Genomic DNA, 56031 nt, shown 5'->3' with positions numbered 1-56031 from the left:
GCTGGGGCCGGCCATCCGGCTGCGCCAGGAAGCGCCGGTAGTGGAACCGGCGTCACCGGTCGCCATGCTGCTTTCGGAAAACGCCGCCCCGCCCGCGATGCTCGGCGACACCGACGTGCCTGCATTCCAAGCCTCGTTCAGTTCGGTTTCATGCCGCTGGATATTCTCGTGAATCGTGTTTTCGACGTTGCTGGCGGCCGTCTCGAACTCATTCTTCATGCGCCGCAGCTCGTCGAGTTCGATTTCTCGCGTGACTTCGGCCTTCACGTCGTTGATATAGCGCTGCGCGCGGCCAAACAGCGCGCCCGCAGTGCGCGCGACACGCGGCAAGCGTTCCGGCCCGAGGACGACGAGCGCGACGACGCCGATCAGCGCCATCTTGGTGAGACCGAGGTCAAGCATGTCGAGGCGGCTCCGTCAGTGCGATGCGTGCACGCAGGCGCCGCTCAGCGGTAGTCGTTCGAGCGGGTCTTATCCTTCGCTTCGACGTCGACGGCGCCATCGCGCGGCAGTTCGCGCTGCTGCTGGTTGTTGGCCGGCGGCGTCTCCGCTTCCTTCATCCCTTCCTTGAAGCCCTTCACGGCCCCGCCGAGGTCACTGCCGATGTTGCGCAGCTTCTTTGTGCCAAATACCAATGCGACGATCAACAGAACGATCAGCCAATGCCAAATGCTCAACGAACCCATGATGAATGCTCTCCTTGACCTCGCCGCCTAAGGTCGGTGCGGCGAAGAATCCGGCCTTGCGGCCTCAATCGAAACGCACGCGCTTCGTCTTTTCCGTGCCCGGCGGATCGCGCGATGCGCTCCGCCGGGCGTTCCATGCGATCGTTTGTCAGGCGGGGCGCCTTACCCCATCCGATGCCACGGGCGCGGGCCCGCGAGAATATGCGCGTGCAGGTGGTAGACCTCCTGCCCGCCTCCCGGCCCGGTATTGATCACCGTGCGGAAACCGGTTTCGCCGCCCGTGTAGGCGACGCCCAGTTTGGCGGCCAGTTGTGACACCAGAATCATCATTCTACCAAGCAGCGGTGCGTCGCTTTCGGTGCAATTCGACAGCGTTTCGATATGTTTTCTGGGGATCACGAGGATGTGCGTTTCAGCGGCGGGGCGGATGTCCTTGAACGCGACGAATTCGTCGTCCTCATGGACCTTGGTGCTGGGAATCTGGCCTGCGGCGATCTTGCAGAAGAGACAGTTATCGTGGCTCATGGTTTTCGTATGTCGAACCGGAGTTAGTGCTTTAGCACTTACTCCGGTCCCATGCAAAGCGGTGGTCCAACTGGCGCTGCGCGGACGGGCTCAGAACCACCCGCGCGGCGACAGCAGCGGCTTGTTGTCGTACAAGTACAGCCAACCTTTGATGATACGGTACAGCATCCAAATTCCGACAGCCCACAGGACCGGTATGCCCAAGAAAACGATGATCAAAGCAACGCCGATCAAATAGCCAACCAGGCCATACCAGAACGTGCGGATCTGCCAGTCGAAATGCGCTTCGTAGGGCGTGCCGGCGGCGTCCTGGCGCTTCACGTAGTTGATGATGACCGCGACGAGCCCGGTGAGCCCGCCCGTCAGCCAATGAACGGCGTAGAGCGCATAGAGCACGTGGGTCAGCGTGCGCAGGCTGCGCAGACGGTCGGCGTCGAGCGCGCCCTGGTAAGACGGAGGCGTATAGCCGCCTTGCGGCTCTTCCATGTTGCGGCTCCTCTACTCGTGGTCAAGAAACTCGTGCCGCGCCGGCGGACATGTCAGCCGCCGTTTTCCTCGCGTTCGCGGCGCTTTCTCAGCGCCTTCTCCTCGATGCCCGAGAGCCCTTCGCGACGCTCGAGCTCGGCGACCACATCAGCGGGACTCAGACCGTAGTGCGACAGCATGACGAGGCAATGAAACCACAGGTCCGCCACCTCGCCGACCAGGCTCGTGGGCGCGCCGCCCTGGCGCAGGTCCTTCGCCGCGAGCACGACTTCGGTCGCCTCTTCGCCGATCTTCTTGAGCACGGCGTCGTCGCCCTTGTGGAACAGGCGCGCGACGTACGATTGCTCCGGATCGCCGCCCTTGCGGCTGTCGATCACTGCGGCGAGGCGCAGCAGCGTGTCTTCGGTGGTGGGTTGCGTCATTTGTAGATGTGTTCGGGGTCTTTCAGCACGGGATCGACGGCGACCCAATCGCCGTCATCCGCGGTGCCTTCGAATTTCTGGAAGAAGCACGAATGGCGGCCGGTGTGGCACGCGATGCCCGACACCTGCTCGACCTTCAGCAGCACGACGTCTTCGTCGCAGTCGAGCCGCACTTCCTTGACGTGCTGGACGTGGCCCGACTCCTCTCCCTTGAACCACAGGCGCTGGCGCGAACGCGAGAAATAGACCGCGCGGCGCGTCTCGATCGTCTTCGCGAGCGCCTCGCGGTTCATCCACGCGAACATCAGCACGTCGTTGGTCGACGCCTCTTGCGCGATCACCGGCACGAGGCCGTTGGCGTCCCACTGGACCTTGTCCAGCCATTGCTTGTCGGGGGTAGTCATGTCAGCCTCCCGCCGGGCCGCCCCAAGGGAGACTGACGCCCCCTCGGGGGGCAGCGAACGTGTCGATCCGGAGTTGGCGCTTATAGCGCTTACTCCGGTCCCATGCAGAGCAAGTGAGCGTTGGGGGTCGTTTCATCACAGCCTCACCGAAATGCCCTGCTCGGCCATGAAGCGCTTGGCCTCGCCGACCGTGTGCTCGCCGTAGTGGAAGATGCTCGCGGCCAGCACAGCGTCCGCGTGGCCTTCGCGGATGCCGTCGGCGAGATGCTGGAGCGACCCGACGCCGCCCGACGCGATCACGGGCACCGGCACCGCATCGGAGACAGCGCGCGTGAGCGCGAGATCGAAGCCGCTCTTGGTCCCGTCGCGGTCCATGCTGGTGAGCAGGATCTCGCCCGCGCCGAGCTCGGCCATCTTGCGCGCCCATTCGATCGCGTCGAGGCCCGTGGCCTTGCGGCCGCCGTGCGTGAACACTTCCCAACGCGCAGGCTCGCCGTCCGGCGAAGTACGCTTCGCGTCGATCGCGACGACGATGCACTGCGAGCCGTATTTGTCGGATGCATCGCGCACGAGCTGCGGATTGGCGACCGCCGACGAGTTCATGCTGATCTTGTCCGCGCCCGCGTTCAAGAGGCGCCGCACGTCCTCGACGGCACGCACGCCGCCGCCGACCGTCAGCGGGATGAAAACCTGCGACGCCACCGCTTCGATGATCGGGAGGATCAGGTCGCGCTGGTCGGAGGTCGCGGTGATGTCGAGAAAGGTGAGTTCGTCGGCGCCTTGCTCGTCGTAGCGGCGCGCGATCTCGACCGGATCGCCCGCGTCGCGCAGTTCGACGAAGTTGACGCCTTTGACGACGCGCCCGGCGGTCACGTCGAGGCAGGGGATGATGCGTTTAGCTAGTGCCATGATGGTGCGTATGCCGCGGGTAAAGCCGCTTGCGCTTCGAGCGAGCGGCGGAGTGAGCCGGCAAGGTGGCCGCCTGATTCGCGCCACCTGAGCGGGCGGGCGTCCGGCCGGCCGAGCAGCCGAAAGGTCAGGCGTCGTCCGATTCGCGCAGCGTGTCGGCGCGGGTCTGCGCCGCCGCGAAATCCAGGTCGCCCGAGTAGATCGCGCGGCCGCAGATCACGCCTTCGATGCCTTCGCCCTCGACCTCGCAGAGCGCGTCGATATCGTTGAGATTCGACAGCCCGCCGCTCGCGATCACCGGGATCTTCACCGCGCGCGCGAGGCGCACGGTCGCTTCGATGTTGATGCCCTGGAGCATCCCGTCGCGGCCGATGTCGGTGTAGATGATCGATTCGCAGCCGTAGTCCTCGAACTTCTGCGCGAGGTCGACGACTTCGTGGCCGGTGAGCTTGCTCCAGCCGTCGGTGGCGACCTTCCCGTCCTTGGCGTCGAGCCCGACGATGATGTGCCCGCCGAACGCGGTGCACGCGTCCTGCAGGAAGCCGGGGTTCTTCACCGCGGCCGTGCCGATGATCACGAACGAGAGGCCGTCGTCGAGATAGCGCTCGATCGTTTCCAGATCGCGGATGCCTCCGCCCAGCTGGACCGGGATCTCGTTGCCGACCTCCTCGATGATCGCGCGGATCGCGTCTTCGTTCTTCGGCTTGCCGGCGAACGCGCCGTTCAGGTCGACGAGGTGCAGCCGCCGCGCGCCGCGGTCGACCCAATGTCGGGCCATTGCCGCCGGATCCTCGGAAAAAATCGTCGCCTGGTCCATATCGCCTTGTTTGAGGCGCACACACTGACCGTCTTTGAGGTCGATGGCCGGAATCAGCAGCATAGCAATCGCGTCTAGTCTGGGAAAAAGTTGAAAAATCCACGGCGCCGAGGCTCGAGCGCGCCGTTTCGCTAGTTTAGTACAAGTCTTTCGGCGCCCTGCCCGCTACACATTACAGGATGATGGCGTCGCGCCGCGCGCGCCGGCGCGAAAAAACGGTGCAATCCGCGCAGGCGGCAGGAGCGGATGAGACTCACGGGTTCCAGTGAACGAAGTTGCGGTAGATGCGCAGCCCCGCTTCAGCGCTCTTTTCGGGGTGAAATTGGGTCGCGAAAAGATTATCGCGCGCCACCGCCGACGTAAAGGAGACGCCGTAGTCTGTCTCGCCCGCCGTGTGCGCGGCATCGGCCGGCACCACGTAGTAGCTGTGCACGAAGTAGAAGAAGCCGCCGTCGGGCACGCCGTCCCAGAGCGGGTGCGGCGCAGCCTGGCGCACGCGGTTCCAGCCCATCTGCGGGACCTTGAAGCGCGAGCCGTCGTCCTGCAGCTTGCCGCCGAGCTCGAAGCGCAGCACCTTGCCGGGCAAGAGGCCCAGGCCGCGCGTATCGCCTTCGGCGCTCCAGTCGAACAGCATCTGCTCGCCGACGCACACGCCCATCAGCGGCTTCGTCTTCGACGCCTCGATCACCGCCTCCTGCAGCCCCGACTCGCCCAGACAGCGCATGCAGTCGGGCATCGCGCCCTGACCGGGCAGCACGACGCGGTCGGCGGCGCGAATCGCCTCCGGCTTATCGACGATCGCCACGTCCGCCTCGGGCGCGGCCTTCTTGAGCGCCTGCGCCACCGAGCGCAGGTTGCCCATCCCGTAATCCACAATCGCTATCGAAGTTTTCATCTCAAGTTAGGCAGCAACGCCTTCAATCCGTCGACGATGAATTCCACCGCCAGCGCCGACAACATCAAACCCATCAACCGCGTGCCGATATTGATCCCGGTCTGCCCGACCCAGCGGGCGATCGGCTCGGCAAGCCGCAGCGCAAAAAAGCAGATCGCCGCAAGAATCGCGCCGATCGCGATCAGCCCGAGCCGGTCGTACCAATGGTGCGAGCTCGCCGCATAGACGATCACCGTGCTGATCGAGCCCGGCCCGGTCAAGAGCGGAATCGCGAGCGGCACGACCGCGATGCTGTTCTTCGACTCGGCCTCGTCGCGCTCTTCGGGCGTCGAGCGCGTGTTGCCGATCTGCGCGTTCAACATGTTGATCGCCATCAGCAGCATGATGATCCCGCCGCCCACTTCGAGCGAGCCGACCGAGATGCCGAAGAAGCTGATGATCTGCTGCCCGAGCAGCGTCGTCACCGCGACCACGCAGAACACCGAGATCGAGGCAATACGGATGGTGTGGCGCCGCTCGGCGTCCGTTTGCTGCGACGTCAGGCTCAGGAAGAACGGTACGGCTCCGACCGGGTTGATCAGCGCCAGCAGCGAAATAAACGATTTAAGAAGATCCATCGCAAGGCCGGCACGCGAATGGAAGCGCGCGCCGGTCCGGTTCTCTTGCTTGGTTTTAGAGAGGCTCGCTTAGAGAGGCTCGCTTAGAGACTGCCCTTGGTCGACGGAATCTGCCCCGCCGCGCGCTCGTCCACCTCGACGGCCATGCGCAGCGCGCGGCCGAACGCCTTGAAGACGGTTTCCATCTGGTGGTGCGCATTGAGCCCGCGCAGGTTGTCGATATGGAGCGTCACGCCTGCATGGTTCACGAAGCCGCGGAAGAACTCGATGGACAAATCGACATCGAAGTTGCCGATGCGCGGGCGCGTGAACGGCACGTGGAATTCGAGGCCCGGACGGCCCGAGAAATCGATGACCACGCGTGAGAGCGCCTCGTCGAGCGGCACGTAGGCGTGGCCGTAGCGGCGGATGCCCTTCTTGTCGCCGACCGCCTTCGCGACGGCCTGGCCGAGCGTGATGCCGGTGTCTTCGACGGTGTGGTGGTCGTCGATATGCAGGTCGCCATGCGCCTCGATGTCCAGATCGATCAACCCATGCCGCGCGATCTGGTCGAGCATGTGGTCGAGGAACGGCACGCCGGTGGCGAGCTTCTGCTGGCCGGTGCCGTCCAGATTGATCTTCACACGGATCTGCGTTTCGCTGGTATTGCGAACGACTTCCGCAACGCGCATGGGGGACCTCTAAGTAAGCAAGAAAATAGGAGATGCGGGTGGACAGATACCGGCCGCGCTTCCTTTCGGTGGATCAGCGCGCAACCGGCTTTCGAATCATTTCAACACGAGCTTCAATGCCGCCAGCAGTTGCGCGTTTTCTTCGGGAGAGCCGACGGTCAAACGCACGCAATTGGCCAGCAATGGGTGCATTTTACTCACGTTTTTGATCAGAACCCGCGCGGTCAGCAGCGTATCGAACGTGGCGGCGGCATCCGGCACGCGCACGAGCAGGAAGTTACCCGAGCTCGGGAACACGGTCGTGCCCGGCAGGGCGCCGACCGCATGCGCCAGTTTGGTGCGTTCCGCGCGCAATTCGGCGGCCTGGGCGTCGAGCACGTCGACGTGATCGAGCAGGAAATCCGCCGTCGCTTGAGTGAGCACGTTCACGTTGTAGGGCGGGCGCACCTTGTCGAACTCGGCGAGCCAGGCCGGCGCGCCGGCCAGATAGCCCAGGCGGATGCCCGCGAGCCCCAACTTCGACACCGTGCGCATCACGACGACATTGTCGAAATCGCCCGCGCGCGGCATCCAGCTTTGCTGCGCGAAAGGCTGGTACGCCTCGTCGATCACGACGAGGCTCTTGTTCGCCGCCGCGATGATGCGCTCCATTTCTTCCTGCCCGTAGAGCGTGCCGGTCGGGTTGTTCGGATAGGCGAGGTAGACGATCGCCGGCTCGTGCTCGGCGATGGCGGCAATCATCGCATCGGTATCGAGCGCGAGGTCTTCCTTCAGCGGCACGCCGACGAACTCCATCTGCGCGAACTTGGCCGACATCTGGTACATCACGAAGCCCGGCACCGGCGCGAGCACCTTGGCGCCCGGCTTCGCGCAGGCCATCGACATCATGCTGATGATCTCGTCCGAGCCGTTGCCGAGCAGCACGTCGCAGCCAGCCGGCACCTGCATCACGCGCTTGATCTTGTCGATCAGCGCAGCCGGCCGCGGCGCCGGATAGCGGTTCAGCGCAACGCCGGCGAGATGCTCGCCGAGCTGCGCCGCAAGCGCCTCGGGCAGCGGAAAAGGGTTCTCCATCGCGTCGAGCTTCACGAAGCCCGTCGCGTCCGGCACCGGATAGCCCGTCATCGAGAGCACATCGCGGCGAATGATGTCTTGTGGTGTCGTCATGGTCGGAGGCCGGCGCAGCCGGCGCCGGCTCAAAGGGCTGCGCCCTGGTGGCCGCCCTGGTTAGCGAGTTCTTTTTATTGACTACTGTGCAGAGCGTCAGCCGGTCTGCTTCATCCGGTATTCGGCGCTCCTGGCGTGCGCCTGCAGCCCTTCGCCGTACGCGAGTTCCGCGGCGATCTCGCCAAGCGTCTGCGCGCCCTCGGCGCTGACTTCGATCACGCTCGAACGCTTGAAGAAATCATAGACGCCGAGCGGCGACGAAAAACGCGCCGTGCGCGAAGTCGGCAGCACGTGGTTCGGACCCGCGCAATAGTCGCCGAGGCTTTCGCTCGTGTAGCGGCCGAGGAAGATCGCGCCCGCGTGGCGGATCTCGCGCGCCCATTGCTGCGGATCCAGAGCGGAGATCTCCAGGTGCTCGGGCGCGATGTCGTTGGCGATCGCGCAGGCTTCGGCCATGTCGCGCACCCTGATCAGCGCGCCGCGGCCTTCGAGCGACTGCTGGATCACGTCGCGGCGCGGCATCGCCGGCAGGAGTTCGTTGATCGCCTCTTCGACGCGAGCGATGAACGCATCGTCCGGGCACAGCAGGATCGATTGCGCGAGCTCGTCGTGCTCGGCCTGCGAGAACAGGTCCATCGCGACCCAGCGCGGATCGGTCGTGCCGTCGCAGATCACGAGGATTTCCGACGGCCCGGCGATCATGTCGATGCCGACCGTGCCGAACACGCGGCGCTTCGCCGACGCGACGTAGGCGTTGCCCGGGCCGCAGATCTTGTCGACTTGCGGAATCGCGTCGGTGCCATACGCGAGCGCGCCGACCGCTTGCGCGCCGCCGATCGTGAACACCCGATCGACGCCGCCCAGCAGCGCCGCCGCGAGCACGAGCTCGTTCTTCACGCCGTCGGGCGTCGGCACAACCATGACGATCTCGCGCACGCCGGCGACGCGCGCCGGGATCGCGTTCATCAGCACCGACGACGGATACGCCGCCTTGCCGCCCGGCACGTAGATGCCGGCGCGATCGAGCGGCGTCACCTTCTGGCCGAGCACCGTGCCGTCGGCTTCCGTGTACTGCCAGCTATGGCTGCCGCATTCGATCTTCTGCTTCTCGTGATACGCGCGCACGCGCGCCGCCGCCGCTTCGAGCGCCGCGCGGCGCTTCGGCTCGAGCCCTTCGAGCGCCGCTTCCAGCTCGGCATGCGGCAGCTCGAGCGCCGCGACGCTCGCCGCCTGCAGGCGATCGAAGCGGTTCGTGTAGTCGAGCACGGCCGCGTCGCCGCGCGCCTTCACGTCGGCCAGGATCTCGGCGACCGAGCGCTCGATCGCTTCATCCTCGCTCGCCTCGAACGCGAGCACCGCGCGCAGCGCCGCCTGGAAACCGCCGGTGCTGGAGTCGAGTTTGCGAATCTTGAGAGACATGCTGATATCCGTTTCGGTAAGGCGCGCCCGATTGAGCGTCAGGCCGCCACCAAGCCGGCGCGCGATGCGCGTTCGAACGCATCGAGAAACGGCTTGAGCGCGGCGCGCTTCAGCTTCAGCGCGGCCTGGTTCACGACGAGGCGCGACGAGATCTGCATGATCTCCTCGACCTCGACAAGGTTGTTGGCGCGCAGCGTGCCGCCCGAGCTGACCAGGTCGACGATCGCATCGGCGAGGCCGACGAGCGGCGCGAGCTCCATCGAGCCGTACAGCTTGATGAGGTCGACGTGGACGCCCTTGGCGGCGAAGTGCTCGCGCGCGGTCTGCACGTACTTGGTGGCGACGCGCAGGCGCGCGCCCTGGCGCACCGCGTTCGCGTAGTCGAAGCCCGCCTTCACAGCCACCGACATCCGGCAGCGTGCGATGTTCAGGTCGATCGGCTGGTAGAGGCCGCTGCCGCCGTGCTCGAGCAACACATCCTTGCCCGCCACGCCGAAATCGGCCGCGCCGTATTCGACGTAGGTCGGCACGTCGGTCGCGCGCACGATGATGACGCGCAGGTTCGCATCGGTCGTCGGCAGGATCAGCTTGCGCGACGTTTCAGGGTCTTCCGCGACCTGCACGCCCGCCGCCTGCAAGAGCGGCACGGTCTCCTCGAAGATGCGGCCCTTCGAGAGCGCGAGCGTCAGCGGCGCGTTCGTCGGACTCATGCCTGGCTCCCCGACACGCGCCGAACCTTCGCGCCGACGCCGGTCAGCTTCGTCTCCATCTGCTCGTAGCCGCGATCGAGGTGGTAGATGCGGTCGACCAGCGTTTCGCCGTCGGCGCACAGGCCCGCGATCACGAGGCTCGCCGACGCGCGCAGGTCGGTCGCCATCACCTTCGCGCCCGACAGCCGCTCGACGCCGGTCACGAGCGCCGTTTTGCCGTCGATCGTGATATTCGCGCCGAGGCGGTTCAGCTCCTGCACGTGCATGAAGCGGTTCTCGAAGATCGTTTCGACGACTTGCGAGGTGCCTTCCGCGATCGCGTTGAGCGCCATGAACTGCGCTTGCATGTCGGTCGGGAACGCCGGGTATTCGGAGGTGCGGAAGCTCACCGCGCTCGGGCGCTGGCTCATGCGCACGCGCATCCAGTCGTCGCCCTCCTCGATCGTCACGCCCGCTTCGCGCAGCTTCATCGTCACCGCTTCGAGCGTCGTCGGACGCACGCGGCGCAACGTGACGTCGCCGCCCGCCGCCGCGACCGCGCACAGGAACGTGCCCGCTTCGATGCGGTCGGGAACCACGGTGTGCGTCGCGCCGTGCAGCTTGTCGACGCCCTGGATCACGAGGCGGTCGGTGCCGATGCCGTCGATCTTCGCCCCCATCGCCACGAGCAGGTGGGCGAGGTCGCCCACTTCCGGCTCACGCGCGGCGTTCTCGATCACGGTCTCGCCCTCGGCGAGCACCGCGGCCATCAGCAGGTTCTCGGTGCCGGTGACGGTGACCATGTCCGTCACGATGCGCGCACCCTTCAGGCGCTTCGCGCGCGCCTCGACGAAGCCGTGCTCGATGTTGATCTCGGCGCCCATCGCCTGCAGGCCCTTGATGTGCTGATCGACGGGACGCGCGCCGATCGCGCAGCCGCCCGGCAGCGACACCTTCGCCTCGCCAAAGCGCGCGACGAGCGGCCCCAGCACGAGGATCGACGCGCGCATCGTCTTCACGAGCTCGTACGGCGCGACGAGGTTGTCGACCTTCGAGGCGTCGAGCAGCACACGGCCCGCGGCGGATTCGGCACGCACGCCCATCTGGCTGAGCAGCTTGAGCGTGGTGCGCACGTCCTGCAGGTCGGGCACGTTGTCGAGATGGACCGGGTCGGCCGTCAAGAGGCCGGCGCACAGAATCGGCAGCGCCGCATTCTTCGCTCCCGACACGCCGATTTCTCCTGCGAGCCGCTGACCGCCTTCGATCACGAATTTGTCCATGCCTGGTCCTTGGGGTGCCCGATCAGCGGCCGGGTTTGCCGTCGCGGCGCCGCTCGCGGCGTCGCGGGAGTCTTGAGTAATGCGCACTAGCTTTCCAGTTGCAGATTATGCGGGTTGCCATTCGGCGGGCGTCAGCGTTTTCATGCTGAGCGCGTGGATTTCTTCACGCATGCGCTCGCCGAGCGCCGCGTAGACGAGTTGATGCCGTTGGATCAGCCGCTTGCCTTCGAACGCATCGGAGACGATGGTCGCGAAGAAATGCTGGCCGTCGCCTTCGACTTCGAGGTGCTGGCACGCGAGGCCGGCTTCGATGTATTGCTTGACCTGTTCGGGAGTCGGCAACATGGAATGCTCCTTCTCTATGACGCTATTCAGTGACGCAGCTTGTAGCCGGACGCGAGCAGCCGCATCGCGATCACAGCCAGCACCACGAAGAAACCGCCGACGATCGCGAGGCTCACTAGCGGATCGATATCCGACAGCCCGAAGAACCCGAAGCGAAAGCCGTCGATCATGTAGAAAAACGGATTGAGCCGCGACACCTCGCGCCACACGGGCGGCAGCGTATGCGTCGAATAGAACACGCCCGAGAGGAACGTGAGCGGCATGATCAGGAAGTTCTGGAACGCGGCGAGCTGGTCGAACTTCTCGGCCCAGATGCCGGCGATGAGCCCCAGCGTGCCGAGAATCGCCGAGCCGAGCACCGCGAACGCAATGATGTAGAGCGGCGCCGCGAAGCTCATCGGAACGAACCAGATCGTCACGACGAACACACCGAGCCCGACGCTGAGCCCGCGCACGACCGCGGCCAGCACGTAGGCGCTGAACATCTCCCAATGCCCGAGCGGCGGCAGCAGCACGAACACGAGGTTGCCGGTGATCTTCGATTGGATCAGCGACGACGAGCTGTTGGCGAACGCGTTCTGCAGCACGCTCATCATCACGAGGCCGGGGATCAGGAAGCTCGTGTACTCGACGCCGGGGTAGACCTCGACATGCCCGGAGAGCGCGTGGCCGAAGATCGTCAGGTAGAGCAGCGCGGTGACGACGGGCGCCAGCACCGTCTGGAACGACACCTTCCAGAAGCGCAGGATTTCTTTGTAGAACAGCGTACGGAAACCGCTCATGCAAGCCCCTCGACCACTTCCGGCCCGTTCATGACCTGCACGAAGACATCTTCGAGATCGGCCTTGCGGACTTCGATTTCTTCGAACGTGCAGCCGGCGGCGCGGCATTGCGCGAGGATGCGCTCGACGTCGTCATAGCTCGTCAAGCGCAAGAGGTACTGACGCGCGCCGGCCGCGGCCGGATCGACCTCGAGGCCGCGCAGCTCGGCCGGCAGGACGCCCGTCGCGAAACGGATGAAAAGCTGCATGCCGGCGAAGCGCTGCAACAGCGCGCTCGTGCGTTCGAGCGCCACGACCTCGCCCCGCCGCAGCATCGCGATGCGGTCGCACAGAGATTCGGCTTCTTCGAGGTAGTGCGTGGTCAGCACGATCGTGTGGCCTTCGCGGTTCAGGCGCGAGATGAACTTCCAGAGCGTCTGCCTCAATTCGACGTCGACGCCGGCCGTGGGCTCGTCGAGCACGATCACGGGCGGCCGGTGCACGAGCGCCTGCGCGACCAGCACGCGGCGCTTCATCCCGCCCGAGAGCGCGCGCATGTTCGCGTCGGCCTTCTCGGTGAGATCGAGGTTCGCCATCACTTCGTCGATCCAGTCGTCGTTGCGATTGAGGCCGAAGTAGCCCGACTGGATGCGCAGCGTCTCCCGCACCGTGAAGAAAGGATCGAACACGAGCTCCTGCGGCACGACGCCGAGCGCGCGCCGCGCGCGGCGGAAATCGCTGACGACATCGTGTCCGCGCACCGCGATGCTGCCTTCGTCGGCGCGCGCGAGACCGGCCAGGATGCTGATGAGCGTCGTTTTGCCCGCGCCGTTCGGTCCGAGCAGGCCGAAAAACTCGCCGTCCTCGACTGAAAAGCTGACGCCCTTGAGCGCTTGCAGATCCTTGTAGCGCTTCTTGACGTTACGGATTTCTATGGCTGACATGGGTATGCGCGGCCCGAGCGGCGGCGCCTATCAGGTGCGAACAGGTGAAAGCGGGAACGGAATTGGGGCCGGTTGAATGCCCCAAAAAACGTTTGATTATAGGACAAGTCGGCCGAAGCCGGCTTTTGCCGCCGAGACCGCGAAGCCGCGCTCGCGGCGGCAAGCGGGCGTCAAAGCGGGCGTCAAAGCGGCGCAGGAGCGGTGTCGAGCGAGGGTCGATGCCGGGCCGACAGCAGGGTGTCGACGCCGTAGGCTTGCGCGAGACTCGCAAGGCCGGCAGGAAGATTGACGATATCGAGAACCGTGCCGCGCGCCTGCGCGGCGCGCTGCCACGCGAGCAGGACGGCGAGCGCGGAGGAATCGAATTGCGTGAGCGGCGCGCAATCGACGCCGGCCGCGCCGCCGCCGATCTCATTGAGCCCCGCCGCAAGCGCCGCCTTCGCGCTCGCGTGGGTCAGCGTCGTGCCCGTACTGAAGCGGCTCACGATGCTTGCTTGCCTGCGGCAAGCTGCTGGTTGCGCTGCGTGAGGAACTGGATCAGCCCGTCGACGCCGCTTTGCTGAATCTTCTCGTTGAACTGCTGCTGATACGTCTGGATCAGCCACGCGCCGAGCACGTTCAGGTCGTAGACACGCCAGCCTTGCGGCGTCTTGTACAGGCGATAGTCGAGCTCGATCGGCTGGCCGCTGCCCATCACGACCGAGCGCACGACGACGTCGGTGTCGTCGGGATTCGCGCGGAACGGCTTGTACTGGATCTGTTGATCGCGCACTTGCGAGAGCGCGCCGGCGTAGGTGCGGATCAGCAGCATCTTGAACTGCTCGACCAGTTGGTCCTGCTGCTGCGGCGTCGCCGTGCGCCAGGCGCGGCCCGTGGCGAGCATCGTCGTGCGGCGAAAATCGATGTAGGGCAGGATCTTCTCGTTGACGAGCTGCGTCACGCGGTTGATGTCGCCGTTCTTGATCGTCGGATCGGACTTGATGGTGTCGAGGACCTGCTGCGTGACGGTCTTGACCATGCCGTCAGGCGAGTTGGTATCGACGGTTTGCGCGAACGCCACGCCACCGAAGGAAAAAAACGCGGTGAAGAGAGAAATCAGGAAAAATTTTTTCATCATCTGCCTTGGATGAATAAGAATGCTAGCGTTGGAGCCCCCAGCTTGGCGTGAGTTCAGCGGTTTGCCTAGCGCGAAACGGTGAATTTTGTCTCGAACTGTTACCTGCGCATTATCCGCGTCTCACGCCGAGGTTGCTTGCCGGTCACGGCAAGTGCAGGTGCAGCGACGGTACGCCCTGCGACGGCGGCACGTACTGCTGCGCTGGCACTTGCTGAGCCCCCCCGTCCGGGCCACCGGGCGTTGCCGGCGTGGTCGCCTCGACACCCGAAGCGCCCGATGCGGCTGCCGCCGGCACCGCGTTTGCCGCCCCGGCGCTCGACGCGGCCTGTGCGGCAGCCGCCCCCGAAGCCGGGGCTGCCGCCGCGGCGCCTTCTGCGCCGTAATTCGGCAGCGACTGGTCGTAGTTCGGCAAGGCCGCATTGGCATTGCCGTCCGAGATCAGGTACTGGCGGCGCTGCAAATACGCATTACGGATGAACGAGTATTTGTCCAGCGCGGCGCCGCTCAGCACGTCGCCGGTCTGCAGCAGGTTGGCGCGCGTGTTGATCAGGTTCACGCCGTACAGCGCCCAGCTGACCGACGACGGCTCGACGTACGTTAACGGGTTGCCGAAGTAGTCCCCGATCAGCCCGACCGCATCGCGCGCAGTGCTCGGGCCGAACAGCGGCAGCACGAGGTACGGGCCCGGCGGCACGCCGTAGTGGCCGAGCGTCAAGCCCATGTCGGCCGTGTGCTTCGGCAGCTTGGCGAGCGTCGCGACGTCGAACAGGCCGCCCACGCCGAACACCGTGTTGATCGTGAAGCGCATGATGTCGCCGACGCCGTCGGCGATCTTCAATTGCAACAGGTTGTTCGCCGCGATGTAGACATCGCCGATGTTCGAGAAGAAGTTCGTGACGCTCGTGCGCACCGGCTGCGGCACCGCCCATTGATAGCCCTTCGCGGCCGGCTTGAGCGCGTAGGTATCGACGGTGTCGTTGAACGTGAACACCGTGCGGTTGAAGCCCTCGAATGGGTCACCCTTCGTCGGCGTCTGCACGGTCGCGCAGCCGGCCAAAGCGGCTACCGCGAGCGCGAGCGCCGCGTTTCTGATGCATGTGGTTTGCATTTCTTGTTCTCCTGAAACTGGCTCGCCAGCCCTAGCCCCCGGCGCCCGACGCAGGCGCCGGCGCCGGAGCGGCGGCAGGCGCGGACGATGCCGGGGACTTCGACGCACCCGAATCCGCTGCCTTGCTATATAAAAACTGTCCGATGACGTTCTCGAGCACGATAGCCGATTGAGTCATCGAAATCGTGTCGCCGGACTTCAGCATTTCGCTGTCGCCGCCCGGATCGAGGCCGATGTACTGCTCGCCGAGCAGGCCCGCCGTGAGGATCTTCGCCGACGTGTCCTTCGGGAAAGGGTACTGCTTGTCGATGTCAATTGTGACGAGCGCCTGGTAGGTGTTCGTGTCGAAGCCGATCGATGCGACCCGGCCGACCACCACGCCCGCGCTCTTCACCGGCGCACGCGCCTTGAGCCCGCCGATGTTGTCGAACTTGAGCTTGACGGGATAGGTCGCCTGGAACGACAGCGAGCTCATGTTGCCGGCCTTCAGCGCGAGGAACAGCACCGCGATAAAGCCCAGCACCACGAACAGGCCGACCCAGAAGTCGAGAGCATTCTTTTTCATCGTCATCCCAATAGAAACCATGGCTGCGGCATCCGGCGGACGCTGCGCGCTTCGAAGCGCCGCTCGTTCCACCCGCACGCCGGCTTAGCTGAACATCAAGGCCGTCAGCAGGAAATCGAGTCCGAGCACGGCCAGCGACGCGTAGACGACCGTCTTGGTCGTCGCGCGCGAGACGCCTTCCGGCGTCGGCTTGGCTTCGTAGCCCTGGAAGAGCGCGACGAACGTCACCGCGAAACCGAACACGATGCTCTTGATAACGCCGTTGCCGACATCGCGCCAGACGTCCACCCCGCCCTGCATCTGCGACCAGAACGAACCCGAGTCGACGCCGATCATGATCACGCCGACCACGTAGCCGCCGAAGATGCCGACCGCGCTGAAGATCGCAGCGAGGATCGGCATCGAGATGATCCCGGCCCACATGCGTGGAGCGATGACGTTCTTGAGCGGATCGACGGCCATCATTTCGAGCGCCGTCAGCTGCTCGCCCGCCTTCATGAGGCCGATCTCGGCGGTCAGCGACGTGCCCGCGCGGCCCGCGAACAGGAGCGCGGTGACGACCGGCCCGAGCTCGCGCACGAGCGACAGCGCGACCAGGAGGCCCAGCGCCTGCTCGGAGCCGTAGCGGTTGAGCGTGTAATACCCCTGCAGGCCAAGCACGAAGCCGACGAACAGGCCCGAGACCGCGATGATCACTAGCGAATAGTTACCGACGAAGTGGATCTGCTTTGTGACAAGGCGCGGCCGGCGCAGGAGCGGGAAGAACTCGAGCACGAGGCGCACGAACATGCGCGTCGCGTACCCGGCCTGCTCGAGGCCGCCAGTCACCCAGCGTCCGATAGCGCTGATCATGCGTGCCCTCCGCCAACGCCGAAATCCGCCGCCAGCGACGTTTGAGTGGGGTAGTGAAACTTGAATGGACCGTCTGGGGCGGCGTCGATGAACTGGCGCACCGTCGGGTCGGTCGATTCGCGCAATTGCGCCGGCGTGCCTTCCGCGAGCACGGCGCCGTTGGCGAGGAAGTAGACATAGTCGGCGATCGCGAACGATTCCGGGACGTCGTGCGTGACGAGGATCGAGGTCGCGCCGAGCGCCTGGTTCAGCGTGCGGATCAGGTTCGCCGTGATGCCGAGCGAGATCGGATCGAGGCCGGCGAACGGCTCGTCGTACATCATGAGTTCGGGATCGAGCGCGATCGCCCGGGCGAGCGCCACGCGCCGCGCCATGCCACCCGAGATCTCGGACGGCGCGAGATCGCGCGCGCCGCGCAGGCCGACGGCGTTGAGCTTCATCAGGACGAGGTCGCGGATCAGCTCTTCGGGAAGGTCGGTGTGCTCGTGCAGCGCGAAGGCGACGTTCTCGAACACCGACATGTCGGTGAAGAGCGCGCCGAACTGGAACAGCATGCCCATCTTGCGGCGCAGCGCGTAGAGGCCTTCGCGCGTCTGCGCGCCGACGTTCTGGCCCTGGAACAGCACCTCGCCGCGGCGCGCACGCACGAGGCCGCCGATCAGCCGCAGCACCGTGGTCTTGCCGCAACCGGAACCGCCCATGACCGCCACCACCTGGCCGCGCGCAAAGCGCATGTTCAGGTTCGACAGGACGAGCCGGCCGTTGTTGTAGCCGAAGTCGACGTTGCGAAGCTCGAGAAGGGTCTCGGATGGGGAAGGCACGTAGCTGACAGTCCTTTTACGCGGAAGGCGAATTATAGGGCCTTCGCGCAATTGTTGCCGCTGCGCGCCCCTACCGTTTAACCGGAATCATGACAATCGATTATTACGTGAATTTTTGCTGCAACGCAACGACGGCCACGGCGGGGTCGGCGGCTTCCGTGACGGCCCGTACGACCGCCGCGCTGCCTACGCCCGTCGCCAGCACGTCGGTCAGCACGTCGCCGCCGATGCCGCCGATCGCGACCAGCGGCACCACGCCGTCGAAGAGCCGCACGTAGCGTGCGAGCCGCGCGAGGCCCTGCGGGGCGGTCGGCATCACCTTCGTGGTGGTCGGGAACACCGCGCCAAGCGCGATGTAGCTGGGCCGGAAGTGAAGCGCGGTCAGCATCTCGTAGTAGCCGTGCGTCGAGAGGCCGAGCCGCAGGCCAGCGGACGCGATAGCGCCCAGATCGGCGGTATGAACGTCTTCCTGGCCCAGATGCACGCCGTAGGCCCCTGCAGCGACCGCTTCACGCCAGTGGTCGTTGATGAAAACCTGTGCGTCGTGCTTGCGGCCCGCCGCGGCGCAGCGCGCGATTTCCGCGGCGAGCACGTCGGGCGACGCTTTTTTCAGGCGCAGCTGAGTCGTCTTGACGCCCATGTCCAGCACGCTCTCGACCCAGTCGGCGCTCGGCAGCACCGGGTAGAGCCCGAGCCGGTCGGGACATCGGCCGAACGGTGTCTCGGGCGCGGCGGGCAGTCCGCGGATGCGCGGAAAGCGGGCCAGATCGGTTGGCCATGCGTCGTCGGCGCGCGTTTCGTCGCCGTCGCGCCACGCGAGAGCGAGCACGAGCGCGTCATGCGGATCGAAGCCGCAGTCGAGGAAACCGGCGAGCGCGGCGAGCCAATCCTCGGCGAGCGCGCCTTCCAGCGCGTAACGGGCGCTGCCCAAGCGCAGCGTCGCGCCGCCCGCGGTGGCTTCGATGACGCCCGCGCCTTGCACGAGCCATGCGTCGCGGCTTCCGGCGTGGCCGGGCGCGTCGCCCTTCTCTTCTGCAATGACAATCAAGTCCCCGGCTTGCGGCTCATCGGGCGCGGTCAGGCAGATGCGCCAGCGCACCGTGGCGGCCGGCCAGTCGCCGAGCCTGGCGCGGATGCGCTCGGCCGCTTCGGTAAGTTCGTCGGCGGGCGGCCAGAATATTTCACGGTCAGAGAAAGAAAGCGTTTTCATACCGCATCTCCCGCGTGGTGCCAGAACGGCATGCCGACCACCGGCGTGCTGGCCTGCGCGCTATCGCGCTCGGCCATCGGCCCGGCCAACCAGGCGCTGCGCCCGGCCTCGACCGCCTGCGCAAAAGCGTGCGCCATCGCGCTCGGATGCGTCGCCTGCGACACCGCCGTGTTCAGAAGCACGCCGTCGAAGCCCCACTCCATCACTTGGCACGCGTGCGACGGCACGCCGAGCCCGGCATCGACGATCAGCGGCACGTCGGGCAGACGCTCGCGCAGCACGCGCAAGCCGTACGGATTGACGACGCCCTTGCCCGTGCCGATCGGCGCGCCCCACGGCATCAGCGCCTCGCAGCCCGCGTCGAGCAGGCGCCGGCCGATCACGAGATCCTCGGTGCAGTAAGGCAGCACCTTGAAGCCGTCCTTGACGAGCTTCGCCGCCGCTTCGACGAGACCGATCGGATCGGGCTGCAGCGTGTAGTCGTCGCCGATCAGCTCGAGCTTGATCCAGTCGGTTTCGAAGACTTCGCGCGCCATCTGCGCAGTCGTCACCGCCTCGGCGACGCTCTGGCAGCCGGCCGTGTTCGGCAGGAGCGGCACGCCGTGGCGCTTGAGCAGGTCGAAGAAGCCGGCTTCCGCGGTGTCCGCGTTCATCTGGCGGCGCAGCGCCACCGTGACCATGCCGGGCTTGGCTGCGGCGATCGAGTCGGACAGCGACTGCAGCGACGGATAACGCGACGTGCCGATCAGCACGCGGCTTGCGAAGGGGGTGCCGTACAGCGTGAGCGAGTCGGCGGCGAGGGAGGAAGTCATCGGAGAGTCCTTGGCTCAGGCGACGGGCCGCAACGGATCGAAGAAACGTCGATCCCGCGGCTGGTCAGACAGCAAATCGGGGCGAATCACAGCCAATCACGGCGATCTGCATCAGCCGCCGGCGACCGGTTGCACGACGTCGAGCTTGTCGCCCGCCTGCAGCGCGCGCATCGCGTGCTGAGCGCGCGCGACGAAATCGCCGTTCACCGCGACCGCGAACGGCGGACGCGCGCCGTAGGCGGCGAGCGCGTCGGCGACGCTCGCGCCTTCGGGCAGCGACAGCGGCTTTTGGTTGATCTGGATATCCATGGCTTTTTGAATCTGGCTAGGTGTCTGGTTCAGGCTTCGGCGCGCGGCATCGACCGCTCGCATTCTTCGTTCGATCCCCCAATCCCCCAAGGGGACTTCCTATGGGGCGGGGGACTGGCTTCGCCGCGCAGATGGAGCATCGGTGCCCAGCGCTCGTTCGCGCGCCACTCGGCGAAGGCGTCCGTGTCCGTGATGCGCCCCTCGAGCAGCGCGGCGGCGAGCCGCGCCGCGCACGCGCTCACCTCGGGCACGATCATGTAGCCATGCCGGTAGAGACCGTTCACCGACAGCGTCGCCGCACCGTCCCAGGTGATCGCCGGGCGATGGTCCGGCAGCGTCGGCCGGCACTGCGAATTGAGCTCGAGAATGCGCGCCTCGCCGAAGCTGGGATGCACGGAAAACGCGGCGCTCAGCAGCTCGAGCGCCGAGCGCACGCTGACGGGCGACATGTCCTCGCCTTCGATCTCGGTCGCGCCGATCACGTAGACGTCGTGCTCTTTCGGGGCGATGTAGAGCGGATAGCGCGGGTGCAAAAGCCGCACCGGCCGCGTGAGGCCGATGCCCGGCGCGTGGATGCGCGCCACCTCGCCGCGGATGCCGCGCAATGCGGGAAGCACCGGCTTCGCGCCCAAGCCGCGGCAGTCGATCGTGATGCGCGCGCGCGGCAATGCGCGATCGTCGACGCTCGTATTCCAATACGTCGTCACGCCGCGTTCGGCAAGGCCGGCCGCGAGCGCGGACAGCACCTGGCGATTGTCGAGCTGCCCTTCGCGCGGCAGCAGCAGGCCCTGCTGGAAGCGTCCGGAGAGCGCCGGCTCGGCTTCGTCGACTTGCGCGCCGCGCAGTGCGAGGAAGCCGCCTTCGATGAGCGCCGCCGGCGCGTTCGCGCGCACGCGCCGCTCGAACAGCGACGCCTCGGCGCGATCCGCGTGATGCCAGACGACGAGCGTGCCGTTGCGCTGAAAGTAGACCGGCTCGGGAAGCTCGGCGAGCAGCGCCGGCCATGCATCGAGCGACGCGGCGCCCAGCTCGGTGATCAACAGCTCGGCGCTTGCCGCTTCGGCGAGTGGTGCAAGCATCGCTGCCGCGACCCAGGCGGCCGCGCCTGAGCCCGCTGCATCACCGCGCTCGTAAAGCGCAACGCGATGCCCCGCGCCCGCCAGGCGCCAGGCAAGCAGACGCCCGCACAGCCCGCCGCCAAGCACGGCGAAATCCGGCTGCCCATCGTGCCGATCGGCATCCTGTGAAGTAACAACTGAAGAATGAGCGCTCATCGGATCGATCCTTTCTGTACGGCAACGCGCGCGTACCCAAGGACGAAACCGGCGGGTTAGGCCGGCCGGGCGCTTCTCGTCGTCCGAATGGCGGACGCGGCCCGGCGGGAATCGAAATCCAATGGAAATCGGAGGACTTCCGGAAACTTCCCGCGCCGGTATTACCCGGATCGGGTGCAAAGGGTCTCTCTCAGCCTCACCGCGGTATTGCCGTACGCCCGCATGCAAAGCACCCCTGTTTCGTCGTCGGCCATTAGACCATAAAAGGCGAAACAGCGGCAAACGGGAATGTCCCGCCCCCTCCCGCCCAGGTCAAGAAAACGGCTCGCCACAGCGGATTTTCCGTCGCTGTGAGAGGTACATCACACCAGTGGCGCATTCGAAATCGCGCTTTTTTAAGACAGGGGCCACTGTCTGGCACAATGCCGTGAACGCAGACGCGCTCTCGATTTCGGCGCCATCCGCCTTTCGTTTGCCCGCCTGCCAGGACCGTTAAGACTCGTTTAAGAGGCTCACGCAACAATCAGACGTTTCGCGCCGATCCACGTGGCACGCGTCGCTTTTCGCCGTGAGCCGGCACTTCATCGGGATGCTCATGAATCCAACCCTCTCCAAGACCTCGCCGGACAACGTGCCGCGAGAGTCGAACCAGATCTCCGCGTGGAGCCTGATCAAGCCCTTTTGGGTGTCCGAAGAATGGAAGGTCGCGTGGGGGCTGCTCGTTGCGATCATCGCGATGAATCTGACCGTCGTGTGGATCAACGTCCGCCTCAACAAGTGGAACGCGGATTTCTACAACGCCCTGCAATCGAAAGACGTCCAGCACTTTCCGCATCTGCTGATGGTTTTCACGATGCTCGCGTTCGCGTTCATCATCCTCGCCGTGTATGGCCGCTACCTGCGCCAGATGCTCGGCTTCCGCTGGCGCCAGTGGCTCACCAACAAGTACCTGAAGGAATGGCTCGGCGACCGCACGTTCTACCGCATCGAGCGCGACCGCCTCGCCGACAACCCCGACCAGCGGATCACCGAAGACCTCGACTCGCTCGCGACCACGACGCTCGCGCTATCCATCGACTTGCTGTCGACGGTCGTCACGCTCGTGTCGTTCATCACGATCCTGTGGTCGCTCGCCGGCGCCCTCTCCCTGACGCTAGGCGGCACGCCGATCACGATTCCCGGCTACATGGTGTGGGCGGCGGCGCTCTACGCATTGCTCGGCTCGTTCGTGATCCATAAAGTCGGCCATCCGCTCGTGTCGATCAACTACCAGCAACAGCGCGTCGAAGCAGACTTCCGTTTCGGCCTGGTCCGCGTGCGCGAGAACTCCGAGCAGATCGCCTTCTATCAAGGCATGACGACCGAGACCACGCACGCCAGAAACGCCTTCCAGCGCATCCGACAGAACTTCTGGCTCATCATGAAGTACACGAAGCGGCTCACCTTCGTGCTCAGCTTCTACGGACAAATCGCCATCATTTTCCCGATTGTCGTCGCTTCACCGCGCTACTTCGCCGGCGCGTTCACCTTCGGCGTGCTGATGCAGATCTCCTCGGCGTTCGGCACCGTCAGCGATTCGTTCTCCTGGTTCATGAACAGCTACTCGACGCTCGTCGGCTGGCGCGCCACCGTCAACCGTCTGCGCGAGTTCCGGCGCGTGATGGGCGCGACGCACCTCAAGGAATCCGTGCTGCCCGCCACCGAGCACGGCGGCATCAACCTCCACTACGTCGATTCGAACGCGCTCACCACCGAGGACCTGAAGCTCGCGCTGCCCAACGGCACCGCGCTGACGACGATCGGCAGCGTCGCCATCAAGCCGGGCTCGCGCTGGCTCGTGCGCGGACCGTCGGGCTCGGGCAAGAGCACGCTGATGCGTGCGCTCGCGGGCCTCTGGCCGTTCGGCGACGGGGCAATCGATGCGCCCGTCGACGCACTCATGATGTTCATCCCGCAGCAGAGCTATCTGCCGATCGGCACGCTGAAGGCGGCGCTCGCCTATCCCTCGTCCGCCGACACCTTCAGCGACGAGGAATGCCGCGAGGCGCTGCGGGTCTGCCGCCTCGAAGGCTACGCCGATCGCCTCGCCGAATCCGCGCACTGGCAGCGCGTGATGTCGCCCGGCGAGCAGCAGCGCCTCGCCGGCGCGCGCGCGCTGCTGCACAAGCCCGACTACCTGTTCCTCGACGAAGCGACGAGCGCGCTCGATGCGGAAAACGAGGCGCGTCTCTATCACCTCTTCAACGAGCGGCTGCCGAAGGCGGCGATCGTGAGCATCGCGCACCGCGAATCGCTCGCGGCGTTCCATGACGAAACGCTCGAGATCGAGCGCACCGGCGAGCGCGCAATCGCATGAACGCGCCAGGAGGCCCCGCGGGAGAGCGCCCGCTCGCCGAAGCCGCGGTTGAAGCCCGCGGCGCCTCCGCGTTCGACCGCGTCGCGCTGATCACGGGCGCCGGCTCCGGCATCGGCGCGGCGCTCGCCCGGCAGATCGCCGCGCCACGCGTCGGGCTGATGCTGCATGCACGCGGCGCCGACGCCGAGTCGCGCAAGCGCCTCGACACGGTGGCGTCGCAATGCGCGGAGCTCGGCGCGACCTGCGCCACGGTCCACGGCGATCTCGCCGAGCGCGGCGCGCCGGAGCACATCGTCCACACCGCGCTCGCGAAATTCGGCGCGCTCGACCAGCTCGTCGCCAACGCGGGGCATGCGCAGCGCCAGACGCTCGCCTCGCTCGACGCCGACACGCTCGCCGAATCGTTCGCCTCGATGCCGGGCGCTTTCGCGGCGCTAGTGAAGCGCGCGGCAGCGGCGCTCGAAACCTCGAGCTGCGCGCGCGTGGTCGCGGTCAGCTCGTTCGTCGCGCACCGCTATCGCGCGGACGCGCCGTTTGCCGCGACCGCCGCCGCGAAGGCCGCGCTCGAGTCGCTCGTCAAGACGGCCGCGGCCGAGCTCGCGCCGCACGGCGTCACCGTGAACTGCGTCGCGCCCGGCTATACGCGCAAGGATCACGGGCCGTCACCCGAGAACGCCGCCGTCTGGGCGCACGCGGAGCAGGCCACGCCGCTCTCGCGCATCGCCGACCCAGCCGACGTCGCCGCGCTGATCGCGTTCCTGCTTTCCGACGCGGCGCGTCATATCACCGGCCAGGTGATTCACGTCGACGGCGGGCTCACGCTCGGCTGAACGTCGCGCCAATCCGGCACCCGACCATTCCCGCCGTAGTTGCGCGCGCAACCATTGCCGGCTGCGCGCGCCTGCCGCTCGCTTTTTGTCCACTGGCAGGCCCGTCTACCCCCGCCGTAAAATACCTGCCACCCGAGGCGGGTCTCCTTCGCACCCGCTCCATAAGGAGGAGACCTACTCCATGCGGTCATTCCAATGGTTCGCCGAACTCTCGACACGTGAGCGACGCACGCTCTACGCCGGGTTCGGCGGTTATGCGGTCGACGCGTTCGACTTCATGATCTACTCGTTCCTGATCCCCGCGCTGATCGCGGCCTGGGGCATGACGAAGAGCGAAGCGGGAATGATCGCGACCAGCTCGCTGATCTCGTCGGCGGTTGGCGGCTGGCTCGCCGGCATCCTCGCCGATCGCCACGGCCGGGTGCGCGTGCTGCAGTGGACGATCGCCACCTTCGCCCTCTTCACCTGCCTGTCCGGCTTCACGAACTCGTTCGGGCAGTTGCTCGTCACGCGCACGCTGCAAGGGATCGGCTTCGGCGGAGAATGGTCGGTCGTCACGATCATGATGGCCGAGACGATTCGCTCGCCCGAGCATCGCGCGAAAGCGGTCGGCACCGTGCAAAGCAGCTGGTCGTTCGGCTGGGCCGCGGCGGCCATCCTCTATTGGGCGTTCTTCGCGCTCTTGCCCGAGCAATACGCGTGGCGCACCTGCTTCTGGATCGGCATCGCGCCGGCGCTGTGGATTCTCTACATCCGCCGCAACGTGAGCGATCCCGACATCTATATGGCCACGCGCCGCGCGCGCGACGCCGGCCTCGACACCTCGCACTTCCTCGAGATCTTCGCGGGGCCGCACCTGAGAGCGACGATCCTCGGAAGCGCGCTGTGCACCGGGATGCTCGGCGGCTACTACGCGATCACCACGTGGCTGCCCACCTACCTGAAAACCGTGCGCCATCTGTCGGTGTTCAATACGAGCGGCTACCTCGTGGTACTGATCGCCGGCTCGTTCTGCGGCTACATCGTAGGCGCAATCCTCTCGGACAAGATCGGCCGCCGCGCATCGTTCATCCTGTTCGCGCTCGGCTCGTTCGTGCTCGGCATGACCTATACGATGCTGCCGATCACCGATAGCGCGATGCTGCTGCTCGGCTTTCCGCTCGGCATCGTCGTGCAGGGAATCTTTGCGGGCGTCGGCGCGTATCTGTCGGAGCTGTATCCGAACTCGATCCGCGGCTCGGGGCAGGGCTTCTGCTACAACCTCGGGCGCGGGCTGGGCTCGTTCTTCCCGATCTTGGTCGGGGTGCTCTCGCAATCGATGACGCTCGTCAAGGCGATCGGGTTCGTCGCCGGCGGCGGCTACCTGCTCGTGATCGTCGCGGCGTTGGCGCTGCCGGAGACACGCGGCAAGTCGCTCGCGGTGGTGCCCGAGCCTGCGCCTTGAGGTAGCTCAAGGCCGCGCCTCGCCCAAGCTTCACCACGTAATCCAATCATGCAAACGATAGTCCTCGGCGGCGGCGTAATCGGCGTCGCCACCGCGTTTTACTTGCGCGAACGAGGCTGCGACGTCACCGTCGTCGAACGCGAGCCGGACGTCGCGCTCGCCACGAGCTTCGGCAACGCGGGCGTCATCGCGCCCGGCTATGTGACGCCGTGGGCCGCGCCCGGCATGCCGGCGAAGATCCTCAAGTACCTGTTCAAGCCGGCGTCACCGCTCATCTTCCGGCCCACGCTCGACGCCGCGCAATGGCGCTGGATCGCGCGCTGGCTGCGCGAATGCGATCTCGCACGCTTTCGGGTGAACAAGGAGCGGATGCAGCGCGTCGCGTACTACAGCCGCGCGTGCCTCCACGCGTTTCGCAGCCGGCACTCGTTCGACTACCGCCGCAGCCAAGGCTACTTGCAGCTCTTTCGCAGCGAGTTCGACGTCGAGCTCGCACAGCCCTCGCTCGCCGTGCTGCGCGACGCAGGCATCGCGCATCGCGAAGTCAGCGGCGCCGAATGCGTGCAGATCGAGCCGGGATTGCGCTGGGCCAGGCAAGCGCCGTACGCGGGCCTCTATCTGCCCGACGACGAAGCCGGCGATTGCGCGGCCTTTACGCGCGAGCTGCGCACCGTCTGCGAGGCGAACGGCGTGCGGTTTCGCTTCGACACGCACGTGCGCGCGCTCGACGTGCAAGGCGGCAAGGTGCGCGGCGTGCGGATCCAAGACCGGCAAGGCGCTCAACAGACGCTCGCGGCCGATGCAGCCGTGACCGCGCTCGGCGTCGACAGCGCGGATCTGCTTGCGTCACTCGGCGTCAAGGTTCCGCTCTATCCGGTGAAGGGCTATTCGGCGACGCTGCCCGTCGTCGACGACGAAAAAGCGCCGCGCGCCGCGCTAATGGACGAATCGTTGAAGACGGCGATCACGCGCTTCGGCCCGAACCTGCGCATCGCGGGCACGGCGGAGCTCGGCGACCACCGCGCAACGCTGCGCGAACAGGCGCTGCAAACGCTGATGAAGGTGCTCGACGACTGGTTCCCGCACGCGGCGAAACCGTCGACAGCGCAATTCTGGGTCGGCCGCCGGCCGATGACGCCCGATGGCGCGCCGCTCGTCGGCCCGTGCGGCATCGACGGGCTGTGGCTGAACCTCGGCCATGGCTCGACGGGATGGGCGATGTCGATGGGTTCGGGCAAGGTGGTCGCGGATCTCGTCACGGGCGCGAAGCCGGAGATCGATCTCGACGGGCTGACGTTGGCGCGGTATCGCGCGTAGGGGCAGGCCCCGGCATTCGAGCGGCGCGGTGAATCACGCTTGCGCCCGCTGCTGCGTGCTGCGGCGCCTCAGTCCCCCGGCAGCGCGGCAACAGCCAGCTGGCTATAACGCGCCCCGTGCCGTGCAAGCGTGCTCGAGTACAGCGCGAGCGTGTCGAAGCGGACCGTCAGGCCCGCCACCGGCACCGGTAATTCGCAAAGCGCCGAAGCATCGCGCGGAAACCGCGCGAGCGTGATGTGCGGACGGAACGCGCGGTCATCCATTGGCAGCTCCAGCTTCTCCAGCACCGCCTTGAGACGCGCGGCGAGCGCGAACAACGCCTCGGATTTCGCCAGCACCGCCACCGTCAGCCGCGGATGCGCCGGCCCCGGCCAGTGCTCGATGCGCTCCGGGCGAAACGCCGGCAGCGCCTCGGCAAGCGACGGTAGCTCATAGCCAAGAAGCCCGCCCTTGCATGCGGAAATCGTGCCCAGGAACGCGACCGTCAGATGCAGCTGATCGACCGGCACGCGCCGCGCGATCGGCGGAGAAGGGAGCGCGGAGAGCATCGTGCGGGTTGCCGCGTCGGGTGCGAGTGCGATGAAGCAGCGTTGCCAGTCGTCGTCCACAGGCGCCTCCGTTCGTCCGTCCGCTGCGCACGGTCAGCCCGGCGCACCAGTCGCGCGCGATCCTCCTACTGTACTGCGCCGGCACCTCCCATGCAGTCGCCAGATGTGACGAGGCCGGGTCGCCCTCGCGGACGCCCGGCCTTCGTTACCGCTTTATCGTGCTACTTCGCGTCTCCACCCAGCCCTGCAACCTGAACCGGCGGGCGTCCCCAAGAACGCCTCGCCTTGCTTACACGGCAACGCGCGCCGCGAATCAGCGCGGCAAATCCGACTGCCCCATCAGGTAAGCATCGACCGAACGCGCGCACTGGCGGCCTTCGCGAATCGCCCAGACGACGAGCGACTGGCCGCGGCGCATGTCACCTGCGGTGAACACGCCGTCGACCGACGTGTAGTACGCGCGATCGCCCTCGGTCGAAGCGCGCACGTTTCCGCGCGGGTCCTTGTCGACGCCAAACGCCTCGAGCACCGGCGAAACCGGCTGCGTGAAGCCCATCGCGAGCAGCACGAGATCGGCCTTCATCTCGAACTCGGAGCCCGGCACTTCCTGCATCTTGCCGTCCTTCCACTCGACGCGCGCCGCGATCAGCTTGTCGACCTTGCCGTTCTTGCCTTCGAAGCGCTTGGTCGCCACCGACCAGTCGCGCTCGCAGCCTTCCTCGTGCGAGGACGACGTGCGCAGCTTGATCGGCCAGTACGGCCACACGAGCGGCTTGTTCTCTTCCTCGGGCGGCTGCGGCAGCAGCTCGAACTGAGTAACGCTCTTCGCGCCGTGGCGGTTCGACGTGCCGACGCAATCCGAGCCCGTATCGCCGCCGCCGATCACGACGACGTGCTTGCCCTTCGCGAGCAACTGGTCGGGGACCTTGTCGCCGGCGTTGACCTTGTTCTGCTGCGGCAGGAACTCCATGGCGTAATGGATGCCCGCGAGCTCACGGCCCGGCGCCGGCAGGTCGCGCGGCGTTTCCGAGCCGCCCGCGATCACGACGGCGTCGAACTGCTCTTTCAGCTCGGCCGGCGTGATGGTTTCCTTGGCCGTGTTGCCGATGTGCGCGGGAAGCGGATCCTTGCCGACGAACACGCTCGCACGGAACGTCACGCCTTCGGCCTCCATCTGGCGCATGCGGCGGTCGATCAGCCACTTCTCGAGCTTGAAGTCGGGGATGCCGTAGCGCAGCAGGCCGCCGATGCGGTCGTTCTTCTCGAACACCGTCACGTCATGCCCGGCGCGCGCGAGCTGCTGCGCGACGGCGAGACCCGCGGGGCCGGAGCCGACCACGGCGACCTTCTTGCCCGTCTTGTGCTTCGGCGGCTGCGGCGCGACCCAGCCTTCGGCCCACGCTTTGTCGATGATCGCGTGCTCGATCGACTTGATGCCGACCGGGTCCGCATTGATGCCGAGCGTGCACGCCGCTTCGCACGGCGCCGGGCAGATGCGGCCCGTGAACTCGGGGAAGTTGTTGGTGGAATGCAGAACTTCGATCGCGTGCTTCCAATCCTGATGGAACACCAGATCGTTGAAGTCCGGAATGATGTTGTTGACCGGGCAGCCGTTGTTGCAGAACGGAATGCCGCAGTCCATGCAACGCGCGCCCTGGATCTTCGCTTCGTCGTCGGCCAGCGCCGACACGAATTCCTTGTAGTGCTTCACTCGCGTGAGCGGTACTTCATACGCCTCGTGGCGGCGTTCGTACTCGAGAAAACCGGTTGCCTTGCCCATGGGGTTCTCATCTATCTCTGTATCGGTAAGGGGATCGGCGCCCGCCGCGCGTTCGCGGCGGGTGCTTCGAAAATCGCTGGCGATCAGTCGTCAGTCTCGGCGGAATTGCCGGTTACGAATCAGGCGGCCATGGCTTCCTTGCCTGCCTTCTTCGCACCGAGCTCGCCGAGCGCGCGCTTGTATTCGGTCGGGAACACCTTCACGAATTGACGGCGCGATGCATCCCAGTTCTCGAGCAGGGCCTTCGCACGCGGCGAGCCCGTGAACTGGAAGTGACGTTCGATGAGCCCCTTGAGCAGCGCCTCATCGGTCTGGCCCGCGTGCCACAGCGCACGGTCGACGGTGCGCTCCTGCTCGACCTGCTGGAGCACCGGATCGAGCGCCACCATCGACTTGTTGCACTTGCCGGCGAACGTGCCATCCGGGTCGTACACGTAGGCGACGCCGCCCGACATCCCGGCCGCGAAGTTGCGGCCCGTCTCGCCGAGCACGACTACCGTGCCGCCCGTCATGTACTCGCAGCCGTGGTCGCCCGTGCCTTCCACCACCGCGGTCGCGCCGGAATTGCGCACGCAGAAGCGCTCGCCCGCAACGCCGCGCAGGAACGCCTCGCCTTCGATCGCGCCGTACATCACCGTGTTGCCGCAGATGATGTTCTCTTCCGACTTGCCGCGGAAATCGTTGGTCGGACGGATGATGATGCGGCCGCCCGACAGGCCCTTGCCGACGTAGTCGTTGCCGTCGCCGACGAGATCGAGCGTGACGCCCTTCGCGAGGAACGCGCCGAAGCTCTGGCCCGCGGTGCCCTTGAGCTGGATGTGGATCGCGTCGTCGGAGAGGCCGTCGTGACCGTACTTCTTCGCGATCGTGCCCGACAGCATCGCGCCGACCGTGCGGTTCACGTTGCGCACCGGCTGGATGAACGACACGTGCTCGCCCTTCTCGATCGCGGCCTTCGCCTTTTCGATCAGCGTGTGGTCGAGCGCGCGAGAGAGGCCGTGATCCTGCTCCTCGACGTGCTTGCGCGCGACCTCTTCCGGCACTTGCGGCAGATAGAAGATGCGCGAGAAATCGAGCCCCTTCGCCTTCCAGTGCTCGATGCCCTTCTTCATGTCGAGCAGGTCCGCGCGGCCGATCAGGTCGTCGAACTTGCGGATGCCGAGCTGCGCCATGATCTCGCGCACTTCCTCGGCGACGAAGAAGAAGTAGTTCACGACGTGCTCGGGCTGGCCCGAGAACTTCGCGCGCAGCACCGGATCCTGCGTCGCGACGCCTACCGGGCACGTGTTCAGGTGGCACTTGCGCATCATGATGCAGCCTTCGACGACGAGCGGCGCCGTCGCAAAGCCGAACTCGTCGGCGCCGAGCAGCGCGCCGATCACGACGTCGCGGCCGGTCTTCATCTGGCCGTCGGCCTGCACGCGGATGCGGCCGCGCAGGCGGTTGAGCACGAGCGTCTGCTGCGTTTCGGCGAGGCCCAGCTCCCACGGCGTGCCGGCATGCTTGACCGACGACAGCGGCGAAGCGCCCGTGCCGCCGTCATGGCCGGCGATCACGACGTGGTCGGCCTTCGCCTTCGCGACACCTGCAGCCACCGTGCCAACACCCACTTCCGACACGAGCTTCACCGAAATGCTCGACGACGCGTTCACGTTCTTCAGGTCGTGAATCAGTTGCGCGAGGTCTTCGATCGAGTAGATGTCGTGGTGCGGCGGCGGCGAAATGAGACCGACGCCCGGCACGGAGTAGCGCAGCTTGCCGATGTACTCTGACACCTTGTGCCCCGGCAGCTGGCCGCCCTCGCCCGGCTTCGCGCCTTGCGCCATCTTGATCTGGATCTGGTCGGCCGACGCCAGGTACTCCGCCGTCACGCCGAAGCGGCCCGACGCGACCTGCTTGATCTTCGAGCGCAGCGAATCGCCGTCCTTCAGCGGAATGTCGCGCACGACTTCCGGACCGATCACCGAAGCGAGCGTGTCGCCGTTCTTGATCGGGATGCCGCGCAACTCGTTGCGATAACGGTTTTCGTCCTCGCCGCCTTCGCCCGTGTTCGACTTGCCGCCGATGCGGTTCATCGCGACGGCAAGCGTGGCGTGAGCTTCGGTCGAGATCGAGCCGAGCGACATCGCGCCCGTCGCGAAACGCTTGACGATTTCCTTGGCCGACTCCACTTCGTCGAGCGGAATCGCCTTGGCCGGCGCGACCTTGAACTCGAACAGGCCGCGGAACGTCATGTGGCGGCGGGTCTGGTCGTTGATCAGGTGCGCGTACTCCTTGTACGTCTGGTACGAGTTGCTGCGCGTCGAGTGCTGGAGCTTGGCGATCGCATCGGGCGTCCACATGTGGTCTTCGCCGCGGATGCGGAACGCGTACTCGCCGCCCGCATCGAGCATCGCCGCGAGGACCGGATCGTCGCCGAACGCGTCGCGATGCAGGCGAATCGCCTCCTCGGCCACTTCGAACAAGCCGATGCCGCCGACCTTCGACGCCGTGCCCTTGAAATACTTCTCGACGAGATCGCTCGCGAGACCAACCGCTTCGAAGATCTGCGCGCCGGTATAGGACATGTAGGTCGAGATGCCCATCTTCGACATGACCTTCTGCAGGCCCTTGCCGATCGCCTTGGTGAAGTTGTAGATGGCCTTTTCCGCCGACAAGTCGCCCTTCAAGCCCAGGGTGAGCTGCGCGAGCGTTTCCATCGCGAGGTACGGGTGGACGGCTTCGGCGCCGTAGCCCGCGAGCAGCGCGAAGTGGTGCGTCTCACGCGCCGAGCCCGTCTCGACGACGAGGCCCGTGCTCGTGCGCAGCCCCTGGCTCACGAGATGCGTGTGGATCGCGGCCGTGGCGAGCAGTGCCGGAATCGCGACGTTGTCGCGATCGGTGCGGCGGTCCGACACGATCAGCATGTTGTAGCCGGACTTCACTGCGTCGACCGCTTCCGCGCACAGCGACGCGAGACGCGCCTCGATGCCTTCCTTGCCCCAGGCCACCGGATAGCAGATGTTCAGCTCATACGAACTGAACTTGCCGCCCGTGTACTGATCGATCGCGCGGATCTTTGCGATGTCCTTGAAGTCGAGCACCGGCTGCGACACTTCGAGACGCATCGGCGGGTTGATGTTGTTCGTATCGAGCAGGTTCGGCTTCGGGCCGATGAACGAGACGAGCGACATCACCATGTTTTCGCGGATCGGGTCGATCGGCGGGTTCGTCACCTGCGCGAACAGCTGCTTGAAGTAGTGATAGAGCGTCTTGTTCTTGTTCGACATGACGGCCAACGGCGAGTCGTTGCCCATCGAGCCGACGGCTTCTTCGCCCTGCTGCGCCATCGGCGCCATCAGGAACTTGACGTCTTCCTGCGTGTAGCCGAACGCCTGCTGGCGATCGAGCAGCGCAGCGGCTTCACGGCGCTCGGTCGCGACGTCTTCCGCCTTCGGCTCGATCTCGTCGAGCTTGATCCGGACCGCGTCGATCCAGCTCTTGTAGGGCTTCGCGTTCGCGAGATTGTCCTTGAGCTCCTTGTCGTCGATGATGCGGCCGTGCTCCATGTCGATCAGGAACATCTTGCCCGGCTGCAGGCGCCACTTCTTGACGATCTTCGATTCGGGAATCGGCAGCACGCCCGCTTCCGACGCCATGATGACGAGGTCGTCGTCGGTGATCAGATAGCGCGCCGGGCGCAGGCCGTTACGGTCGAGCGTCGCGCCGATCTGGCGGCCGTCGGTGAACGCGATCGCGGCGGGGCCGTCCCACGGCTCCATCATCGCGGCGTGGTATTCGTAGAACGCGCGGCGGTTGTCGTCCATCAGCGTGTGCTGCTCCCACGCTTCGGGAATCATCATCATCATCGCGTGGACGAGCGGGTAGCCCGCCATCACGAGCAGCTCGAGGCAGTTGTCGAACGACGCCGTATCGGACTGGCCCGGGTAGATCAGCGGCCAGAGCTTCGGCAGGTCGTCGCCGAGCACGTGCGAGGCGATCGCGCCGGTGCGCGCGTTCAGCCAGTTCACGTTGCCCTTCACGGTGTTGATCTCGCCGTTGTGCGCGATCATCCGGTACGGGTGCGCGAGCTCCCAGGCCGGGAACGTGTTCGTCGAGAAGCGCTGGTGCACGAGCGCCAGCGCCGAGACGACGCGCTCGTCCTGCAGATCGCGGTAGTAGACGCCGACCTGGCCCGCCAGCAGCAGGCCCTTGTAGACCACCGTGCGCGCCGACATCGACGGCACAAAGTATTCCTTGCCGTGCTTGAGCTTGAGCGCCTGGATGCGGTGGCTCGCGGTCTTGCGGATCACGTACAGCTTCCGTTCGAGCGCGTCGGTGACCATGATGTCCTTGCCGCGGCCGATGAAGATCTGGCGGATCAGCGGCTCGGTCGCCTTCACGGTCGGCGAGATCGGCATCGCATGATCGACCGGCACGTCGCGCCAGCCCAGCACGACCTGGCCTTCGGCCTTCACCGTGCGCTCGAGCTCCTGCTCGCAGGCGAGCCGCGACGCGTGCTCCTTCGGCAGGAAGATCATGCCGACGCCGTATTCGCCGGCGGGCGGCAGCGTCACGCCCTGCTTGGCCATTTCCTCGCGATAGAAGCCGTCCGGAATCTGGATCAGGATGCCCGCGCCGTCGCCCATCAGCGGATCGGCGCCGACAGCGCCCCGGTGGTCGAGGTTCTCGAGAATCTTGAGGCCTTGCTGAATGATGTCGTGGCTCTTCTTGCCCTTGATGTGGGCGACGAAGCCGACGCCACAGGCGTCATGCTCGTTTTGCGGGTCGTACAGACCTTGCGCGGCGGGGACCGAGTGCATCGGTTGCAGGGGGTCGTTCATGGGGACACCGTGTGAGAGGGGCCGTAAGCGGCCGTTAAACCATTTGTTGTTCCGCCATTCGCTGTGCCGGTGTGCAGCCGCGGGGGCGATCGGGCTTCCTGCGTTGTGCGCCTGGGAACCGCCGGAAATCGGAATATACGCGACGAATCAATGGAATAGCAATAAAAACGTGATGATATGACACCAATTATCGAAGTGGTGCATCACTCGTTCGATTTATTGGGGTCGCATTAAAATCGGGCAAAAAGAAACGACACCCGCAGATGCCGCTTCTTTCTGCCGCCTTCGCCAGCCGGCGGCCACACTGCCGCTCATTGCGTACGCGGCGTCTCGCGAACCTTTCTCGGCCGGCCGCGCGGCAGCGGTGACACGCGCCGGTTCGCCGCCCCCGCGGCCCACTCGCGATACGACTCACCGCCGAGCACCCAGCCCTTCAACGTCGCCTGCTGCAATTGACTCGCCTCGCGTTCGTCGAGCGGCAACTCGCAGAGCTCCTTGTAGGCGCGCTGCCGCTCGAACGGCGTATTGCCGAGCGACCAGTAGAGCGGGTGGTCCGTCACGAGGCTGTCGATCGTGAGCCCGATGTGGTGCCGATAGCTCGACCAGCGGTAGTCCTCAGGACTGGTGGCGAGCTGCGCGCGCGCCGGACACATCTCGACGACGCGGCTCGCCAGCAGGAAGTAGCGCTCGCCTTCGATGACGGTGGCGCGGTAGCGCCCTTCCCACAAGGTGCCGCGCCGCGCATAGCGCCGGTTGAAATGCGCAACGTAGCGCCGGCCGACTGCCTGCATCGCCTTGGGCAGGCTCGCCTCGTCGCTGGGCGTGACCAGCAGTTGCACCGCGCCGGGCATCAGCACATAGGCATGAATGGCCAAGCGATGATCGCGCGCCGCGGCCTTGAGGCAATCGATGAATAACTCGTAGTCCTGGTCGTCGACAAAAGCGGGCTGCTGATCGAGTCCGCGCAGGATCACGTGCTGCGGCTGTTCAGGAACATAGAGACGTGCGAGGCGTGCCATGCTGGATTCCGTTTCGTCGCGTTGGTAGTTACCCGAAGGTCCAAGAGCCGCACGTACGTTCGATTCAAGCGGGACGCGGCTCAGCCAGAAGCGGCGCGGCGCTTAGGGAGAATGCTCTAGCGGGCGCATATGGTCTGATTCAAACCTTCTCTTCATAATAAACGGGCCTTTTATGGAGGAGGACACATGAAATTAAAACAGGCCATTACGGGGGCGACAGCGCTCGCCTGCATGACCGCAGCACATGCGCAAACGGCCGGGACGTTTTACTTGACGACGGGTTGGTTCCATCTATCACCTCAAAGCAGCAGCGATCCCTTGCAGATAACCAGTTCCGGAGGCTCGCCGGTCCCAGCCAGCCTGGGCATCCAAAGCGGCTCCGGCGCCAGCGTCGACAACTCCGATACGATTGGCGGGAGCATCGGCTACTTCGTGACCGACCATCTCGCTGCCGAATTCGAAATCGGCGTCCCGCCGAAATTCGATCTGCAAGGCTCCGGCACCTACTCGCAGTACGGCACGCTCGGCACGGTCCGCCAATGGAGCCCGGCGTTCCTGCTCAAGTGGAACTTCATGAGCGCGCAAGCGAAGTTCCGTCCGTACGTCGGCATCGGCGCCACCTACGTCTGGTTCACCGACGCCAGCATCACCAACAGTACGTTTCAAGCCAACGTCCTGCATGGTCCGACCAGCGTTTCCACGGATCGTTCCTGGGCGCCCGTGTTTAATCTCGGCTTCAACTACAACTTCACGGACCACTGGTTCGCAGGCGTGTCGGTCTCGTACATCCCGCTCAGCGTGAAGGCGAACTTCACGACGCAGGCACAAACCCCGGTCGGCACATTGACGGTCAATTCGCAAACGAAAGTCCGCCTCAACCCGATCGTCACCTACGCCAAGATCGGCTACCGCTTTTAAGCCAAGCGTAGCGAAATTTTAGGACGGCATCAGCGGCGCCGCACGACAACGTGCGGCGTTTTTTTATTGCGGCCGCGTTGTAATTTCGACCGCGGACAGACAGGCGGGGGGGAAGTTTCTACCCTCGGCCGATAGGCAAGGGCCTTGGATGCAAGCGCACGGCGGGATGGCATCGAAGTTGCTGAAAAGCAGCTTTGGTTTCCTACTCCATTACCGAGGGAGCGATGAGCACGACAGCACTGCCGAATACGAAAGACGCCATCGGGGATTCGTGGACCAGCGCCAAGCGCCACGCACGCCGCATCGCGCGGCATGGACGACATGTGGCCGAGGACATCGGCGGCGAAATGCGCGAGTTGCTTGCCGAGCTCGAGCAAACGCTCACCGAGGGCACCGAGGCCGATGCCGACGACTACGTGCGGGAAAACCCGTGGCAAGCGATTGTGATCGTCGGCGGGGTCGCGCTCGTTGCGGGCGCGTTGCTTTCGCGCGGACGGTAGACGCGCGACACCTTCGTCAGGGCGTCACGCAGGATCGAAGAAGTCCGCACCGATCAGATCGATGCGGTCGGTGCAAATCGAATCCACACCCCACGCACCAAGCAATCGCGCGCGCTCCGGATCGTTCACGGTATAGGCAAGAATAGACAGACCTGCCGCCTTGATCTGCGCCACGAGCTTCTCGTTCAGCTCGCGATGATTCGCGTGCAGCGAGACGCATTCGAGCGCGCCGGTCTGAGCACGCCAGTCCGCCGGCACCGCATCGAACAGCAGGCCACGCGGCAGCGCGGGCGCGGCGTCGCGCGCGGCAGCAAGCGCGTCGTACGAGAACGACGACAGGAGCGGCAGCAGCGGCACTTCCGGCCACAGCCGCGCCGCCGCTTCGGCGACGAGCCGCCCCGTCTGTGCATCGCGCCCCGCGCAAGGCTTGATTTCGACGTTCGCAGCAAGACCCAGAACAGCGCAGCGCGCGGCGACCTGCTCGAGCGTCGGCATCCGCTCGCCGGCGAAGCGCGCGTCGCGCCAGCTGCCGGCATCGAGCGCCGCGATCTCGTCGTAGCGCAGCTTCGCCGCCGCGCCGCGGCCGTTGGAGGTACGGTCCACCGTGTCGTCGTGCAGCAGGAACACGATGTCGTCGGCCGACAGCTTCGCGTCGAACTCGATCATCTTCAGGCCGAAACGCGCGCCCGTGTCGAGCGCGGCGAGGGTGTTCTCGGGCGCAAGCGTGCCGCCGCCCCGATGCGCGACCACGCGCGGATAGGGCCAATGCTTCGTTGTCATCGTCGATGCTTCCGTTGTGGCGGCCTCGCTCGTTCAGTACGCGCGCCGGCCCGTGGATGGATCGAAGAAGTGTAAATGCTGCACGGGCAATGCGGTATTCAGCACGTCGCCGCGCCCAGGCCGGTCCGCGTGCGGCAAGCGCACGGCCACGTCGTGCTCGCCCCAGCGTCCGTGCGCGAGATTGTCGGCGCCGAGCAGCTCGCAGGATTCGACCGAGAGCGGCGCATGCGCTGCCACCGGCGACGGCGTCATGTGCTCGGGACGCACGCCGAGTATCCACTCGCGTCCCGCCGCGATCTCGCTGCCGACACCCGGCGCGCCGGCCACCGGCAGTGCCGGGCCGCCGCCCGCGACTTCGAACGTCGCGCCGTCGGGTGCAAGCCGCCCCTTGAGCAGGTTCATCGCCGGCGAGCCGATGAAGCTCGCGACGAACGTCGTCGCCGGGCGCTCGTAGACCTCGGTCGGCGCGCCGATCTGCTCGGCATGGCCGCGATTCATCACGATCACGCGCTGCGCGAGTGTCATCGCCTCGACCTGGTCGTGCGTGACATAGAGGCTCGTCGTGCCGAGCCGCGCATGCAGCCGCTGGATCTCGAGGCGCATCTGCACGCGCAGCTTCGCATCGAGATTCGAGAGCGGCTCGTCGAACAGGAACACCGACGGCTCGCGCACGATCGCGCGCCCCATCGCGACGCGCTGCCGCTGGCCGCCCGACAACTCGCGCGGCTTGCGCTCGAGCAGCGCGTCGAGCTCGAGGATCTTGGCCGCGTCGGCGACGCGCGCATCGATCGTCTCACGCGCGATGCCGCGAATCTTCAGACCATACGCCATGTTCTCCTTGACGCTCATATGCGGATAAAGCGCGTAGTTCTGGAACACCATGGCGATATCGCGGTCCTTCGGCTCGAGCGTGTTGACGACGCGCTCGCCGATCGAGATCTCGCCTTCCGACACGCTCTCGAGTCCCGCCACCATCCGCAGCAAGGTCGACTTGCCGCAGCCCGACGGCCCGACCAGCACGACGAACTCGCCGTCCGCGATCTGCGTGTCGATGCCGTGCAGCACGAACTGCTTGCCGTCATAGCTCTTGCGTACGCCCCGTAAAGTCAACGCTGCCATGCTTGTCTTGTCTCCGTTCGATTCATGAATGATGCGAATGCGTCACGTCTGTCATTTCTCGGTATCGACGAGCCCGCGCACGAACCAGCGCTGCATCGCGATCACGACCACGAGCGGCGGCAGCATCGCGAGCAGCGTCGCCGCCATCACGAGATGCCATGCGGTCGCGACGTCGCCGGAGCCGATCATCGACTTGATGCCGACCACGGCCGTCGTCAGCGACTGCTCGTTGGTGATCAGGATCGGCCACAGGTATTGGTTCCAGCCGTAGATGAAGGTGATGACGAAGAGCGCGGCAATGTTGGTCTTCGAGAGCGGCAGCACCACGTCCTTGAAGAACCGCAGCGGCCCCGCGCCGTCGATGCGCGCCGCCTCCATCAGCTCGTCGGGCAGCGTCATGAAGAACTGCCGGAACAGGAAAGTGGCCGTCGCCGAGGCGATCAGCGGCAGCGTCAGGCCGGCGTAGGTGTTGGACAGATGCAGCGACGACACCACCTGCACGGTCGGAAAGATGCGCACTTCGACCGGCAGCATCAACGTCACGAAGATCAGCCAGAACGCGGTGTTGCGCAGCGGAAAGCGGAAGAACACGATCGCGTAGGCCGAGATGATCGACACGGCGATCTTGCCGATCGAGATCGCCAGCGCCATCACGAGGCTGTTGACCAGCATGCGTCCGAACGGGCTTGCCGCGTTGCCGGTACCGTGGATCCAGACGTTCGCGACGTTCTCGAAGAGATGCGTGCTCGGCACGAGCGACAACGGCACGCTGAAGACTTCGTGCTCGCTCATCGTCGCCGCGCAAAACGCGACGTAGACCGGAAACACGATCAGCGCGACGCCCGCGATCAGCACCGCGTGACAGAACAGGTCGAAACCTTTGCGATTTTCGATCATGGCTGGGCGGCTCCTAGTACTGCACCTTGCGTTCGATGAAGCGGAACTGCACCACCGTCAGCCCGACGACGATCAGCATCAACACGACCGACTGCGCGCCGGAGCTGCCGATATCGAGCCCCTGGAAGCCTTCGGTGAAGATCTTGTAGATGAGCGTCTTCGTATCCTGCGCGGGGCCGCCGCCCGTGGCCGCGTCGATCACCGGGAGCGTATCGAAGAAGGCATAGACGAGGTTGACGACGAGCAGGAAGAAGCTGGTCGGCGACAGGAGCGGCAGCGCAATGCCGAAGAAGCGCCGCACGGGGCCCGCGCCGTCGATCGCCGCCGCCTCGATCAGCGAGCGCGGAATCGCCTGCAGGCCGGCGTAGAAAAACAGGAAGTTGTAGCTGACCTGCTTCCAGACCGACGCCAGCACGACGAGAAACATCGCCTGCGTGCCATTGAGCGCATGATTCCAGACGATGCCCGCTTTCGCGAGGACGAACGTCACGATGCCGATGCTCGGATTGAAGAGGAACATCCAGAGCACGCCGGCAATCGCGGGCGCCACGGCATACGGCCAGATCAAGAGCGTGCGATAGGCCTTCGAGCCGCGCGTCACGCGGTCCGCGCAGGCTGCGAGCAGCAGCGAGACGACCAGGCCGCAAATGGTCACGAGGGTGCTGAAGACGAGCGTCGTCTTGAACGAGGCGAGATAGAGCGGATCGGCGAACAGATGCGCGAAGTTCGCGAAGCCGACAAACTCGCTCGACGTGCCGAACGCGTCCTGCATCTGCATCGATTGCCAGAGCGCGACGCCGGCAGGCCAGAGAAAGAACAACGCGGTAATCGCGAGCTGCGGGGCGATCAGCAGGTACGGCAGCGCGCTCGTGCCGAAACGGGAACGTGGTTGCATGGCGGACGGATCAGAAGACGAATGTCGCGAGAAGCGCGGCAGCCGCATCGACGATGCGGGCCGCCGCGCGCATGCCGGCTCAGCTACCCGACTGCTCGAAGCGCCGCAGCAGCTCGTTGCCGCGCGACACCGCCGAATCGAGAGCCTGCTGCGGGGTCTTCTTCTGCGCCCAGACCTGCTCCAGCTCCTCGTCGACGATCGTGCGGATCTGCGGCATGTTGCCCAGGCGCAGCCCCTTCGTGTACGGCAGCGGCGGCTTGTTGAGCATCTGCTTGATCGCGGTGTCGGAGCCGGGGTTCTTGTCGTAGAAGCCCTGCTGGCGCGTCAGGTCGTAGGCGGCGGTCGTGATCGGCAGGTAGCCCGTGTCCTGATGCCACTTCGCGGCGACCGGCGCGGACGCCAGGTACGCGAGGAACTTGGCGACGCCCTTGTAGACGGCCGGGTCCTTGCCGGACAGCACCCACAGGCTCGCGCCGCCGATGATCGCGTTCTGCGGCGCGCCCTTCACGCTCGGGTCGTACGGCATCATCCCCGTGCCGAAGTCGAACTTCGCGTATTTGCGGATTGTCGCAAGCGCCCCCGACGAATTGATCGAGATCCCGCAATCGCCACTGTAGAACTTCGAGTTCGCTTCGTCCTTGCGGCCGACGTAGGTGAACGTGCCCGCCTTCGCCATGTTCTGCAGGAACTGGATGTGCGCCACCTGCAACGGCTTGTTGAACTCGAGCACCGCATCGGCGCCGTCGTAGCCGTTGTCGCGGCTCGCGATCGGCGTGCCGTGCCACACGCTGTACTCCTCGAGCTGCGTCCAGGCCTGCCAGGCGGTCGTGAACCCGCACGACTGGCCGGCCGCCTTCAGCTTGGCGGCATCGGCGGCGACTTCATCCCAGGTGCGGGGCGGCTGGTTCGGGTCGAGCCCGGCCTTCTTGAACGCGTCCTTGTTGTAAAAGAGGACCGGCGTCGAGCTGTTGAACGGCATCGAGACGAGCTGGTTCGTCTTCGCGTCGCTGTAGTAGCTCGCGACGGCCGGCACGAAGGCCTTTTCGTCGAGCGGCACGCCTGCCTGCTTGAAGACCTCCGACACCGGCAGCACCGCCTTCTTCGCCTGCATCATCGTCGCCGTGCCGACTTCGTAGACTTGCAGGATCGCCGGCGCGTTGCCGCTGCGATAGGCCGCGATGCCGGCCGCGAGCGTCTGGTCGTAGGTGCCCTTGAACACCGGGACGATCTTGTAGTCGCTTTGCGACGCATTGAACTGCGCGGCGATGTCGTTCACGCGCTCGCCGAGCGCGGCCTCCATCGCGTGCCAGAACTGGATTTCCGTGGCGGCGAAAACAGCATGGCTCGCACCGGCGAAAAGCGCTCCCCCGAGCGCCAACGAACGGAACAGCGTCTTGTGACCCATCGACTTCTTCTCCTTTAGACGAACGCGATTGCTACGAATTAGCCCGCCGCGAGCGGCGGCGAACGCACGCGCCTCGCGTCCGGGTCTCCTTTCTTCGGACGAAAAGCGCGAGCAGATGAAAACGTTTCGAAAACGTTTCCACGCAGTCTAGTTGTCGTCTATGACAAAAAGTCGTTGATATTCTTTCAGCGCGTAACGATCGGTCATGCCCGCGATGTAATGGGCGATGAGGCGCGGCTGCTGGGCCGGGTCGGCGGCCACGTAGGCCGGCGGCAGGAGGCGGGGATCGTCGGTGAATGCGTCGAACAGGCCCGCGACTACGCGCCGCGCCTTGTTCGCCATACGCATCACGCGGTAGTGGCGGTAGAGGTTCTTGAACAGGAAACGCTTGAGCGCGGCCGCCTGGGCGGCAACCGCTTCGCTGTGCGCGACGAGCGGCGGCGCGGTGCGCACGGCGTCGAGCGAATCGGGCGCATGCGCGGCAAGGTTGCGCGTCGTGGTGGCGATCAGGTCGACGATCAACGTATTAATGATGCGGCGCACGGTTTCATGGACCACCCTCCGCCCTTCGAGATCCGGATATGCGCGCTTGGCGGCTTCATAGTGCAACTGCCACAGCTCGACTTGCGAGAGTTGGCCGATCGTCAGGAGCCCGGAGCGCAGGCCGTCGTCGACATCGTGGTTGTTGTAGGCGATTTCATCGGCGATATTGGCGATCTGCGCCTCCAGCGACGGCTGCTGCCCGTTCAGGAAGCGCTCGCCGAGCGCGCCGAGCTTGCGCGCGTTCTCGCGCGAGCAATGCTTGAGGATGCCCTCGCGCGTCTCGAAGCAGAGGTTCAGGCCGTTGAAGCCGCCGTAGTGCTCCTCGAGCTCGTCGACGACGGCAAGGCTCTGCAGATTGTGCTCGAAGCCGCCGTGCTCGCGCATGCACTCGTTGAGTGCATCCTGCCCGGCGTGGCCGAACGGCGTATGGCCCAGATCGTGCGCGAGCGAGATCGCTTCGACGAGATCTTCGTTCAGGCGCAGGTTCCGCGCGATCGAGCGCGCGATCTGCGCCACTTCGAGGCTGTGCGTGAGCCGCGTGCGAAAGAGATCGCCCTCGTGATTGACGAAAACCTGCGTCTTGTACTCGAGGCGCCGGAAAGCGGTGGAGTGGACGATGCGGTCGCGGTCGCGCTGGAATTCGGTACGCGCTTCCGGCGGCGGCTCGGGGTAGCGGCGCCCGCGCGATTGCGACGAACGCGCCGCGTAAGGAGCGAGGTGGGCCTCGAGCGATTCGACCGTGGGAGCAACGAAAAGCGCCGTGCGATGGGTGCCGGCCGGAGGCTGCGCCGCGCCGGCCGAGACCTCGTTCGATCCTGCGTGCGACTGGTCCAGCGTTGCGCTGCGCTTCTCACTCACCGGTTGCTCCTCCGAATCATGGACTGCGCGCCGCCAACGGATGCGCAGTCAGATAGTGGCCGCCAGGGTCGCGTGAACGATGTCCTCGGGCGCCGTCGTAATCAGTGTGTTGCCGAGACGCGTCAGCAGGATGAACTTGATCGCGCCTGCCTCGGCCTTCTTGTCGACCTTCATGAGCTCCATATAGCGCGCGTCACCCAGCGCGGGCGCACGCGTCGGCAAATTCGCCGCGGCGATCACGGCGACGAGCCGCTTGCGCACCGCCTCGTCGAGATGCCCAAGGCGCACCGACAGATCGGCCGCCATCACCATCCCGCAGCCGACGGCCTCGCCGTGCAGCCACTCGCCGTAGCCGAGCCCCGCTTCGATCGCATGGCCGAACGTGTGGCCGAAATTCAGGATCGCGCGCAGGCCGCCTTCGCGCTCGTCGGCCGCGACGACCGACGCCTTGATCTCGCACGAGCGCTTGACCGCTTGGGCAAGCGCCTCCGGCTCGCAGCGGTTCAGCGCGCCGATGTTGGCTTCGATCCAGTCGAAGAACGCGGCATCGGCGATCGCGCCCGTCTTGATGACCTCGGCGACACCCGCCGCCAGCTCGCGCCCGGGCAGCGTGGAAAGCGCGCCGATGTCCGCGATGACCGCCTGCGGCTGGTAGAACGCGCCGATCATGTTCTTGCCGAGCGGATGATTGATGCCGGTCTTGCCTCCCACCGACGAATCGACCTGCGACAACAGCGTCGTCGGCACCTGGATGAACGGCACGCCGCGCATGTAGCAGGCGGCGGCAAAGCCGGTCATGTCGCCGATCACGCCGCCGCCAAGCGCGACCAGCGTGGTCTTGCGGTCGGCGTGCTCCGTGAGCAGCGCGTCGAAAATGAGGTTCAGCGTTTCCCAGTTCTTATGGACTTCACCGTCGGGCAGCACGACCGTCGACACCTTCTTGCCGAGCGGCGCGAGCGCCCCGCGCAGGGCGTCGCCGTAGAGCGGATCGACCGTGGTGTTGGTCACGATCATCACCGACGAACCGGCGATGTGCGGCGCGAAAAGCTCGGTCTTGCCGACGAGGTCCGAGCCGATATGAATGGGATAGGCGCGATCGCCCAGGTCGACGTTGACGGTAATCATGTGTGTGCTTGACGGGTGATGCCGGACATTTCGAGTTGCATCAGGACCATGTTGACGAGCCCGTTCACCGATGGACGCCCCGTTTCCACGATGAAGTGCGCGCATTCGCGGTACAGCGGGTCGCGCACGCTATAGAGCGCTTCGAGCTTGGCTTTCGGGTCTTCGGTCTGCAGGAGCGGCCGGTTCTTGTCTTTGCGGGTGCGCAGCCAGAGGTCGTGAGGATTGGCGCGCAAATAGACGACGAGCCCCCGGTTATGCAGGAATTCGCGATTTTCGGCACGCAAAATCGCGCCGCCGCCGGTGGCGAGCACGATGCCCTCGCGACCGGTCAGGTCGGAAATGACCGCCGCCTCGCGCTCGCGAAAGCCCGCTTCGCCCTCGTGCTCGAAGATGATGGGGATGCGCGCGCCCGTGCGTGCCTCGATTTCGTGGTCCGAATCGAAGAACGGCCGATCCAGACGGCGCGCGACCGCACGGCCCACGGTGGTCTTACCCGCCCCCATGAGCCCTACGAAAAATACATTGGCGTGTGCATCCCGCGCTTGCAACGGTTTCCTCTGACTTGATCTGCTGTGGTTCGTGGCGCAGCTTACTGGCAAAGCGGCTGACTTGTCGAGCACGGGGCCGGAACAGCACCCCACCCGCTTTGCGCGCCCTCAAGGCGTTTCGACGACGCGCGGCGTGATGAAAACGACCAGTTCGCTGCGCCGCTCGCTCTGCGCACGGTGCCGGAAAAGCGCGCCCAAAAGGGGTATTTTGCCCAAGAGCGGCACCCGCGTCACATCGTCCCTGTCATTGCTTTCATAAATTCCGCCGATCGAGACGGTTCCGCCGTCCTCCACCTCGACGCGCGTCTGCACGTGTTTCGTATTGATCGCGGGGCCGTTGGCCGTCTGTTCGCCGACGCTGTCCTTCGCGACGTCCAGTTCCAGCACCACCCGGCCCTTCGGCGTGATCCGCGGCTCGACCTCGAGCTTCAGGCTCGCGCGGCGGAACTGGACGCCCGAGACGCCATTGCCGACCTTCGCCTGGTAAGGCACCTCCGTGCCCTGCTCGACGATCGCCTTCATGCGATCCGCCGTGACGACGCGCGGGCTCGACACGATCTGGCCGCGCCCTTCGGCTTCCAGCGCGCTCAATTCGACGTTCAAAAGCCGGGTGGCGCGCGCGGCGAACAGCGTGAGGCCGGCCGTCGCGGCTTCATAGCCCGAAATCGGCCGCGCCGACAGGTCGTAGACCGTGCCCTCGCTGCCGCCGCCGGCGAGGCCGGGCGACGGGGCGCCCTCCTTCGTCGCGCGCAGCGACAGGCGGGCGCCGAGATCGCGCGAAAAACCCTGCTCGCCCTCGACGATCTGCGCTTCGATCAGCACCTGGCGCGTCGGCTTGTCGATCGAGGCGAGGAGCCCCGCGATCTGCTCAAGACGCGCCTCGAGATCCGTCACGAAGAGCAGGTTCGTGCGCGGATCCGCCATCGCCGCACCGCGCTTGGACAGCACCCGTTGGCTGCCCTGCGCGCCCAGGAGGCGCACGACGTCGTCCGCACGCGCGTAGTGAAGCTCGAACGTGCGGCTCGCGAGCGGCTCGAGGTCGGCCGCGCGCGCGTGCGCTTCGAAGCGCTGCCGCTCGCGGGCCGCCAGGTCGGCGAGCGGCGCGACCCAGATCACGTTGCCGCGCCGCTCCATGGCGAGACCGTTGACGTCGAGCAGGGTATCGAACGCGGTCCGCCACGGGACGTTGTTCAGGCGCAGCGAGACGAAGCCGCGCACGCGCTCGCTGGCGACGATGTTGAGATTGGTGAAGCGCGCGAAGGCGTCGAGCACGGCGCCCAGGTCGGCGTTCTGGAAGTTCAGCGTGATCGGTTTGTTGTCGTCGGCGCCGCTTTCGTGCGGGTCCGCCGGGGTGCGGCTCATGCGCTGCATGGGAGCGAGCGGCACCGGCGGGCCTTCGAGCGGCGCGTCCGGACCACTGACCGCGGGACTCTCGGCCGGCCCGTTCGTTGGAGGCTTGCTTGACGCCGCGGCGCCGTCCTCGCTTGTGTCTGCGTCGTCGAGCGGCGTGAAGCCGCCTTGCGCCGAGCCTTGGTCGTGGAACGGGTTCGGAGTTGGCACACTGCGGCCATGCGGGAGCCACGGCAAACCGGCGTGACGACCGACCGAATCGTCAAACGGCATGTGCTCGGGTAACGGCGGCAATGGTGGCAATGGCGACGGCTCCGATGCGCGCGCCGCCGCCGCGAAGCATGCGACCACAAAAATCAGTCGAGCCCGGCAACGCATCGTCATCGCGCGGCCTCCACCAACGTCAGTGATCGCACGCCGGCGCCGCCCGACAACGTCACGCCCCGGTCATCGATGCGCGTCACGCGCTCCTGTCCGATCGCCTGGCCCGCCTCGACGGCCGTCGCGCCGTCGGCGCCCGCCAGCAACGCAAGTCTGCGCCTGCCTTCACACAGCAGGCCCACGAGCTGCAGGACCGGCCCGGTGCCGGCAAGCGCAGCGGGCGCTACGGCGAACGGATCGAAGAACCACGCGTCGCCGTCGCGCTCGGGCGATTCGGCGACCGCGCCGGATGGCGCAAGCGGCGCCGACAAGGCGTCGAATACATCCAGCGCCATGCCGATCGAGAGGTCGTCCACATCGCGCTTCACTTCCAGGTCCGCCGGAACGGCGAGCACCGGCAGGCGCTGCAGCGCGCGCAGAAAATCGAGCAAACCTGCGAAGTCGGCTCGCGCCGTAATGCGCACTGGCCGAGCCGTTTCGATGCCTTCGCCGCGAACCTTGGCGGGCTCCATCGTCCGCAGCGTCAAGCCGGTTTGCTCAGCCAGCGCGGAGATCTCGTGCCAATTGCCGATGGACGAGCCGGCATCGTCGGCAGACGGCGTCGCGACGCGCGCCACCTCTGCACGCAATGCAGACAGGCTCGCGACCGCTTTTCGCGCATCCGACAATCGATGCTCGACATCAGCCAGCGCCGCCCGACTCGCGCTCGTGTGGCCGAAATCGGCGGCATCCCACGCGTATGCGCCCAAGCCGAACACCGCAGCGGCGACAACGGCGCCCGCTACTAGGCGGCGCGCGCCGCCCCACGCCGCGAGCGGCATGCGCAGCCACTCGCGCCAATCAGCGAACCCACCGGGCCTATGGCCGCCACCGCCGCTGCTTTGCGGCAAACGTCCCGCCAACGTGCTCATCGCTCACCCCGCTTGTTGTCCGTGCGACCGCGCGCGTCGCCTGCGAGCTTGGGTGCGGCGCCGTCCCAGCGTACGTGCGCGGTGAACTCGATCGTGTTTCCGGCACCGATGACGTCATCACCCGGCAACGCCAAGACGTGACGCAAATCAGAAACGTCCACGGCCCGAACGCCGCGCACGGCTTTCAGGCGCGCCAGCCATGCCGAAGACGACGCGCTGTCCTTGGCGCTCGCGAGGAGCGACACCTCATGATCGGTCTGCTTCAGCTCTCGCAACTCGACATCCGGATCGGCTTCTCGGCTGAGCGCGTCGAAGAGAGCGACCAGCCGCTCGCGAGGCTCCGACAGCCTCTGCGCCAGCACCGCACGCATGTGCTGATCGGCGCGCAAGCCCTCGAGCCGGCGGTATTCGGCAAGCGGCGCGGCAAGGCTGGCGAGCGTCGCTTCAAGGGCCTCGCGCTTCGCGTCCAGGCGTGCGCGCACGAGCGCCTCCCAGCCCGCCCATACCGACACCGCGGCACATCCCATCAGCGCGGCCGCCAGGCATTCGATCAGAAAGCGCCGGCGCGCCCGACGCGCATCGCGCTGCCGATAAGGCAGCAGATTGAAGCCGCCACACTGCGCGCGCAGCCCGGACGCCACAGGCCTCCCGAGATTTCCATGGGTCGGCGCCATCATTCGAGCACCCCGCGCAACGCCAAGCCAAACGCAACAGCAAACGCCGGCGCATGCCGCAGTTCCGCAGGAACCCCGCTCGAACCGTCGTCGCAATAAGGAGCACACTCGAACGGCAGCACGCTGCAGCCAAGCAGATCGCCGATGTCGGCGATCGCGACACCCACGCTGCCAAGCAACTCGAGCTCGCCGCCAATCAGCGCACACCCGAGCGCACAGCCGAGCGCCCCGCCTCCGCCGAGCTCGCGCAGCGCGTCGGCCAAGTCCTCATGCTCGGGCGCGGGATAGCGGAGGTGCGCTTCGATCATGTCGCCCGATAGCCTCCACCCATAGACCCCATCGCCGCCAACCCAAAGCGCCGCATAGCGCTCGTGCGGATTCAGCTCGAGTTCGGCGGCATGGCGCAGGGCGCGCAGCGCGGCCGGCGGCTCGCCGTCGAGCGCACGCAATTCGATGCCGGCGGACGCGGCCACCTCGACGCGCGTTTCGAGGTGCTGCCTCGGCGTCGCCGCAATCGTCACGGACAGCGCGTTGCCGCCGGCGTCGAGCAATGCGTCGTCGATGAACCAGTCGACCGCCAGCGCATGCCGCTCGATGCCGGCAACTCGCTCGGCCTCCGCCATCACCGCCTGCTCCACGCCGGCCAGCGCTTGCGCCCGCGTGGCTCTCGGCTTGCCAGGCGCCAGCCGCGACAGCGCGACAGACGCCACCACCGTCGCCGAGCCCGGCACCGCCATGGCGCAGGTCATCTTGCGTGTCGCACACGCCGGCGGAAGCTGCGCAAACGCTGCGGCGAGCGCCGCCGCCACCGCCTCCCGGTCGACGATTTGCGCACCCGCCATCGCGCCGCCCGCCAGCGGCGCCGCGACCAGACCCTCGACGCTCACCGGCGCCGCCCCTCGCCCACGCACGCTCAAGACGGCAAGCCTGACTTCGCGCGGGCTGAGATCGATCCCCGCGGCAAATCGGCGTTTGACGGGCAGCAGCGTGTCTCTGATCGGCATGGTTTCTCCTTGCGGCATGCGCGCCGAACCATTCGGCGCTTTTCATGCGTGCTTTTCGCAAGAGAAATTCTGCAAACCCGAGCCGGCGCCCGGCACTCGGCCGAACGGCCAACGCCGCATTCCTGGCGCGCCGCGAGCACGTCCAAGCACTAAAGTGGTATCGAGCGCTTTGATTCGCCTCAAGTAAGTGATTCGAAAGCAATCTGGCCTGCGCGGCTATAATCGCGAGTCTGCTTTTTTGGCATCCGTATGCAATCCTTGCCTCCTTCGTCCCCGCCAGACGTACCGAAGAAGCGCAAATCCCCGCTGTGGCTGAAGCTGCTGCTCGGTTTTGCCGGACTCGTCGCCGCGTTCATCGCGTGCGCCGGGCTCGTGCTCGGCTATGCGCTCGTCGTCGCGCGCCCGAACCTGCCGTCGCTCGACGCGTTGACCGACTACCGGCCCAAAGTGCCGCTGCGCGTCTACACGGCCGACCACGTGCTGATCGGCGAATTCGGCGAAGAGCGCCGCGACGTCGTCCACATCCAGGACGTGCCCGGCCACCTGAAGAAAGCGATCCTCGCGATCGAGGACGCTCGCTTTTACGACCACGGCGGCGTCGACCTGACCGGCATCGCGCGCGCCGGCCTCGTGGCGCTGACCAACGGCCACGCGACGCAGGGCGCCAGCACGATCACGATGCAGGTCGCGCGCAACTTCTTCCTGTCGAGCGAGAAGACCTACACGCGCAAAATCTACGAGATGCTGCTCGCCTACAAGATCGAGTCGAAGCTGACCAAGGATCAGATTCTCGAGGTCTACATGAATCAGATCTATCTCGGGCAGCGCGCGTATGGTTTCGCGAGCGCGGCGCGCGTCTATTTCGGCAAGGACCTGAAGGACGTCACGCTCGCCGAGGCGGCGATGCTCGCCGGCCTGCCGAAGGCGCCCTCGGCCTATAACCCGGTGGTCAACCCGAACCGCGCGAAAGTCCGGCAGGAGTACATCCTCCAGCGCATGCTCGATCTGCGCTACATCACGCAGTCGCAGTACGACGAGGCGGTGAAGCAGCCGCTCGTCGTCAAGGGCCTGGGCCGGGAATTCAGCGTGCACGCAGAATACGTCGCCGAAATGGTGCGCCAGATGATGTACTCGCAGTACCGCGAAGAGGCGTACACGCGCGGCCTGAACGTCGTCACGACGATCGATTCCGCCGACCAGGACATCGCCTACCGGGCGATGCGCCGCGGCCTGATGGACTACGAGCGTCGCCACGGCTATCGCGGCCCGGAAGCCTTCATCGATCTGCCGGAGGACACCGCCGGCCGCGAGCAGGCGATCGACGACGCCCTCGCCGAGCATCCGGACAACGGTGAAATCATCGCCGCGGTCGTGACCTCGGCCAGCCCGAAAGAGGTGCAGGCAAGCTTCATCGACGGCAACACCGCGACCATCACCGGCGACGGCCTGCGCTTCGTGTCGTCCACGCTCGGTCCGCGTGCACAGCCGAGCCAGCGCATCCGCCCTGGCGCGATCGTGCGCCTCATCAAGAACAGCGACGGCAGCTGGGCGATCACGCAACTGCCGCAGATCGAAGGCGCGTTCGTTTCGGTCGTGCCGCAGGATGGCGCGATCCGGGCGCTCGTCGGCGGCTTCGATTTCAACAAGAACAAGTTCAACCACGTCACGCAGGCGTGGCGCCAACCGGGCTCGAGCTTCAAGCCGTTTATCTACTCGGCATCGCTCGACAAGGGCCTCGGGCCCGCGACCATCATCAACGACGCACCGCTCTTTTTCAGCGCTGCCGAGACGGGCGGCCAGCCGTGGGAGCCGAAGAACTACGGTGGCGGCTTCGAGGGCCCGATGACGATGCGCACCGCGCTGCAGAAGTCGCGCAACCTGGTGTCGATCCGCATCCTGTCGCAGATCGGCACCAAGTACGCGCAGCAATACATCACGCGCTTCGGTTTCGACGCCGACCGCCATCCCGCCTACCTGCCTATGGCGCTGGGCGCAGGCCTCGTCACGCCGCTGCAGATGGCCGGCGCGTATTCGGTGTTCGCCAACGGCGGATACCGGATCAATCCGTATCTGATTTCCGAAGTCACCGACCAGCAGGGCGTCATCGTCGCGCACGCCCAGCCGATCATTGCCGGGCAGAATGCGCCGCGCGCGATCGATGCGCGCAACGCCTACGTCATGAACAGCCTGCTGCAAAGCGTCGCGCAGCGCGGCACCGGCGCCAAGTCGAACGTGCTCAAGCGCACCGATCTCGCAGGCAAGACGGGCACGACCAACGATTCGCGCGACGCCTGGTTCGCCGGCTACCAGCACACGCTCACGGCGATTGCCTGGATCGGCTATGACAATCCGCGCAGCCTCGGCGACCGCGAAACCGGCGGCGGCCTCGCGCTGCCGGTCTGGATCGACTACATGGGACAGACGCTAAAGAGCGTGCCTCCGTACCAGATGCCCATGCCGGACGATGTCGCTTCGATCGACGGTGAGCTGTATTTCGACGAATTCACGCCGAGCCACGGGTTCGTCGCGAGCATCGGCGTCAACGAGGCTCCGGCCGACGGCGAAGTCGTCGATGCGGGCTCGGCGCCGATGCCGGAACACGTGGGCGACCAGGAGAAACAGGACATCATGAACCTGTTCCGCGGGCATTGAATCGAAGCTTGTGGAGGCGCACCGCCTGCGGACGAACCACTGAAGAAGTTCAACCGGACAACACGCCCACTGGGACCTGACGGGACATCAGGCCCGGAACTCGACGGGCTCGCCCGCCTGCTGCGTCGCATATTCGGACAACGCGGCAAAAAATTCCTTGCCGCTGCGCGTGTCGCGCCATTCGCCTTCGCCGTCGGCGAACTTGAAATGGAAGCCGCCGGATTTCGCCGCGATCCAAACCTCGTGCATCGCCGGCTGAAGGTTCACAATGATCTTCGATTTATTCTCGAATTCGAGCGTCAAGACATTGCCGCTGCGCTCGAATTCAATATCGGCGTCGATCTCGTCGGAAGCGCGCTCGATGGCTGTCAGCACGGCTTCCGCGCGGGTCAGGTATTCACTGTCGGTCATGCTAAACTCCACGGGTTAATCAATCAGGGACAGTCATGCGGGTCGTATTCAGGATGAGCGCGATTGTAGCGGCTTTGGCTCTCGGCGCAGCCGCGCTCGGCGGCTGCGGACAACGCGGGCCGCTCTACATGCCGACCGTCCCGCCGCTGCCTCCGAAGCCCACGGACCAGATGGAACCGCCCCCGTCCGACGTCAAGCCCGATGCGGAAACCGGTTCGATTCCGGCATCCGGTGCGGCGCAAGCGAAGGCCGCCTCGGATACCTCGTCCACACCGCTTTCCCTCTCGCCGGATAGCCAGCTCGGCACAACGACGGCCACGGGCAAGGCGACGTCCAGCCCCGCTTCGGGCGCGTCCCAAGATCAATAATCCCGCCGCATGAATCAGTCCGCATTCGCTTTCGTCGACGGCGTCCTGCACGCCGAAGGCGTGTCCGCCGTCTCGCTCGCCGAACAATTCGGCACCCCGCTTTTCGTCTACTCGCGCGCAGCGCTGACGCAAGCCTACGAGGCCTACGCGAACGCTTGCGCGGGCCGGCGCGCGTTCGTCCACGTGGCCGTGAAGGCGAACAGCAATCTGGCCGTGCTGAACGTGTTCGCGCGCCTCGGCGCGGGCTTCGACATCGTCTCGAGCGGCGAGCTCGCGCGCGTGCTTGCGGCAGGCGGCAAGGCGGAGAACGTCGTGTTCTCGGGCGTCGGCAAGCACGCTGAGGAAATGCGTGAGGCGCTCGCGGCAGGCGTGAAGTGCTTCAACGTCGAATCGATCCCCGAGCTCGACCGCCTGAACGCGGTGGCCGCATCGATAGGCAAGAAGGCGCCCGTCTCGCTGCGCGTGAATCCTGACGTCGATCCGAAAACGCACCCCTATATCTCGACCGGGCTCAAGGCGAACAAATTCGGCGTCGCCTTCTCCGAAGCGCGCGCGACCTATCGCACCGCCGCCGCGATGCCGAATCTCGAGGTGGTCGGCATCGACTGCCACATCGGCTCACAGATCACCGAGATCTCCCCTTACCTCGACGCCGTCGACAAACTGCTGGAGCTCGTCGAGCAGATCGAAGCGGACGGCACGGCGATTCACCATATCGACGTCGGCGGCGGTCTCGGCATCACGTACGACTCGGAAACGCCGCCCGATATCGGCGAATTCGTGAAGACGCTGCTCGACCACATCGAGGCGCGCGGCCACGGGTTTCGCAATGTGTTCTTCGAGCCGGGGCGCTCGGTCACGGGCAATGCCGGCGTCCTGCTCACGCGCGTCGAGTTCCTGAAACCCGGCGAGGAAAAGAACTTCGCGATCGTCGACGCCGCCATGAACGATCTCGCCCGTCCGGCGATGTATCAGGCGTTCCACGCGATCGAGCCCGCCGTGAAGCGCGAGGTGGCGGCCCAGGTCTACGACGTGGTCGGCCCCGTCTGCGAAAGCGGCGACTGGCTCGGCCGCGACCGGCAACTCGCGATCGAAGCGGGCGACCTGCTCGTCATTCGCTCGGCCGGCGCATACGGCTTCGTGATGAGCTCGAACTACAACACGCGGCCGCGCGCGGCTGAAGTGATGGTCGACGGCGGCAGCGCACATGTCGTGCGGGCACGCGAAAAGGTGCGGGATCTGTTCTCCGGCGAATCGGTGCTACCGGGCTAGGCGCGGTGTCCGTTCAAGCCGAAAAGGCGATGACCGCGCAAGCGGCATCGCCTTTTTTATCGCACCGTCGCCAGCGCCGGGCTGGAGCGCTCGACCTCGAATCACATCAGGCCCGCTGCCGCTCGAAGAACCGCGAGCGCAGCCAGAGCAATACACGCCAGCCGAGCAGCGCGACCATGATCGCGCCGTAGATCTTCGGCAGGATCAGGTCGTGCTTGCCCGCTTTCATCCACCAGAAATGCAGGATCGCGAGGGCTGCAATCGCATAGACCGCGCGATGCAGCGTCTGCCAGTGCCGGCCGAGCCTGCGCGCCATCGCCCGCGGCGATGTTGCCGCGAGCGGGATCAGCAGCAGAAACGCCGCAAAACCGACGGTGATGAACGGACGCTTGCCGATGTCCTTCAGGATCGCGGCGACGTCGAACCACTTGTCGAACCAGATGTAGGTCGTGAAGTGCAGCGTCGCGTAGAAGAACGCGTAGAGCCCGAGCATCCGGCGAAAGCGCAGCAGCGCGTTCATGCCAGTGAGCTTGCGCAGCGGCGTGACGGCCAGCGTGATGCAGAGGAACACGAGCGTCCAGAGGCCGGTCGAGCGCGTAATGAACTCGATCGGGTTCGCGCCGAGCCGATCGGTCAGGCCGAACAGCACGATGCGCGCAAGCGGATACAACGCCGCGATGAAGACCGCGACCTTGGCCGGCGCGATCCAGCGTTCGCCCTTGCGGGAAGCCGGACGCGCGGCTGTTGCTGCGCGCGCGCTCTTCTGGCTCGTGAGGGTGGTTGGCATGTCGGTCATGATCGGCGCCGCCCGGTTCAAAAGAATTTCCGCAAATCCATGCCCTGATACATCGACGCAACCAGATCGCCGTAACCGTTGAACATCAGCGTCTTGCGCTTGGGCGTGAAAAAGCCGTCCTCGCCGATGCGCCGCTCGGTCGCCTGGCTCCAGCGCGGGTGATCGACGTTCGGGTTCACGTTCGAGTAAAAACCGTATTCGTTCGACGCCTCGGTATTCCAGCTCGTCGGCGGCTGCTTCTCGACAAAGCGGATCTTCACCAGCGACTTCGCGCTCTTGAAGCCGTACTTCCACGGCACGACGACACGGATCGGCGCGCCGTTCTGATTCGGCAGCACCTGTCCGTAGACGCCGACCGTCAGGAGCGTCAGGGGATTCATCGCCTCGTCCATCCGCAGCCCTTCGGAATACGGCCAGTCGAGAATGGGCTGGGCGACTCCGGGCATTTGCGACGGGTCCGCGAGCGTGATGAATTGCACGTACTTGGCGTTGCCGGTCGGCTGCGCGCGCTTGATCAGCTCGGACAGCGAAAAGCCCACCCAAGGAATCACCATCGACCATCCCTCGACGCAACGGTGCCGGTACACGCGCTCCTCGAGCGGCGCGAGCTTGAGCAGCTCGTCGATGTCGTAGACCTTGGCGTTCTTAACCTCGCCCTCGACGCTCACGCGCCACGGACGCGGCCGCAACGTATGCGCGTTTTGGGCCGGATCGCTCTTGTCGGTGCCGAACTCGTAGAAATTGTTATAGGTCGTGACGTCCTTGTATGGCGTGACCTTGTCGACGACGACGAACTTCGGATTGGTCTTCGCCGCGAGCTTCTGGGCGTGGGCGTCGGGTGATTCGTAGTTCGCGAACGCGCGGTTGCTCACGCCGAGCAGGCCGCCCGCCGCCGCCACGCCCGCCATGCCGGCCAGTTGCAGCACGCGCCGCCGGTTCTCGAAGATGGCGCGCGGCGTGATTTCACTCGCCGCGATATCGTCGCCGCGCAATTGAGCGTGCAGTCCCCGCTTGGTCAGCATAATGAAAGCTCCTGAAATTCGGTTCAGGCCGGCGGATGCATGATCGTCCGGCCCATCGGCCATATATACCGTTCGGGGCGGTGCACCGGATGCAAACAGGCGCACCCGGATACGGAAAAGCGCACTCCCCAGACGAAAAAACCGCCGGTGCAAAGCACTCGGCGGTTTTTAGTCGTGGCAGGACGGCGAAAATTACAGCTTGCCGTAACTATGCAGCCCGGACAGGAACATGTTGACGCCGAGGAACGCAAAGGTCGTCACCAGCAACCCCGTCAGCGCCCACCACGCGGCGACCGCGCCGCGCAGCCCCTTCATCAGGCGCATGTGCAGCCACGCTGCGTAGTTCAGCCAGACGATCAGCGCCCAGGTCTCCTTCGGGT

56 protein-coding genes, 1 pseudogene and 1 riboswitch (1 of these 58 only partly in view) are annotated in these 56031 nt (G+C 65.8%); of the genes and pseudogenes, 9 read left to right on the top strand and 48 right to left on the bottom strand.

The genetic code is table 11. From position 1 onward, the window contains the following. The 28 genes from tatB to FAZ69_RS05350 form a co-directional block, all read right to left on the bottom strand. Positions 1-402 carry the 5' portion of a Sec-independent protein translocase protein TatB gene (gene tatB, locus FAZ69_RS05485; protein ID WP_136892948.1) on the bottom strand. 162 nt of this gene lie to the left of the window's left edge, so 402 of the gene's 564 nt are visible here — the first part of the coding sequence; it begins with the start codon at positions 400-402; its stop codon lies off the left edge, out of view. 44 nt (positions 403-446) lie between these two features. Continuing rightward, positions 447-686 (bottom strand): Sec-independent protein translocase subunit TatA, encoded by a 240-nt coding sequence (gene tatA / locus FAZ69_RS05480; RefSeq protein WP_136892947.1) that lies wholly within the window; start codon positions 684-686, stop codon positions 447-449. Between the two features lie 162 nt (positions 687-848). Then, positions 849-1211 (bottom strand): histidine triad nucleotide-binding protein, encoded by a 363-nt coding sequence (locus FAZ69_RS05475; RefSeq protein WP_136892946.1) that lies wholly within the window; start codon positions 1209-1211, stop codon positions 849-851. Positions 1212-1301: 90 nt separating this feature from the next. After that, positions 1302-1697, bottom strand: coding sequence for a DUF4870 family protein (locus FAZ69_RS05470; protein ID WP_136892945.1), 396 nt, complete (start codon positions 1695-1697; stop codon positions 1302-1304). Positions 1698-1750: 53 nt separating this feature from the next. Then, entirely contained in the window at positions 1751-2119 is a 369-nt protein-coding gene (locus tag FAZ69_RS05465; protein WP_136892944.1) for a phosphoribosyl-ATP diphosphatase, read from the bottom strand. Next, positions 2116-2523 carry a phosphoribosyl-AMP cyclohydrolase gene (gene hisI / locus FAZ69_RS05460; RefSeq protein WP_136892943.1) on the bottom strand — a complete coding sequence of 136 codons (408 nt, stop codon included), beginning with the start codon at positions 2521-2523 and terminating at the stop codon, positions 2116-2118. Before hisI ends, FAZ69_RS05465 begins: the two co-directional genes overlap by 4 nt. A 135-nt stretch (positions 2524-2658) precedes the next feature. Continuing rightward, a complete protein-coding gene (hisF, locus tag FAZ69_RS05455; protein WP_136892942.1) occupies positions 2659-3432 on the bottom strand; it encodes an imidazole glycerol phosphate synthase subunit HisF in 774 nt (257 codons plus the stop codon). Positions 3433-3559: 127 nt separating this feature from the next. Beyond that, on the bottom strand, positions 3560-4312 hold the full coding sequence (hisA, locus tag FAZ69_RS05450; RefSeq protein ID WP_136892941.1) for a 1-(5-phosphoribosyl)-5-[(5-phosphoribosylamino)methylideneamino]imidazole-4-carboxamide isomerase: 753 nt from the start codon (positions 4310-4312) through the stop codon (positions 3560-3562). 190 nt (positions 4313-4502) lie between these two features. Beyond that, positions 4503-5144, bottom strand: a complete 642-nt coding sequence (gene hisH / locus FAZ69_RS05445) for an imidazole glycerol phosphate synthase subunit HisH (protein WP_136892940.1) — start codon at positions 5142-5144, stop codon at positions 4503-4505. Next, entirely contained in the window at positions 5141-5761 is a 621-nt protein-coding gene (locus FAZ69_RS05440; RefSeq protein WP_136892939.1) for a YchE family NAAT transporter, read from the bottom strand. Before FAZ69_RS05440 ends, hisH begins: the two co-directional genes overlap by 4 nt. An 83-nt stretch (positions 5762-5844) precedes the next feature. Then, positions 5845-6432 carry an imidazoleglycerol-phosphate dehydratase HisB gene (gene hisB, locus FAZ69_RS05435; RefSeq protein WP_136892938.1) on the bottom strand — a complete coding sequence of 196 codons (588 nt, stop codon included), beginning with the start codon at positions 6430-6432 and terminating at the stop codon, positions 5845-5847. 96 nt (positions 6433-6528) lie between these two features. Next, entirely contained in the window at positions 6529-7599 is a 1071-nt protein-coding gene (hisC, locus tag FAZ69_RS05430) for a histidinol-phosphate transaminase (protein ID WP_136892937.1), read from the bottom strand. A gap of 96 nt (positions 7600-7695) precedes the next feature. Beyond that, positions 7696-9018, bottom strand: coding sequence for a histidinol dehydrogenase (gene hisD / locus FAZ69_RS05425; protein WP_136892936.1), 1323 nt, complete (start codon positions 9016-9018; stop codon positions 7696-7698). A 38-nt stretch (positions 9019-9056) separates the two neighbouring features. Then, on the bottom strand, positions 9057-9728 hold the full coding sequence (gene hisG / locus FAZ69_RS05420) for an ATP phosphoribosyltransferase (protein WP_136892935.1): 672 nt from the start codon (positions 9726-9728) through the stop codon (positions 9057-9059). Further along, positions 9725-10987 carry a UDP-N-acetylglucosamine 1-carboxyvinyltransferase gene (murA, locus tag FAZ69_RS05415; protein WP_439654749.1) on the bottom strand — a complete coding sequence of 421 codons (1263 nt, stop codon included), beginning with the start codon at positions 10985-10987 and terminating at the stop codon, positions 9725-9727. Before murA ends, hisG begins: the two co-directional genes overlap by 4 nt. 105 nt (positions 10988-11092) lie before the next feature. Next, positions 11093-11332: a BolA family protein gene (locus tag FAZ69_RS05410; RefSeq protein ID WP_136892933.1), complete on the bottom strand. Its 240-nt coding sequence runs from the start codon at positions 11330-11332 to the stop codon at positions 11093-11095. Positions 11333-11358: 26 nt separating this feature from the next. Further along, positions 11359-12114: an ABC transporter permease gene (locus tag FAZ69_RS05405; RefSeq protein ID WP_136892932.1), complete on the bottom strand. Its 756-nt coding sequence runs from the start codon at positions 12112-12114 to the stop codon at positions 11359-11361. After that, positions 12111-13037 (bottom strand): ABC transporter ATP-binding protein, encoded by a 927-nt coding sequence (locus tag FAZ69_RS05400; RefSeq protein WP_136892931.1) that lies wholly within the window; start codon positions 13035-13037, stop codon positions 12111-12113. Before FAZ69_RS05400 ends, FAZ69_RS05405 begins: the two co-directional genes overlap by 4 nt. Positions 13038-13219: 182 nt before the next feature. After that, positions 13220-13525: an STAS domain-containing protein gene (locus tag FAZ69_RS05395; protein WP_439654752.1), complete on the bottom strand. Its 306-nt coding sequence runs from the start codon at positions 13523-13525 to the stop codon at positions 13220-13222. After that, positions 13519-14151, bottom strand: a complete 633-nt coding sequence (locus FAZ69_RS05390; RefSeq protein WP_136892929.1) for an MlaC/ttg2D family ABC transporter substrate-binding protein — start codon at positions 14149-14151, stop codon at positions 13519-13521. Before FAZ69_RS05390 ends, FAZ69_RS05395 begins: the two co-directional genes overlap by 7 nt. A 145-nt stretch (positions 14152-14296) precedes the next feature. Next, complete coding sequence (locus tag FAZ69_RS05385) at positions 14297-15262, bottom strand: MlaA family lipoprotein (RefSeq protein ID WP_136892928.1); 966 nt, start codon at positions 15260-15262, stop codon at positions 14297-14299. Positions 15263-15293: 31 nt separating this feature from the next. Beyond that, on the bottom strand, positions 15294-15827 hold the full coding sequence (gene mlaD / locus FAZ69_RS05380) for an outer membrane lipid asymmetry maintenance protein MlaD (protein ID WP_136892927.1): 534 nt from the start codon (positions 15825-15827) through the stop codon (positions 15294-15296). 84 nt (positions 15828-15911) lie between these two features. Beyond that, on the bottom strand, positions 15912-16679 hold the full coding sequence (gene mlaE / locus FAZ69_RS05375) for a lipid asymmetry maintenance ABC transporter permease subunit MlaE (protein ID WP_136892926.1): 768 nt from the start codon (positions 16677-16679) through the stop codon (positions 15912-15914). After that, a complete protein-coding gene (locus FAZ69_RS05370) occupies positions 16676-17500 on the bottom strand; it encodes an ABC transporter ATP-binding protein (RefSeq protein ID WP_136892925.1) in 825 nt (274 codons plus the stop codon). The genes mlaE and FAZ69_RS05370 overlap by 4 nt, the downstream gene beginning before the upstream one ends. A gap of 103 nt (positions 17501-17603) precedes the next feature. Beyond that, positions 17604-18710, bottom strand: coding sequence for a thiamine phosphate synthase (gene thiE, locus FAZ69_RS05365; RefSeq protein WP_136892924.1), 1107 nt, complete (start codon positions 18708-18710; stop codon positions 17604-17606). Further along, a complete protein-coding gene (locus FAZ69_RS05360; RefSeq protein ID WP_136892923.1) occupies positions 18707-19522 on the bottom strand; it encodes a thiazole synthase in 816 nt (271 codons plus the stop codon). The genes thiE and FAZ69_RS05360 overlap by 4 nt, the downstream gene beginning before the upstream one ends. A gap of 111 nt (positions 19523-19633) precedes the next feature. Continuing rightward, positions 19634-19831, bottom strand: a complete 198-nt coding sequence (gene thiS / locus FAZ69_RS05355; RefSeq protein ID WP_136892922.1) for a sulfur carrier protein ThiS — start codon at positions 19829-19831, stop codon at positions 19634-19636. A gap of 29 nt (positions 19832-19860) precedes the next feature. Then, on the bottom strand, positions 19861-21105 hold the full coding sequence (locus FAZ69_RS05350; RefSeq protein WP_136892921.1) for an FAD-dependent oxidoreductase: 1245 nt from the start codon (positions 21103-21105) through the stop codon (positions 19861-19863). Between the two features lie 130 nt (positions 21106-21235). Next, positions 21236-21352: riboswitch (TPP riboswitch) on the bottom strand. Between the two features lie 348 nt (positions 21353-21700). Between FAZ69_RS05350 and FAZ69_RS05345 the strand changes: the two genes are divergently transcribed. The 4 genes from FAZ69_RS05345 (at position 21701) to FAZ69_RS05330 (ending at position 27052) form a co-directional block, all read left to right on the top strand. Further along, a complete protein-coding gene (locus FAZ69_RS05345; protein ID WP_136892920.1) occupies positions 21701-23461 on the top strand; it encodes an ABC transporter ATP-binding protein/permease in 1761 nt (586 codons plus the stop codon). Further along, positions 23458-24291 carry an SDR family NAD(P)-dependent oxidoreductase gene (locus tag FAZ69_RS05340; protein ID WP_136892919.1) on the top strand — a complete coding sequence of 278 codons (834 nt, stop codon included), beginning with the start codon at positions 23458-23460 and terminating at the stop codon, positions 24289-24291. Before FAZ69_RS05345 ends, FAZ69_RS05340 begins: the two co-directional genes overlap by 4 nt. A 181-nt stretch (positions 24292-24472) precedes the next feature. Further along, positions 24473-25735 carry an MFS transporter gene (locus FAZ69_RS05335; RefSeq protein ID WP_136892918.1) on the top strand — a complete coding sequence of 421 codons (1263 nt, stop codon included), beginning with the start codon at positions 24473-24475 and terminating at the stop codon, positions 25733-25735. Positions 25736-25783: 48 nt separating this feature from the next. Beyond that, positions 25784-27052 carry a D-amino acid dehydrogenase gene (locus FAZ69_RS05330; protein ID WP_136892917.1) on the top strand — a complete coding sequence of 423 codons (1269 nt, stop codon included), beginning with the start codon at positions 25784-25786 and terminating at the stop codon, positions 27050-27052. Positions 27053-27120: 68 nt separating this feature from the next. Here the strand turns inward: FAZ69_RS05330 and thpR are convergent, their stop codons facing one another. The 4 genes from thpR to FAZ69_RS05310 all read right to left on the bottom strand — a co-directional run bounded on the left by thpR (position 27121) and on the right by FAZ69_RS05310 (position 35222). Next, a complete protein-coding gene (gene thpR / locus FAZ69_RS05325; RefSeq protein WP_255451515.1) occupies positions 27121-27660 on the bottom strand; it encodes an RNA 2',3'-cyclic phosphodiesterase in 540 nt (179 codons plus the stop codon). Positions 27661-27913: 253 nt separating this feature from the next. Further along, entirely contained in the window at positions 27914-29380 is a 1467-nt protein-coding gene (locus tag FAZ69_RS05320; protein ID WP_136892916.1) for a glutamate synthase subunit beta, read from the bottom strand. Between the two features lie 119 nt (positions 29381-29499). Further along, complete coding sequence (locus FAZ69_RS05315; RefSeq protein WP_136892915.1) at positions 29500-34203, bottom strand: glutamate synthase-related protein; 4704 nt, start codon at positions 34201-34203, stop codon at positions 29500-29502. Positions 34204-34514: 311 nt separating this feature from the next. Then, complete coding sequence (locus FAZ69_RS05310) at positions 34515-35222, bottom strand: transposase (protein WP_136892914.1); 708 nt, start codon at positions 35220-35222, stop codon at positions 34515-34517. A gap of 186 nt (positions 35223-35408) precedes the next feature. Here FAZ69_RS05310 and FAZ69_RS05305 point away from each other — a divergent pair, with 186 nt between their 5' ends. Together FAZ69_RS05305 and FAZ69_RS05300 are read left to right on the top strand one after the other, a co-directional pair. Beyond that, positions 35409-36140: an OmpW/AlkL family protein gene (locus FAZ69_RS05305; RefSeq protein ID WP_136892913.1), complete on the top strand. Its 732-nt coding sequence runs from the start codon at positions 35409-35411 to the stop codon at positions 36138-36140. A 224-nt stretch (positions 36141-36364) separates the two neighbouring features. Further along, complete coding sequence (locus FAZ69_RS05300; RefSeq protein WP_136892912.1) at positions 36365-36640, top strand: ElaB/YgaM/YqjD family protein; 276 nt, start codon at positions 36365-36367, stop codon at positions 36638-36640. A gap of 24 nt (positions 36641-36664) precedes the next feature. Here FAZ69_RS05300 and ugpQ read toward each other — a convergent pair whose 3' ends face one another. The 12 genes and pseudogenes from ugpQ to pilM all read right to left on the bottom strand — a co-directional run bounded on the left by ugpQ (position 36665) and on the right by pilM (position 49130). Next, positions 36665-37420, bottom strand: a complete 756-nt coding sequence (gene ugpQ, locus FAZ69_RS05295; protein WP_136892911.1) for a glycerophosphodiester phosphodiesterase — start codon at positions 37418-37420, stop codon at positions 36665-36667. A gap of 33 nt (positions 37421-37453) precedes the next feature. Beyond that, the gene (locus FAZ69_RS05290) at positions 37454-38539 is read right to left on the bottom strand and encodes a sn-glycerol-3-phosphate import ATP-binding protein UgpC (RefSeq protein ID WP_136892910.1); all 1086 of its coding nucleotides are present in this window, start codon (positions 38537-38539) and stop codon (positions 37454-37456) included. Positions 38540-38590: 51 nt separating this feature from the next. Then, positions 38591-39436, bottom strand: a complete 846-nt coding sequence (gene ugpE, locus FAZ69_RS05285; RefSeq protein WP_136892909.1) for a sn-glycerol-3-phosphate ABC transporter permease UgpE — start codon at positions 39434-39436, stop codon at positions 38591-38593. Positions 39437-39449: 13 nt separating this feature from the next. Continuing rightward, complete coding sequence (gene ugpA / locus FAZ69_RS05280; RefSeq protein ID WP_136892908.1) at positions 39450-40331, bottom strand: sn-glycerol-3-phosphate ABC transporter permease UgpA; 882 nt, start codon at positions 40329-40331, stop codon at positions 39450-39452. Between the two features lie 79 nt (positions 40332-40410). Continuing rightward, on the bottom strand, positions 40411-41736 hold the full coding sequence (ugpB, locus tag FAZ69_RS05275; protein ID WP_136892907.1) for a sn-glycerol-3-phosphate ABC transporter substrate-binding protein UgpB: 1326 nt from the start codon (positions 41734-41736) through the stop codon (positions 40411-40413). Positions 41737-41883: 147 nt separating this feature from the next. Continuing rightward, positions 41884-43029, bottom strand: a pseudogene (locus FAZ69_RS05270) (deoxyguanosinetriphosphate triphosphohydrolase); the annotation flags it as partial. Positions 43030-43185: 156 nt separating this feature from the next. Continuing rightward, a complete protein-coding gene (gene aroB / locus FAZ69_RS05265) occupies positions 43186-44262 on the bottom strand; it encodes a 3-dehydroquinate synthase (protein WP_136892906.1) in 1077 nt (358 codons plus the stop codon). After that, positions 44259-44810, bottom strand: coding sequence for a shikimate kinase (locus tag FAZ69_RS05260; RefSeq protein ID WP_136892905.1), 552 nt, complete (start codon positions 44808-44810; stop codon positions 44259-44261). The genes aroB and FAZ69_RS05260 overlap by 4 nt, the downstream gene beginning before the upstream one ends. A gap of 108 nt (positions 44811-44918) precedes the next feature. Continuing rightward, positions 44919-46544 carry a type IV pilus secretin PilQ gene (locus tag FAZ69_RS05255; RefSeq protein ID WP_136892904.1) on the bottom strand — a complete coding sequence of 542 codons (1626 nt, stop codon included), beginning with the start codon at positions 46542-46544 and terminating at the stop codon, positions 44919-44921. Then, positions 46541-47452 (bottom strand): hypothetical protein, encoded by a 912-nt coding sequence (locus FAZ69_RS05250; RefSeq protein WP_136892903.1) that lies wholly within the window; start codon positions 47450-47452, stop codon positions 46541-46543. The genes FAZ69_RS05255 and FAZ69_RS05250 overlap by 4 nt, the downstream gene beginning before the upstream one ends. Then, the gene (locus FAZ69_RS05245; protein ID WP_136892902.1) at positions 47449-48129 is read right to left on the bottom strand and encodes a PilN family protein; all 681 of its coding nucleotides are present in this window, start codon (positions 48127-48129) and stop codon (positions 47449-47451) included. The genes FAZ69_RS05250 and FAZ69_RS05245 overlap by 4 nt, the downstream gene beginning before the upstream one ends. Then, positions 48126-49130, bottom strand: coding sequence for a pilus assembly protein PilM (gene pilM, locus FAZ69_RS05240; RefSeq protein ID WP_136892901.1), 1005 nt, complete (start codon positions 49128-49130; stop codon positions 48126-48128). The genes FAZ69_RS05245 and pilM overlap by 4 nt, the downstream gene beginning before the upstream one ends. Positions 49131-49379: 249 nt before the next feature. Here pilM and FAZ69_RS05235 point away from each other — a divergent pair, with 249 nt between their 5' ends. After that, a complete protein-coding gene (locus tag FAZ69_RS05235) occupies positions 49380-51782 on the top strand; it encodes a penicillin-binding protein 1A (RefSeq protein ID WP_136892900.1) in 2403 nt (800 codons plus the stop codon). A gap of 87 nt (positions 51783-51869) precedes the next feature. On the opposite strand, the gene cyaY is transcribed toward FAZ69_RS05235, so the two are convergent. Next, a complete protein-coding gene (cyaY, locus tag FAZ69_RS05230; RefSeq protein WP_136892899.1) occupies positions 51870-52193 on the bottom strand; it encodes an iron donor protein CyaY in 324 nt (107 codons plus the stop codon). Positions 52194-52228: 35 nt separating this feature from the next. Here cyaY and lptM point away from each other — a divergent pair, with 35 nt between their 5' ends. After that, the gene (gene lptM / locus FAZ69_RS05225; protein ID WP_136892898.1) at positions 52229-52561 is read left to right on the top strand and encodes an LPS translocon maturation chaperone LptM; all 333 of its coding nucleotides are present in this window, start codon (positions 52229-52231) and stop codon (positions 52559-52561) included. Between the two features lie 9 nt (positions 52562-52570). Further along, on the top strand, positions 52571-53833 hold the full coding sequence (gene lysA, locus FAZ69_RS05220) for a diaminopimelate decarboxylase (RefSeq protein WP_136892897.1): 1263 nt from the start codon (positions 52571-52573) through the stop codon (positions 53831-53833). 106 nt (positions 53834-53939) lie between these two features. Here the strand turns inward: lysA and msrQ are convergent, their stop codons facing one another. The 3 genes from msrQ to ccsA form a co-directional block, all read right to left on the bottom strand. Further along, positions 53940-54629, bottom strand: coding sequence for a protein-methionine-sulfoxide reductase heme-binding subunit MsrQ (gene msrQ / locus FAZ69_RS05215; protein WP_136892896.1), 690 nt, complete (start codon positions 54627-54629; stop codon positions 53940-53942). Between the two features lie 17 nt (positions 54630-54646). Further along, a complete protein-coding gene (gene msrP / locus FAZ69_RS05210; protein ID WP_136892895.1) occupies positions 54647-55651 on the bottom strand; it encodes a protein-methionine-sulfoxide reductase catalytic subunit MsrP in 1005 nt (334 codons plus the stop codon). 192 nt (positions 55652-55843) lie between these two features. After that, on the bottom strand, positions 55844-56031 hold a 188-nt coding region (gene ccsA, locus FAZ69_RS05205; protein ID WP_169708564.1), incomplete at its 5' end, for a cytochrome c biogenesis protein CcsA.

Origin of the sequence: Trinickia terrae (genome assembly GCF_005144415.1) — a bacterium.
Taxonomy (GTDB): domain Bacteria; phylum Pseudomonadota; class Gammaproteobacteria; order Burkholderiales; family Burkholderiaceae; genus Trinickia_A; species Trinickia_A terrae.
This window is presented reverse-complemented; position numbering and strand designations above follow the sequence as displayed.

Bases quoted from the DNA above. Each gene is read 5' to 3' on its own strand.
- FAZ69_RS05290 (WP_136892910.1), bottom strand. From the start codon at position 38,539: ATGGCAGCGTTGACTTTACGGGGCGTACGCAAGAGCTATGACGGCAAG.
- lptM (WP_136892898.1), top strand. From the start codon at position 52,229: ATGCGGGTCGTATTCAGGATGAGCGCGATTGTAGCGGCTTTGGCTCTC.
- FAZ69_RS05235 (WP_136892900.1), top strand. From the start codon at position 49,380: ATGCAATCCTTGCCTCCTTCGTCCCCGCCAGACGTACCGAAGAAGCGC.
- thiS (WP_136892922.1), bottom strand. From the start codon at position 19,831: ATGGATATCCAGATCAACCAAAAGCCGCTGTCGCTGCCCGAAGGCGCG.
- murA (WP_439654749.1), bottom strand. From the start codon at position 10,987: ATGGACAAATTCGTGATCGAAGGCGGTCAGCGGCTCGCAGGAGAAATC.
- FAZ69_RS05470 (WP_136892945.1), bottom strand. From the start codon at position 1,697: ATGGAAGAGCCGCAAGGCGGCTATACGCCTCCGTCTTACCAGGGCGCG.
- thiE (WP_136892924.1), bottom strand. From the start codon at position 18,710: ATGAAAACGCTTTCTTTCTCTGACCGTGAAATATTCTGGCCGCCCGCC.
- FAZ69_RS05245 (WP_136892902.1), bottom strand. From the start codon at position 48,129: ATGATGGCGCCGACCCATGGAAATCTCGGGAGGCCTGTGGCGTCCGGG.
- ugpE (WP_136892909.1), bottom strand. From the start codon at position 39,436: ATGATCGAAAATCGCAAAGGTTTCGACCTGTTCTGTCACGCGGTGCTG.
- FAZ69_RS05250 (WP_136892903.1), bottom strand. From the start codon at position 47,452: ATGAGCACGTTGGCGGGACGTTTGCCGCAAAGCAGCGGCGGTGGCGGC.
- hisA (WP_136892941.1), bottom strand. From the start codon at position 4,312: ATGCTGCTGATTCCGGCCATCGACCTCAAAGACGGTCAGTGTGTGCGC.
- ugpQ (WP_136892911.1), bottom strand. From the start codon at position 37,420: ATGACAACGAAGCATTGGCCCTATCCGCGCGTGGTCGCGCATCGGGGC.
- FAZ69_RS05385 (WP_136892928.1), bottom strand. From the start codon at position 15,262: ATGCAAACCACATGCATCAGAAACGCGGCGCTCGCGCTCGCGGTAGCC.
- ugpB (WP_136892907.1), bottom strand. From the start codon at position 41,736: ATGGGTCACAAGACGCTGTTCCGTTCGTTGGCGCTCGGGGGAGCGCTT.
- FAZ69_RS05305 (WP_136892913.1), top strand. From the start codon at position 35,409: ATGAAATTAAAACAGGCCATTACGGGGGCGACAGCGCTCGCCTGCATG.
- hisG (WP_136892935.1), bottom strand. From the start codon at position 9,728: ATGAGTCCGACGAACGCGCCGCTGACGCTCGCGCTCTCGAAGGGCCGC.
- FAZ69_RS05475 (WP_136892946.1), bottom strand. From the start codon at position 1,211: ATGAGCCACGATAACTGTCTCTTCTGCAAGATCGCCGCAGGCCAGATT.
- hisI (WP_136892943.1), bottom strand. From the start codon at position 2,523: ATGACTACCCCCGACAAGCAATGGCTGGACAAGGTCCAGTGGGACGCC.
- FAZ69_RS05340 (WP_136892919.1), top strand. From the start codon at position 23,458: ATGAACGCGCCAGGAGGCCCCGCGGGAGAGCGCCCGCTCGCCGAAGCC.
- FAZ69_RS05410 (WP_136892933.1), bottom strand. From the start codon at position 11,332: ATGTTGCCGACTCCCGAACAGGTCAAGCAATACATCGAAGCCGGCCTC.
- FAZ69_RS05440 (WP_136892939.1), bottom strand. From the start codon at position 5,761: ATGGATCTTCTTAAATCGTTTATTTCGCTGCTGGCGCTGATCAACCCG.
- hisC (WP_136892937.1), bottom strand. From the start codon at position 7,599: ATGACGACACCACAAGACATCATTCGCCGCGATGTGCTCTCGATGACG.
- FAZ69_RS05390 (WP_136892929.1), bottom strand. From the start codon at position 14,151: ATGAAAAAATTTTTCCTGATTTCTCTCTTCACCGCGTTTTTTTCCTTC.
- FAZ69_RS05330 (WP_136892917.1), top strand. From the start codon at position 25,784: ATGCAAACGATAGTCCTCGGCGGCGGCGTAATCGGCGTCGCCACCGCG.
- cyaY (WP_136892899.1), bottom strand. From the start codon at position 52,193: ATGACCGACAGTGAATACCTGACCCGCGCGGAAGCCGTGCTGACAGCC.
- hisD (WP_136892936.1), bottom strand. From the start codon at position 9,018: ATGTCTCTCAAGATTCGCAAACTCGACTCCAGCACCGGCGGTTTCCAG.
- hisB (WP_136892938.1), bottom strand. From the start codon at position 6,432: ATGCGCGTTGCGGAAGTCGTTCGCAATACCAGCGAAACGCAGATCCGT.
- FAZ69_RS05320 (WP_136892916.1), bottom strand. From the start codon at position 29,380: ATGGGCAAGGCAACCGGTTTTCTCGAGTACGAACGCCGCCACGAGGCG.
- hisF (WP_136892942.1), bottom strand. From the start codon at position 3,432: ATGGCACTAGCTAAACGCATCATCCCCTGCCTCGACGTGACCGCCGGG.
- FAZ69_RS05400 (WP_136892931.1), bottom strand. From the start codon at position 13,037: ATGTCAGCCATAGAAATCCGTAACGTCAAGAAGCGCTACAAGGATCTG.
- FAZ69_RS05345 (WP_136892920.1), top strand. From the start codon at position 21,701: ATGAATCCAACCCTCTCCAAGACCTCGCCGGACAACGTGCCGCGAGAG.
- FAZ69_RS05310 (WP_136892914.1), bottom strand. From the start codon at position 35,222: ATGGCACGCCTCGCACGTCTCTATGTTCCTGAACAGCCGCAGCACGTG.
- msrP (WP_136892895.1), bottom strand. From the start codon at position 55,651: ATGCTGACCAAGCGGGGACTGCACGCTCAATTGCGCGGCGACGATATC.
- FAZ69_RS05405 (WP_136892932.1), bottom strand. From the start codon at position 12,114: ATGAGCGGTTTCCGTACGCTGTTCTACAAAGAAATCCTGCGCTTCTGG.
- mlaE (WP_136892926.1), bottom strand. From the start codon at position 16,679: ATGATCAGCGCTATCGGACGCTGGGTGACTGGCGGCCTCGAGCAGGCC.
- FAZ69_RS05350 (WP_136892921.1), bottom strand. From the start codon at position 21,105: ATGAGCGCTCATTCTTCAGTTGTTACTTCACAGGATGCCGATCGGCAC.
- aroB (WP_136892906.1), bottom strand. From the start codon at position 44,262: ATGATTACCGTCAACGTCGACCTGGGCGATCGCGCCTATCCCATTCAT.
- FAZ69_RS05300 (WP_136892912.1), top strand. From the start codon at position 36,365: ATGAGCACGACAGCACTGCCGAATACGAAAGACGCCATCGGGGATTCG.
- hisH (WP_136892940.1), bottom strand. From the start codon at position 5,144: ATGAAAACTTCGATAGCGATTGTGGATTACGGGATGGGCAACCTGCGC.
- FAZ69_RS05465 (WP_136892944.1), bottom strand. From the start codon at position 2,119: ATGACGCAACCCACCACCGAAGACACGCTGCTGCGCCTCGCCGCAGTG.
- lysA (WP_136892897.1), top strand. From the start codon at position 52,571: ATGAATCAGTCCGCATTCGCTTTCGTCGACGGCGTCCTGCACGCCGAA.
- FAZ69_RS05255 (WP_136892904.1), bottom strand. From the start codon at position 46,544: ATGACGATGCGTTGCCGGGCTCGACTGATTTTTGTGGTCGCATGCTTC.
- msrQ (WP_136892896.1), bottom strand. From the start codon at position 54,629: ATGACCGACATGCCAACCACCCTCACGAGCCAGAAGAGCGCGCGCGCA.
- mlaD (WP_136892927.1), bottom strand. From the start codon at position 15,827: ATGAAAAAGAATGCTCTCGACTTCTGGGTCGGCCTGTTCGTGGTGCTG.
- FAZ69_RS05315 (WP_136892915.1), bottom strand. From the start codon at position 34,203: ATGAACGACCCCCTGCAACCGATGCACTCGGTCCCCGCCGCGCAAGGT.
- pilM (WP_136892901.1), bottom strand. From the start codon at position 49,130: ATGCCGATCAGAGACACGCTGCTGCCCGTCAAACGCCGATTTGCCGCG.
- FAZ69_RS05360 (WP_136892923.1), bottom strand. From the start codon at position 19,522: ATGACTTCCTCCCTCGCCGCCGACTCGCTCACGCTGTACGGCACCCCC.
- FAZ69_RS05335 (WP_136892918.1), top strand. From the start codon at position 24,473: ATGCGGTCATTCCAATGGTTCGCCGAACTCTCGACACGTGAGCGACGC.
- tatA (WP_136892947.1), bottom strand. From the start codon at position 686: ATGGGTTCGTTGAGCATTTGGCATTGGCTGATCGTTCTGTTGATCGTC.
- ugpA (WP_136892908.1), bottom strand. From the start codon at position 40,331: ATGCAACCACGTTCCCGTTTCGGCACGAGCGCGCTGCCGTACCTGCTG.